41 protein-coding genes and 1 pseudogene (1 of these 42 running past the window's edge) are annotated in these 57,671 nt (G+C 46.4%); 14 read left to right on the top strand and 28 right to left on the bottom strand.

Annotated elements, in window-relative coordinates; genetic code table 11:
* The 6 genes from ACYQ2M_RS18745 to tmcD form a co-directional block, all read right to left on the bottom strand.
* On the bottom strand, positions 1-51 hold the beginning of the coding sequence (locus tag ACYQ2M_RS18745; RefSeq protein WP_459917908.1) for a PAS domain S-box protein. It extends 2,244 nt beyond the left edge of the window; 51 of the gene's 2,295 nt are visible here — the first part of the coding sequence; its start codon is at positions 49-51; its stop codon lies off the left edge, out of view.
* A 396-nt stretch (positions 52-447) separates the two neighbouring features.
* Positions 448-804 carry a DVU0259 family response regulator domain-containing protein gene (gene divK / locus ACYQ2M_RS18740; protein ID WP_459917907.1) on the bottom strand — a complete coding sequence of 119 codons (357 nt, stop codon included), beginning with the start codon at positions 802-804 and terminating at the stop codon, positions 448-450.
* A 35-nt stretch (positions 805-839) separates the two neighbouring features.
* Positions 840-1,226 (bottom strand): acidic tetraheme cytochrome c3 TmcA, encoded by a 387-nt coding sequence (tmcA, locus tag ACYQ2M_RS18735; protein WP_459917906.1) that lies wholly within the window; start codon positions 1,224-1,226, stop codon positions 840-842.
* A 17-nt stretch (positions 1,227-1,243) separates the two neighbouring features.
* Positions 1,244-2,578, bottom strand: a complete 1,335-nt coding sequence (gene tmcB, locus ACYQ2M_RS18730) for an electron transfer complex ferredoxin TmcB (RefSeq protein ID WP_459917905.1) — start codon at positions 2,576-2,578, stop codon at positions 1,244-1,246.
* A 161-nt stretch (positions 2,579-2,739) separates the two neighbouring features.
* Positions 2,740-3,399, bottom strand: coding sequence for a TmcC family electron transfer complex membrane anchor subunit (gene tmcC / locus ACYQ2M_RS18725; RefSeq protein WP_459917904.1), 660 nt, complete (start codon positions 3,397-3,399; stop codon positions 2,740-2,742).
* A gap of 1 nt (position 3,400) precedes the next feature.
* Positions 3,401-4,678 (bottom strand): electron transfer complex subunit TmcD, encoded by a 1,278-nt coding sequence (gene tmcD, locus ACYQ2M_RS18720; protein WP_459917903.1) that lies wholly within the window; start codon positions 4,676-4,678, stop codon positions 3,401-3,403.
* A gap of 249 nt (positions 4,679-4,927) precedes the next feature.
* Here tmcD and ACYQ2M_RS18715 point away from each other — a divergent pair, with 249 nt between their 5' ends.
* Positions 4,928-5,995, top strand: coding sequence for an SPOR domain-containing protein (locus ACYQ2M_RS18715; RefSeq protein ID WP_459917902.1), 1,068 nt, complete (start codon positions 4,928-4,930; stop codon positions 5,993-5,995).
* A gap of 114 nt (positions 5,996-6,109) precedes the next feature.
* Entirely contained in the window at positions 6,110-7,000 is an 891-nt protein-coding gene (locus ACYQ2M_RS18710; RefSeq protein WP_459917901.1) for a phosphoribosylaminoimidazolesuccinocarboxamide synthase, read from the top strand.
* A gap of 244 nt (positions 7,001-7,244) precedes the next feature.
* Here ACYQ2M_RS18710 and fusA read toward each other — a convergent pair whose 3' ends face one another.
* The 6 genes from fusA to xseA form a co-directional block, all read right to left on the bottom strand.
* Positions 7,245-9,314 (bottom strand): elongation factor G, encoded by a 2,070-nt coding sequence (gene fusA, locus ACYQ2M_RS18705; protein WP_459917900.1) that lies wholly within the window; start codon positions 9,312-9,314, stop codon positions 7,245-7,247.
* Between the two features lie 207 nt (positions 9,315-9,521).
* A complete protein-coding gene (locus tag ACYQ2M_RS18700; RefSeq protein ID WP_459917899.1) occupies positions 9,522-10,289 on the bottom strand; it encodes a TlyA family RNA methyltransferase in 768 nt (255 codons plus the stop codon).
* The gene (gene dxs, locus ACYQ2M_RS18695; RefSeq protein ID WP_459917898.1) at positions 10,276-12,159 is read right to left on the bottom strand and encodes a 1-deoxy-D-xylulose-5-phosphate synthase; all 1,884 of its coding nucleotides are present in this window, start codon (positions 12,157-12,159) and stop codon (positions 10,276-10,278) included. Before dxs ends, ACYQ2M_RS18700 begins: the two co-directional genes overlap by 14 nt.
* 23 nt (positions 12,160-12,182) lie before the next feature.
* Positions 12,183-13,103 carry a polyprenyl synthetase family protein gene (locus tag ACYQ2M_RS18690; protein ID WP_459917897.1) on the bottom strand — a complete coding sequence of 307 codons (921 nt, stop codon included), beginning with the start codon at positions 13,101-13,103 and terminating at the stop codon, positions 12,183-12,185.
* Positions 13,093-13,323 carry an exodeoxyribonuclease VII small subunit gene (gene xseB, locus ACYQ2M_RS18685; RefSeq protein ID WP_459917896.1) on the bottom strand — a complete coding sequence of 77 codons (231 nt, stop codon included), beginning with the start codon at positions 13,321-13,323 and terminating at the stop codon, positions 13,093-13,095. The genes ACYQ2M_RS18690 and xseB overlap by 11 nt, the downstream gene beginning before the upstream one ends.
* Positions 13,301-14,662, bottom strand: a complete 1,362-nt coding sequence (gene xseA, locus ACYQ2M_RS18680; RefSeq protein ID WP_459917895.1) for an exodeoxyribonuclease VII large subunit — start codon at positions 14,660-14,662, stop codon at positions 13,301-13,303. The genes xseB and xseA overlap by 23 nt, the downstream gene beginning before the upstream one ends.
* Before the next feature lie 889 nt (positions 14,663-15,551).
* Between xseA and ACYQ2M_RS18675 the strand changes: the two genes are divergently transcribed.
* The 4 genes from ACYQ2M_RS18675 (at position 15,552) to mltF (ending at position 22,467) form a co-directional block, all read left to right on the top strand.
* A complete protein-coding gene (locus ACYQ2M_RS18675) occupies positions 15,552-16,259 on the top strand; it encodes a Bax inhibitor-1/YccA family protein (protein ID WP_459917894.1) in 708 nt (235 codons plus the stop codon).
* A gap of 302 nt (positions 16,260-16,561) precedes the next feature.
* On the top strand, positions 16,562-18,613 hold the full coding sequence (gene parE / locus ACYQ2M_RS18670; RefSeq protein WP_459917893.1) for a DNA topoisomerase IV subunit B: 2,052 nt from the start codon (positions 16,562-16,564) through the stop codon (positions 18,611-18,613).
* On the top strand, positions 18,610-20,904 hold the full coding sequence (parC, locus tag ACYQ2M_RS18665; RefSeq protein WP_459917892.1) for a DNA topoisomerase IV subunit A: 2,295 nt from the start codon (positions 18,610-18,612) through the stop codon (positions 20,902-20,904). The genes parE and parC overlap by 4 nt, the downstream gene beginning before the upstream one ends.
* Before the next feature lie 138 nt (positions 20,905-21,042).
* Positions 21,043-22,467, top strand: coding sequence for a membrane-bound lytic murein transglycosylase MltF (gene mltF, locus ACYQ2M_RS18660; protein WP_459917891.1), 1,425 nt, complete (start codon positions 21,043-21,045; stop codon positions 22,465-22,467).
* A 286-nt stretch (positions 22,468-22,753) separates the two neighbouring features.
* Here the strand turns inward: mltF and uvrC are convergent, their stop codons facing one another.
* Both uvrC and uvrB read right to left on the bottom strand, forming a co-directional pair.
* Positions 22,754-24,574: an excinuclease ABC subunit UvrC gene (gene uvrC / locus ACYQ2M_RS18655; RefSeq protein ID WP_459917890.1), complete on the bottom strand. Its 1,821-nt coding sequence runs from the start codon at positions 24,572-24,574 to the stop codon at positions 22,754-22,756.
* Positions 24,575-24,583: 9 nt separating this feature from the next.
* On the bottom strand, positions 24,584-26,575 hold the full coding sequence (gene uvrB, locus ACYQ2M_RS18650) for an excinuclease ABC subunit UvrB (RefSeq protein ID WP_459917889.1): 1,992 nt from the start codon (positions 26,573-26,575) through the stop codon (positions 24,584-24,586).
* 217 nt (positions 26,576-26,792) lie between these two features.
* Here uvrB and ACYQ2M_RS18645 point away from each other — a divergent pair, with 217 nt between their 5' ends.
* Positions 26,793-28,493 (top strand): glutamine--tRNA ligase/YqeY domain fusion protein, encoded by a 1,701-nt coding sequence (locus ACYQ2M_RS18645; protein WP_459917888.1) that lies wholly within the window; start codon positions 26,793-26,795, stop codon positions 28,491-28,493.
* A gap of 150 nt (positions 28,494-28,643) precedes the next feature.
* On the opposite strand, the gene ACYQ2M_RS18640 is transcribed toward ACYQ2M_RS18645, so the two are convergent.
* Both ACYQ2M_RS18640 and ACYQ2M_RS18635 read right to left on the bottom strand, forming a co-directional pair.
* Positions 28,644-29,951, bottom strand: coding sequence for a glutamine synthetase family protein (locus tag ACYQ2M_RS18640; RefSeq protein WP_459917887.1), 1,308 nt, complete (start codon positions 29,949-29,951; stop codon positions 28,644-28,646).
* Positions 29,952-30,012: 61 nt separating this feature from the next.
* Entirely contained in the window at positions 30,013-30,510 is a 498-nt protein-coding gene (locus tag ACYQ2M_RS18635) for a MarR family winged helix-turn-helix transcriptional regulator (RefSeq protein ID WP_459917886.1), read from the bottom strand.
* Positions 30,511-31,282: 772 nt separating this feature from the next.
* Between ACYQ2M_RS18635 and ACYQ2M_RS18630 the strand changes: the two genes are divergently transcribed.
* From ACYQ2M_RS18630 to ACYQ2M_RS18620, 3 genes are read left to right on the top strand one after another with little or no spacing between them, the layout of a single operon-like run.
* Positions 31,283-33,070, top strand: a complete 1,788-nt coding sequence (locus ACYQ2M_RS18630; protein ID WP_459917885.1) for an N-acetylglutaminylglutamine amidotransferase — start codon at positions 31,283-31,285, stop codon at positions 33,068-33,070.
* 11 nt (positions 33,071-33,081) lie between these two features.
* Positions 33,082-34,827, top strand: a complete 1,746-nt coding sequence (gene ngg / locus ACYQ2M_RS18625) for an N-acetylglutaminylglutamine synthetase (RefSeq protein ID WP_459917884.1) — start codon at positions 33,082-33,084, stop codon at positions 34,825-34,827.
* Positions 34,824-35,948: an osmoprotectant NAGGN system M42 family peptidase gene (locus ACYQ2M_RS18620; RefSeq protein ID WP_459917883.1), complete on the top strand. Its 1,125-nt coding sequence runs from the start codon at positions 34,824-34,826 to the stop codon at positions 35,946-35,948. The genes ngg and ACYQ2M_RS18620 overlap by 4 nt, the downstream gene beginning before the upstream one ends.
* A gap of 111 nt (positions 35,949-36,059) precedes the next feature.
* On the opposite strand, the gene cysS is transcribed toward ACYQ2M_RS18620, so the two are convergent.
* From cysS to ACYQ2M_RS18565, 11 genes and pseudogenes are all read right to left on the bottom strand, one after another.
* Positions 36,060-37,496, bottom strand: coding sequence for a cysteine--tRNA ligase (gene cysS / locus ACYQ2M_RS18615; protein ID WP_459917882.1), 1,437 nt, complete (start codon positions 37,494-37,496; stop codon positions 36,060-36,062).
* Positions 37,497-37,764: 268 nt separating this feature from the next.
* Entirely contained in the window at positions 37,765-38,292 is a 528-nt protein-coding gene (gene ispF / locus ACYQ2M_RS18610) for a 2-C-methyl-D-erythritol 2,4-cyclodiphosphate synthase (protein WP_459917881.1), read from the bottom strand.
* 50 nt (positions 38,293-38,342) lie between these two features.
* Positions 38,343-39,341: an Lrp/AsnC ligand binding domain-containing protein gene (locus ACYQ2M_RS18605; RefSeq protein ID WP_459917880.1), complete on the bottom strand. Its 999-nt coding sequence runs from the start codon at positions 39,339-39,341 to the stop codon at positions 38,343-38,345.
* 58 nt (positions 39,342-39,399) lie between these two features.
* Positions 39,400-40,011: a metallophosphoesterase family protein gene (locus ACYQ2M_RS18600; protein WP_459917879.1), complete on the bottom strand. Its 612-nt coding sequence runs from the start codon at positions 40,009-40,011 to the stop codon at positions 39,400-39,402.
* Positions 40,012-40,071: 60 nt separating this feature from the next.
* Positions 40,072-42,006: an oxidoreductase gene (locus ACYQ2M_RS18595; protein ID WP_459917878.1), complete on the bottom strand. Its 1,935-nt coding sequence runs from the start codon at positions 42,004-42,006 to the stop codon at positions 40,072-40,074.
* Positions 42,007-42,177: 171 nt separating this feature from the next.
* Entirely contained in the window at positions 42,178-44,355 is a 2,178-nt protein-coding gene (locus tag ACYQ2M_RS18590; protein ID WP_459917877.1) for a hypothetical protein, read from the bottom strand.
* A gap of 235 nt (positions 44,356-44,590) precedes the next feature.
* Positions 44,591-45,487, bottom strand: a complete 897-nt coding sequence (locus ACYQ2M_RS18585) for a PHP domain-containing protein (protein WP_459917876.1) — start codon at positions 45,485-45,487, stop codon at positions 44,591-44,593.
* 30 nt (positions 45,488-45,517) lie between these two features.
* Positions 45,518-46,195 (bottom strand): response regulator, encoded by a 678-nt coding sequence (locus tag ACYQ2M_RS18580; RefSeq protein WP_459917875.1) that lies wholly within the window; start codon positions 46,193-46,195, stop codon positions 45,518-45,520.
* Between the two features lie 143 nt (positions 46,196-46,338).
* Positions 46,339-46,614: pseudogene (locus ACYQ2M_RS18575) on the bottom strand (methylcobamide--CoM methyltransferase MtbA); the annotation flags it as partial.
* Between the two features lie 18 nt (positions 46,615-46,632).
* Positions 46,633-48,816 carry an HD domain-containing protein gene (locus tag ACYQ2M_RS18570; protein ID WP_459917874.1) on the bottom strand — a complete coding sequence of 728 codons (2,184 nt, stop codon included), beginning with the start codon at positions 48,814-48,816 and terminating at the stop codon, positions 46,633-46,635.
* A 265-nt stretch (positions 48,817-49,081) separates the two neighbouring features.
* Entirely contained in the window at positions 49,082-52,051 is a 2,970-nt protein-coding gene (locus ACYQ2M_RS18565) for a PEP/pyruvate-binding domain-containing protein (RefSeq protein WP_459917873.1), read from the bottom strand.
* A gap of 215 nt (positions 52,052-52,266) precedes the next feature.
* On the opposite strand from ACYQ2M_RS18565, the gene ACYQ2M_RS18560 reads away from it, so the two are divergent.
* Positions 52,267-52,656 carry a carboxymuconolactone decarboxylase family protein gene (locus tag ACYQ2M_RS18560; protein ID WP_459917872.1) on the top strand — a complete coding sequence of 130 codons (390 nt, stop codon included), beginning with the start codon at positions 52,267-52,269 and terminating at the stop codon, positions 52,654-52,656.
* Positions 52,657-52,709: 53 nt separating this feature from the next.
* The gene (locus ACYQ2M_RS18555; protein WP_459917871.1) at positions 52,710-53,834 is read left to right on the top strand and encodes a hypothetical protein; all 1,125 of its coding nucleotides are present in this window, start codon (positions 52,710-52,712) and stop codon (positions 53,832-53,834) included.
* 28 nt (positions 53,835-53,862) lie between these two features.
* On the opposite strand, the gene ACYQ2M_RS18550 is transcribed toward ACYQ2M_RS18555, so the two are convergent.
* On the bottom strand, positions 53,863-55,548 hold the full coding sequence (locus ACYQ2M_RS18550) for a B12-binding domain-containing radical SAM protein (RefSeq protein ID WP_459917870.1): 1,686 nt from the start codon (positions 55,546-55,548) through the stop codon (positions 53,863-53,865).
* A 428-nt stretch (positions 55,549-55,976) separates the two neighbouring features.
* Between ACYQ2M_RS18550 and ACYQ2M_RS18545 the strand changes: the two genes are divergently transcribed.
* The gene (locus tag ACYQ2M_RS18545; RefSeq protein WP_459917869.1) at positions 55,977-56,186 is read left to right on the top strand and encodes a dodecin family protein; all 210 of its coding nucleotides are present in this window, start codon (positions 55,977-55,979) and stop codon (positions 56,184-56,186) included.
* Between the two features lie 212 nt (positions 56,187-56,398).
* The gene (locus ACYQ2M_RS18540) at positions 56,399-57,514 is read left to right on the top strand and encodes a uroporphyrinogen decarboxylase/cobalamine-independent methonine synthase family protein (RefSeq protein WP_459917868.1); all 1,116 of its coding nucleotides are present in this window, start codon (positions 56,399-56,401) and stop codon (positions 57,512-57,514) included.
* Positions 57,515-57,671 lie beyond the last annotated feature (157 nt).

The raw sequence follows: 57,671 nt of genomic DNA, 5'->3' as shown, positions 1-57,671 counted from the left end.
TATGAGCTTGAACACAAGGCTGTGCTGTATTTGGCTGATTATTTTTTTCATGGGATCATCAAATTTGATTCCTTAAAATAATTTCTTGGGTTTCCCGGGGATGCTTGATTTTTTATATGAACAGTAGGTACTGGGTTCTAAGCACTAATACCACTGCTTTTTCATAATTCATTGCGTTTGTCAGGCCATGGCTGTTATAGGAACATGTCGACAACAGATCCCCCAGCGGGCGGCCGGTCCGGCACGATCGGACCCAAAAAAAGACCTGTCCTTTTGCCCTGTGCAGGCTGTTTGAGAACAAACAAGCCTGCCCGCAGTTCCTGCGCTTTAGAACGACAGGGCAAAAGGAGTCGACGGTCCCGGGCCGGGCCGGGCGGCAGTTGGGGGCGGTGTCATGCCATTTTTATTCTTAGTTGTGTCTGGAAATTGCCAATTACCATTTTCATCTTACCCAATGGTATTTTTTACAATCCCCACCAGTTTTTCCGGATCAAAGGGCTTGGAAAGCCAAGTGATGGCCCTGTCAATGGACAAATGCCGACTGGCAAGTCCACTGATGACAATCACAGGAATATCCTTGAATTTTTCCTGCTTGGACAGTCTGCGAAAAAATTTGGGTCCCCACTCTCCATTGGGCATTTCAAGATCCAAGGTAATGAGATCCGGATTTTCCCGTTTCATAACCTCAAAGGCTTCGCCACCTTCTTTGGCAGAACAGGTTTCGTAGCCATTATCATTAAAAATATTTATCAGATATTTCACAATGGTGGGATCATCATCCACCACCAGTATTTTTTTTGTCATTTTAGCCTCCCTTATATTCGGTGTTCAGAATATCTTTACTTTTTATGGCATTCGCCACAGGTCAGCGGCCCTTTTTCAAGTTCCAGATGACACCCCCGGCAGCGATCATGGTAGCGGGTGATCAGTTCCATGTGCTTTGAATCGCCCTTGGTGGTATGGCATTCGGCGCAGGTGATATCCTCAGAAGACTCTTCTTCCATAAGTTTCCCATCTTCATAGACATGGTGGCACACGGCGCAGTCTTCAATGCCTGCATTTTCATTGTGGGTATCATGGGGAAAACAAACAAAGGGCCTTTTGTTATTTTCAAAGACGTCGGCACTTATGTCCATGCAGTCATTACACCAGGCCGAAAAGGAGAAAAGAACACTTATGGTGAAAGTCATGGCTGCTATTTTAATGGTTTTGGATCTTATTTTCAATTTAAATCTCCTTTGGCCTATTCTGGAAGTTCCAGGATTTCGTAAATAATATCCCCAAAGAACTTCAACTCCATATCAATGCCGTAGTGATGAATGATATCCTCAAGCCCTCCATGGCAGTTGTGGCAGGGTGCAATGACCACCTCCGCCCCTTGGGCTTTGGCTGCAAATAACTGTTCTGCCTTGATCTTTCCGCTGTCTACCCGGGCATTTTTAAAGGGAGGGCCACAGTTAATTACACCACCACCGGCCACGCAACAATAGTTGTGTTCCCGGTTGGGGGTCATTTCAATAAAGGTTTTACAGGTGGAGTTGACAATGTTTCTGGACATTTCATGCAGTCCTCGGCCCCTGACGATGTTGCAGGGATCATGCAGGGTCACCGGGCGGTCAAATTTCTTTTTTATTTTTATTTTTTCTTTCACAAAAAGATCGTTGTAATATTCTATGGCGTGGATCACCTCAAGGGGGGGCATCTTCCAGCCCAATGCACGGTTCCCCATGTCGTACACGGATCGGAATGCATGGCCGCATTCTCCCATGACGATTTTTTTGACTTTCAGGTCTGCGGCGGCCTCAAAATGGGCTTTTTTTAATCGTTCCATCATTTCATAGTCGCCGGTGTACATGCACATGTCGCTATTGTCCCATCCCGGCAAGGAGGGCATGGTCCAATTTTCTCCGGCGGCATTCATGATCACAGCGGCCTGGTAGATGAGCTGTGCCCGAAATTTGGGCTCGGGACCGATGACAGAATAAAAAACATCGGCACCTTCCTTGTCCAGGGGAATTCTCAGGTTTTCAACTTCGTCCTGGGCCTCTTCCTCCTGCCACATCAGGGTGTCCACCCATTCGTCATCCTTGATCCACATTTGATTCTTTGTAACAGAGTGACTGTGGGCTGTATCCTGGATATACAGAGGAACCACGCCAAGTTTATGGCAAATGCGGCGCATGACGGACATGACATAGGCAATGTCAAGGCCGAAGGGGCAATACATGGCGCATCTTTTACACAGATTGCATTGTGTGTAAGCCACCACGGCTGCATTCTGGATGAACTCCGGAGTAACCTTGCCTTTTTTGCGCATGATTTCCCACAAGGTCTGCTTGACCTTGGCAGCGGGGGAGTAGCTGGGATCTCTATCCCGACTCATGAAATAATGACATCCTTCACTGCAAAGCCCGCAATGAACACAGGTATCCACATAGGTTTTGAGTCTGGCACCGGTCTCACTTTCCAGTACCTGGTTGATCACCCGTTCTATTTTTTCAGGGGAGAGCTGTTCTACACCTTTAATAAGCCCTTGATCTTCTATGGCAGTGTCTTTGACTGCCTTTGATTCTGTCATGGCAACCTTCTTTAATATCTAAAAATTAAATCTGCGGTCGAAAAGCCTTTTTTTAATGGCATCCGACGTATTATTTACCTGTAAATATGGCCTGGACAGTTAATCAGCTCATGAGTCGCAAGTTTTCATTCTTAATGCGGCATGTGCTGTTTAAAAATTTCCTACCAGTCCTTTGCCATGCGGATACCCCCGAATTCCGATCCCATATATCCCCGGGTAAAGGGAAACAGAAACATATGAAATAATTTTGTAAAGGGAATGACAGCCAGCATGATTTCACCGGAAAGGATGTGAATGATGGTCATGGTGGGAAAACCTGCCCACTGGTGATATACCCAGAATCCACTTATAAAGGGGGCAGCCACAATAAAAAGAATCAAATAATCCACGGCGGTGGTCAGATATTTTACTTCGGGAAGCATAAGCCGCCTGAAAAGAAAAAAACCACAGGAAAAAATAACAATCAGGGTCATGACATCTGCCACAACGCCGGGAAGGGTGATCCAGCTGATATTAAAACTTTCCTTCCACATGATGACATGGGCAAAGACAAAAATTGGAACCAGAAACAGGCAAATATGAAAGGCAAAGGTGACAACCGTCATAGCGGGATTTAAGGTCATGTTCCGGCTGCCAAAGGGGGTCAGCCAGTGACCGATGGAACGAAGGGCAAATTTCAGATTCATGTATTCAAAAATCACCCCGTCTTTTTTTCGGGCCAGGGTGTAAAGAGAATAAAATCTAAAAGCACTGCCACCGATGAAGATAAGAAAGGCCAGCCAGGCCAGGGGCCCGGTGACAAAGGAATAAAGGGCATGCATATTACAGATCTCCTTTCAACGAAATGATTTCTCTGTGATATTTATTCTTTTCAATCCCCTTTATCAGCAATTTTGAACCGTCCGGGCTGAAAATAGGGGATTCCAGATGATCGTATGGGGTTTTCAGGATGGTATCATCAATGCCCACATAATAGGCACCGTTTTTTTCCACCTTGGTTGCTGTTTTCCGGCCATCCGGGCTGAACACCGGCTGCCAGACCATGTCAAACCGATTTTCCCAGGCAACGCCATCCACGGCAACGCCCCATTGGTTATCATCTTTAAATACACAGGCTGCACGGTTACCGTCGTCGCTGAGTACCGCATCTGTGAGATATTGGGAAAAAGTGATGTCCCAGGGGACATTATCCACGGCCAGGGTCCATTTGCCAAAGTCAGTGGCCACAATGGCAGCTATTTTCAAGCCGTCCCTGGAATAAAAATGGTGCCACAGCTGGACATATCCTTTATCCCAGAAAATGTCACCATCCTTTGCAAGGAACCATTTTCCACTGCTCTTCACCGGAGCGGTGACCCCGGAATCAACAGGGGAAAACCGGGGCTTCCACACCGAAGCGAATGGTTTTTTCCAGGTTTTACCATCCACGGCTATGAAATAATCATGGTAATTGGTACGCACCGATGCCGCCACCTGGGATGAATCTTTTGAAAAGACAGGGTCCCACACGTTCACAAAATTTCTGTCCCAGGCAACGCCGTCCACGGCCACAGAATAACACCCTTTTCTAAATTTGAAAATTTCGCTTTCAAGCACAGGAATTGCTTCCACCACGGCAGCACTGCTGTTCCCATCCGGGCTCACAACCATGTCGGTGAGACGTGAATAGGTCTTTTCCCAGGGGATGTCATTGAGTATGCAATTGTATTGCAGCTCTTTCTGGGTGGAAACAGCAACATGACTGCCCGACGGATTAAACGTCATATTCCATACAAAATCATAGGTGTTTTCCCAGGGAACGTCATCCGTGGACACTGTCCATTCCGCCATATCTGAAATCAGCGCAGATAACCGACCGTCCGGGCCATATTTCACGTTCCAGATTTTATCATAACTGTTTTCCCAGGTAACAAAAGAATTCTCACCATCCCCGGAGCAGATGGTGTATTCCATATCTTCATTTTTTACAATGGCGGAGATGTTCTCCCCGCTGGGACTGATGCGGGGTTCCTCCATATACGAAAATTCAGTGTGCCATGGTTCAAGATCAGCCACCAGACGTTTGCCGGTATCCCAATCCCAGTTATCTTTATTGCTCATAGTCATGTGCTCCTTGATAAAAGCAGGGTTTGATTCCCTTTTACCTGGTAAAAAAATTGACGTTGCAGTAAATAATAAATGTTTCGCTGATTCATAACATATAGATTTTTTTTTTCAAAGATTATTTCACCCTGCCTGAATTTGTTCTTCAATCACTGAAGAATCTGAGTGTTGAAATATTTTGGGGTTCATAGTATTCTGCAACAATTCAGATTCTGATCTACAATTTTTGGAAAGGCGAGTTCTACCATGATTTATAAATTAAGTTTGATTTGTTTTATGCTTCTTTTTTCAACCTGTACCATGGGGTATTCAGAATCAGGAAGTACTCTGTTTGATAACGGTATTGCAGAGTTTCAAAAAGGTCGATATCAAGATGCTGTTTTTTGGTTCACAAAACTCATTGAAAAGGAACCTTTCAATGCCAAGGCCTATAAAAATCGTGGGGTGGCACGATTGAGCCTTCAAAAATATGACATGGCCATTGAGGATCTGAACAGTGCTCTAAACCTTGATCCAGAGCTTGAAGGTGTTCGCAGCAACCTTGGGGTAGTATATCATTATATGGAAAAATACAGTGGTGCAATTGAATATTATAATGAAGAAATAAAAAAATTTCCTGACAATCATACGGCCTTTTTTAATCGAGCTCTTTCATGGTCAAAATTAAATGAATATGAAAATGCACTTAAAGATTTAAATACGGTATTAACACGGAACCCAAATGAATATTGGGCACTTGCTTATCAGGGTGACCTTTTTGCTAAATTAAACAATCTCGAGGCAGCTCGTGATTCATACCAGAAGGCTATATCTTTGAGCTCTGATAACACTTATGCTCGAGAGCAACTTGCATTACTTGAATCCTCCCCGTCGGAAATTATTGAATCACCCATGACGAAAACATCTATTACGGTGAAAGCACCTAAGCTTAAAAGCACCTTAACACATCCTAACACCTCCACAGAACAGATTGAAACCCCGCCCATATTGTCAGATACACAAACAACACCGTCTTCGAAGATATCTTCTCAAGACAGTGAACTCCCAGCAGAAAAAATAATATCTCGGCTTCATGCTTATACGATTCAACTTGGTGCTTTTCTTGAGTCTGATAATGCCAAGCCGTTGATTAGGAAGCTCCAAAAGAATGGGTATGAACCTCGAAAGCTTAATTTGCAAGATAAAAAAAGTCGTAAATGGACGCTTGTTAGACTTGGAGTTTTTGAGACATATGAACAGGCAACAAAAAAAATGCAGATTGTGAAAAAAAATTTAAAAATTGATGCCGTTGTCCGTCCGGTCGGTCGATTTTAAATATTTATTCCTTAGCTTTAAGTAGAAAAAAGACATGCATTATGGTATGAACTGCTCGCATCAGAAACAGCAGGAGCAACAGAATTAGCATTTAGAGAAATCAGGAGACCCCCAATGACCCAACCGGTACTTGAAACAAATTTTAAAGATCTCAATATGATAAGAAAAGGAAAGGTTCGTGATATTTATGACCTGGGAGACAGCCTACTCATGGTTACTACGGACAGACTTTCCGCCTTTGATGTGGTACTTCCCAATGGTATTCCAGACAAAGGAAAGGTGCTGACACAATTTTCCGTTTTCTGGTTCAAAGAAATGGAGGATCTCATCGGCAATCACCTCATTGCCCATGAGATAGATCAGTTCCCGGCGGTGTGCCAGCCCTACAAAGACATTCTGGAAGGACGAAGCATGCTGGTGAAAAAAGCCGAACCCCTGCCCGTGGAATGCATTGTCCGGGGATATATTTCAGGCTCCGGATGGAAATCCTACCAGCAAGAAGGGCATGTCTGCGGTATTACGCTTCCTTCGGGATTAAAAGAATCGGACAAACTGCCCCAGCCCCTTTATACCCCTTCCACCAAGGCTGAGGTGGGGGATCATGACATAAATGTGGACTTTGAACACACAGTTAAACTTCTGGGTAGAGATCAGGCGGAAAAGCTCCGGGATCTTAGTCTGGCCATATACAACAGAGGTGTTGAAAAGGCGCTTTCAAAAAATATTATCATTGCTGACACCAAATTTGAATTTGGCATGGTGGATGGAGAAATTATTCTCATTGATGAGGTGTTGACCCCCGATTCTTCACGGTTCTGGCCCCAGGAGTCTTATTGTACCGGCGGAGCCCAGAAAAGTTTTGACAAACAGTTTGTCCGTGATTGGCTGGAATCCTCCGGTTGGAATAAAAAATCCCCCGGACCGGAACTGCCCCCCGATGTGATCAGCCGCACCGCCGATAAATATCAGGAAGCCCTTGCCCTGATCACCGGAAAAGCCTTATAAATTAATTGACCGGTACCGCGGAAATCAAACCCGGTTCTCCTAAAAATAAAGGTGGCAGGCAAAAGCCTGCCACCTTTATTTTTAGGGGTTGGTCACAAGCCTGACCTCTCCTTCTTGCCCCATCTTATGACCTAATCCTTTTATTCTCTGGATTCATATAAGGCCGATGGTACTAATTTCCCCTTTTAACCTCCAGACAATTTTTCCGTGGGGGCTAAAAGGGGACCAACAATTATCAATCCTGTTATTCTTCCTGTTCCGCCTTGATTTTTTCAATGACCTTCTGGGATATATCTCCGGGAACCTCATCATAATGATCAAATTCCATGGTGAAAGTACCCCTGCCACCGGTCATGGATCTTAGATCCGGTGCATACCGCAGAAATTCCGCCATGGGAACATTGGCATTGATCACCTGTTTTGCGCCTTCGGTGTCCATGCCAAGCACCCGGCCCCGGCGGGAGTTCAAATCACCCATGATATCACCGGTGAATTCGTCGGGTACCACGATGGAAACCTTCATAATGGGCTCAAGAAGGGTGGGTTTGGCCTGTTCCGCTGCCTTTTTAAAAGCAATGGACCCAGCCATTTTAAAGGCCATTTCCGATGAATCAACGGAATGATAACTGCCGTCATCAACTGTTACCCTGAAGTCCACACAGGGGAAACCTGCCAGTAAGCCTTTCTGACTGGCCTCAATGATGCCCTTTTCAACGGCGGGGATATATGTCCGGGGAATGGACCCGCCCACAATGGCATCCACAAACTGAAAGCCTTCGCCCTTGGGGAGGGGTTCCATGACGATCCAGCAGTCGCCAAACTGACCATGACCACCGGACTGTTTTTTATGTCGACCCTGGACTCGGATTTTTTTCTTAAAGGTTTCCCGATAGGGTACCTTGGGAGTTTTTATTTCCATCTCCACATTGAATTTACGTTTAATCTTTTCAATTGTGGTTTCAATGTGTACAAGACCACGGCCGGACAGAATGGTTTCGTTGGTTTCGGTTTCCCGTTTGAGAATAAGTCCGGTATCTTCTTCAAGAATTTTTCTCAGGGCGCCATGAATTTTATCCTCCTCGCCCTTGTTTTTGGAATAAACGGCAAAGGAAATAACCGGCGGCATGGGTTGCGGAGCATCAAACATTATCTCTTTATCACCACTCATGGTATCACCGGTGAAGGTGTCTTTCAATTTGGCAACCGCCACGATGGCACCGGGAGATGCTTCGGTGATGGGGGCCTGTTCCTTGCCCCGGATTTCCAGCAACTGGGTAAAACGTTCCTTGGAATTTTTATTTACATTGAGGAAATTACCCTCCTTACCAAGCGTTCCGGAGATCACCCGAAACAAAGACAGCCTGCCCGCATAGGGGTCCACTATGGTGTTGAACACAAATCCGTAAAAGGGACCATCAGCATCAGGGGCAATTTCCACGGTCTCGCCCTTGTCATCTTTAGCCGTCCAGGCACCCCGATCCAGAGGGGAGGGCATGCTGGAATTAATAAAATCAAACAGAAGATCCACGCCGATCAGACGGGTGGCTGCTCCGCAGAGTACCGGTGAAAATTCACATGCCAGAATGCCTTTTCGGAAGGTTTCCTTGAGTTCTTCCTGGGAAAGTTCTTCCCCCTCAAGATATTTTTCCAGTAGATCATCATCCAGCTCTGCTATGTTTTCCACAAAGGATTCCCGGGCGGCTTCATAGGCATCGGTCATTTCCGCAGGGATATCTGTTTGTGTTGCCTTGCCCTGATCATCATAGATATAAGCCTTGCCGGAGATTACATCCACGATACCCTTGAAATCATTCATCTGGCCAATGGGAAGCTGAACAATGATGGTTTTACGTTTCAGTGTGTTCTCGCAGGTGGCGGCAACGGAGTCCACACTGGCGCGTTCCTTGTCCATTTTATTGATAAAAAGCACAGAGGGAAGATGGTACTCTTCCACACAGGCGGCGGCTTCTTCTGTCATTGCACTTGGCCCATCAACGGCATCAACAACTATGATGACACCGTCGGAAGCCGGAATACATGTTTTAGCCGCAGAAAAGAAATTCTGGTCCCCCGGAGTATCCATCAGTGTGACCAGATGTTTTTTCCATGTATACTTATGGAAAGCGCTGCTGACACTCTGTTGTTTTCTTACTTCTTCCGGCTGGAAATCCATGGCAGTATTGCCCTCTTCAACCTTGCCCAGACGCTTGATGACGCCGGCGCTGAAAAGCATTGATTCAGCCAGAGAAGTTTTACCCGCACCCCCATGACCTGCCAGAGCGATGTTTCTCAATTTTGCGATTTGTTCCGTCATTACAGCTCCTTTTCCAGTGATAATTAAGTTGAATCAAGAATTTACATATATCAATTCATGTCAATGATGCAAGGATAGTTTTGGCTGAGCTTCAAATTCGGGTTTTCTAACATCTCCTGCATTCACCGACCTCAGGTGGGTTACTCTGATGACAGCATGTCAGGCTTTTACCCGAAGGTGGCCGATTTTATGACCAAGCCCTTAAAATTATTTTACTCTGTTTCCTCCATACTCTACATAGCGCATGGGAAGAATGAATTCAATGTTTCCTTTGGGGCCCGGCACAGGGGACTCAATTACAGGATCAGCATCATATCCCTGTCCATCAAAAAAAGAGACGATTTCTTCCACAATTTCCTGCCTCACAATGGGATCTCTAACTACACCTCCCTTGCCTATACGATCTTTGCCTGCTTCAAACTGGGGTTTGATCAAGGCCAGAACCAGTGAGCCTGGCTTCATGAACTGCCGGGCCGCCGGCACCACCAGCTTTAATGAAATAAAAGAGGTATCAATAGTGATAAGATCCACACATTCCCCAATGGTGTCAAAGGAAATGTACCGGATATTGGTACGTTCAATGACGTTAACCCGGTCATCCTGTCTCAGGGACCAGGCCATCTGACCATATCCAACATCAACGGCATGGACTTTTTTTGCCCCGTGCTGGAGCATGCAGTCGGTGAATCCCCCGGTGGACGCCCCGATGTCAAGGCAAGTATATCCGGTTAAATCAAGGGACAAAACATCCAATGCCCGTTCAAGTTTCAGGCCCCCCCGGCTGACATAGGGAATATCTTTTTCCTTTAAGGTCACATGTGCATGGGATAAAATTTTTATTCCGGCTTTGTCCACGGGCAGCCCGTCCACCTGTACATGGCCGGCCATGATCATGGCCCGGGCCCGTTCCCGTGAGGGGACCAGCCCCTTTTCCACCATAAGGGCATCCAACCTCAGTTTATCAGTCTGTGCCATGGCTCAACATCTCCTCCACCGCGGTCACCACGGCCTCAGCATCAACCTTATATGCTTTTCTAAGCGTTGACTGGGGACCGTGTTCCACAAAAGTATCTCTGATACCCACCCGTTTAACTCTGCAGTTAAAGGCATCATTGTCGGCCAGCAATTCCAGGACGGCACTGCCGAATCCGCCGTCCAGGACATGCTCTTCAATGGTTATAAGTTTTCCGGTTTTAAGGGCCATGTCAAGGATGAGATCTTTGTCCAGAGGTTTTACAAACCGGGCATTTATCACCGCAACGGAAACCCCGGTTTCTTCAAGAACCTTTGCCGCCTTCAAGGCCTCCTGTACCACTCGTCCCACGGCAATCAACACAATGTCATGACCATCCTGCAACAGTTCACCCTGGCCGATTTTTAGGGATGGAGTGGGGGCATCCATGTCCACCCCTTCTCCGCAGCCTCGGGGATATCTCAGGGCAATGGGACCATGATGGTTGACGGCCAGCGCCAGCATGGATCTTAGCTCTCTTTCATCCTTTGGAGCCATGATGGTCAAATTGGGTATGTTTCTTAGAAAGGCATAATCAAACAGCCCGTGATGGGTGGGGCCGTCTTCACCAACAATCCCCCCCCGGTCCATGGCAAAGATAACCGGATGTCCGTCAATGCAGACATCATGGAGAATCTGATCATAGGCCCGCTGCATAAAGGTGGAATAAATAGCCACCACGGGCTTCATGCCCCGGGAGGCCATACCTGCGGCAAAGGTGACGGCGTGCTGTTCGGCAATGCCCACATCAAAAAAACGCTCCGGGAAGGTATCAGCAAAGGCCTGCAGACCTGTACCTTCCGGCATGGCTGCGGTGATGGCCACCAGGCGATCGTCGTGTTTTGCCAGGTCAAGCATGGCCCTGCCGAATACTTGGGTATAGGTGGGAATTTTATTTTTCCCCGGGGGACTGTGACCGGTTTCAACGTCAAAGGAACTCACCCCATGGTAGTAAACCGGATTTTTTTCCGCAGGCGGATATCCTTTTCCCTTGGTGGTAATCACATGGAGCAGCACAGGCTCATTGTGTTTTTTAATGTTTTCCAGAATATCGATGAGGTGGTTCAGCCGATGTCCGTCAATGGGACCGAAATAATCAAAATTAAAAGCCTCAAACAGCATGCCCGGGGTGACGAAGGTCTTAAAAGAATCCTCGGAACGTTTGGCAAATTTATACATGTCATCCCCGATGCCCGGCAGGGATTTTAAAAACAGACCAAACTCCTTGCGCATGCTCTGGAGAGAGTGGGCTGATAATTTTCTACTTAAAAAAGAAGATAATGCCCCCACATTGGGGGATATGGACATGTCATTGTCATTTAGGATAACGATGAGATCCCGTTCGGAATCCCCTGCCTGGTTCAAACCTTCATAGGCAAGGCCTGCGGTGAGGGAACCATCCCCGATGACGGAAATCACCTTGGATCTGTCGTTTCTAAGGTGCTTTGCGCTGGCAATGCCAAGGCCAGCGGAAATGGAGGTACTAGCATGTCCTACGGTGAAGGCATCACAGGGGTTTTCACTTATCTTGGTAAACCCGGAAATCCCTTGGTAAGCCCTCAAGGTATCAAACTGGGTATCACGTCCGGTGAGCAATTTATGGGCATAGGCTTGGTGTCCCACATCCCAGATAAGGCTGTCCTCGGGCAAGTCAAACACATAGTGGATGGCCATGGTGAGCTCCACCGCTCCCAGGCTGGAGGCCAGATGTCCCCCGGTTTTCGACACCACGGAAATGATTCTCTGCCTGATTTCATCTGCCAGGAGGGGCAATTCCTTCCGGGAAAGGGCCTTGAGATCATCACCGTTTTGAATCTGTTGAAGCAGGGTCACCGATTTATTCTCCTTGAAAAAACTTATCTTTTTCTTGTTATGATATAGTCTGCAATGGCCATCAGGGGCCGGGCGTTTTCCCCTAGAGAAACCAGGGCCTCCCGGGCATCGGCCACAAGGTTGGCGGCAAACTGCCTGGAAGGTTCAAGGCCCAGAAGGGCAGGGAAGGTTAACTTATCATGCTGGGCATCGGAGCCCGTTGCCTTGCCCATGATGGCAGCATCCCCCTCCACATTTAAAATATCATCCACCACCTGAAAGGCCAGACCGATTTTTTCAGAATAAAGGACCAGTTGATCCCGCACAGCAGGGGTTGCCCCGGCACAAACTGCACCGGCCTCAACACTTACCTTTATCATCTGCCCGGTTTTCAGCCAATGCAGTTTTTTTAAATAATCCATGGAATCAGACACCGGCATATCCAGATCCGGGGCCAGCATATCCATCATCTGACCTTCCACCATGCCAGCCACTCCTGCGGCCCGGGACACCATGTGAATAAGTTCAAGTAAAATATGGTCAGATGGAAAAAGATCAAAGCACAGGGCAGGGCGGGACAAAACGGTAAAGGCATGGGTTAAAAGGGCATCACCTGCCAGAATGGCAGTGGCTTCTGTAAACGCTTTGTGACAGGTGGGCAGACCCCGGCGCAGATCATCATCATCCATGGCAGGCAGATCATCGTGGATCAGGGAATAAGTATGGATCATCTCAATGGCGCAGGCCGGGGGCAGGGCAAGCAGCGCGTTTTCCCCTGATGCTTCGGCGGCTGCCATGCACAGCACCGGACGTAATCGTTTTCCACCCGCCATGAGGGAATGGCGCATGGCCCGGGTGAGTTCAAGCTGTTCATCTCTCCGGGAAAGAATATCAAGGAGGGCATTCTCCAGGATTTCCCGCTTCTGCGTCAGGTATTTTTGAAGGTCAAAGGAATCAGGACTCATTATCAAAGGGCTCTTCAACCAGATCTCCCTGGCTGTTTTTAATTAATAAGGTTATTTTTTTTTCGGTTTCATCCAGAGTTTTAAGACAGAATTTGGAACATGCCATACCGGTTTCAAATTTTTTAATGGATTCTTCCAGGGAAAGGGTGCCGGACTCCAGCTCCCGGACAATTTCTTCCAGTTGTGTCAATGTTGACTCAAAGGTTTTCTTTTTTGCCATATTGTTTTTCCACCTGACAGATCAGCCGTCCCCGGGAAAGCAGGACTTCGACTGAATCTCCGTTTTTGGTTGTTGTGCTGTCTGTGATAATTTTTTGTTCCGGTCCGCAGGTCCGGGTAATGCTGTAACCTCTATTAAGAACGGCAAGGGGACTCAGTGCGCCCAGTTTTGAATGCTGTTCATGGATGCCGGCCCGTGCTGTCACAAGGCGTGCGACCATGGCCCGGACCAGCTGGCGGGTCAAAAACCCGCAGGTTTCCTTGTTCTCAACGATTCGTCTCGCGGGTGAAGCCGCTGAAAGAGCTTTGGTGCACCACATTATTCTTTGTCGATGCATGTCCAGTTTACCGGCCATCTGCCCGGTAAGTCGCTGATCCAGATCGGACAGGCGCATGCGTAGATCATCCATGCGGGCCCGGGGACTTTTAAGTCTTGAATTCAAATCGTTAAGACGCGTTTTCAACCGAATCAGTGAACGGTCCAGCCCGGAAACCAGGGCATTTTCAAATCCCAAAATGTCCCGGACCAGCTTTGTTTTTTCCGGCAGGGCAAGTTCTGCCGCCGCAGACGGAGTGGGGGCACGCAGATCTGCAACAAAATCACAGATGGTGAAATCCGTTTCATGTCCCACCGCAGAAATAACAGGTATGGTGGAGGCAAACACAGCCCTGGCAACGGATTCTGCGTTAAAGGGTGCCAGATCTTCCAAGGAACCACCCCCCCGGGCAACAATAATCAGCTGGGAGGTGGCACGTTCATTTACGGTCTGTATGGCCCGGCAAATCTGGGCATCTGCACCGTCTCCCTGAACTTTTACCGGCACAATTTCCAGATGAACAGATGGAAATCTTCGATGGGAAACATGTATAATATCCCTTATAACTGCACCGGTGGGAGAGGTTATAATGCTGATTTTTGAGGGTAAAAAGGGCAGGGGGCGTTTATGGGAAGCATCAAACAGGCCTTCTTGTCCCAGCTGTTTTTTCAGTAGTTCAAACCGTACATGTAACAGGCCTGCACCTTCTGGGGCCATGTGTTCAAAAATAATTTGATAACTACCCCGGGGCTCATACAGGGATAGACGACCCATGCCTGTTATGCGCATGCCGTTTTGTGGTTTAAAGTCAAGACGTTTGAGCTGGTTGCGAAACATCACGCCACTGATAAGGGCGGAATCATCCTTCAGGGAAAAATAACAATGCCCCGATGCAGGGACAGATAGATTTGAGATTTCTCCGGTGAGCCACACAAAGGGATAGGTGGACTCAATGAGTTGTTTCAATTGACGGGTCAAACCTGAAACCGTATAAATTTCCGGAGATGTGCTGGTGCGGTTCATTTTTTTCCTTGGGGTGCATGATATTCTTAAAAAATTAACAAAGAGAAACCTGCACCCGGATTCTTAGCAACGATCCGTTTTTTTTGGGAGCCTGGTGAGATATTTTATCAAGTCCCATTTTTATTCTTGACACCGAAAATTATTGTCCATCGGTAAACTGTAAAGGTTGAGTTATAAAACAGACCGAGAGGAATGACAATACCAAACATGATCTGATGGGGACTTACATGGCCCATGACGGAGCCATGAGTTTTTTTAGAATCTTTATTTTCAATCGACTCAATCAGCTCAAAAAAAGAGGCATGTAATTTTGTCAATGCTTTGGGCAGATTCAAACTTAAACTGAAGCTTTAAAAAAAACACCGAGGTCCGGGACTGAATTTTTTTAACCAACTGAGATTTGTCATAATGCAAAATCATATATTCCAGCATATACTCATATATAATCGTAATATTTAGTTTGAAATTACTTGTTGGTCCGATAATATATATTATGTTAACTTTTTTTCAATATAAAATATTGAAGCCCAGTCCTGTATGCTTCCCTGCCCTTTAGCATGTAGCATGCTTTTCACATGCTTCTCATCGAATCCCTAATTTATCAACAACAGCTAACAGTCCCAGATTTGTATGGCAGTCTAGTCTCCTATCTGTATAATTCCTGGGGCTGCGCTGCAACGATCTACAGATCCTGGTGGAATTGTATTTGCAGATTTAAGTTGAAATGTCCAAGGGCTGTGTTATATTTTTATTCAAGCAGGACAATGGAAAATAAAAAAACGATGGGCAGGCTTTTTTTAAAGTGTTTAAAAAGTTCACTGCTAATTTAAATCATCTGATTTTCCGCTTTGCTTTAAATTAATAAAAATAATAACAGGAGACATTTACAATGAATCTTTCTTCTTCCTTTTCACAGGCTGGATCACTTGTGCGCGTCAATGCGTTTATCCGCAGCGTTTACAACTGGATGGCCATCGGACTTGCTTTGACGGGATTCACCGCTTTTTATGTGGCCAGCAGTCCCACACTGCTTCAGATCATCTTCGGTAACCAGATCGTTCTGTTTGGTATGATCATTGGTGAACTTGCCATGGTGTTTTATCTCTCAGCCAGGGTCCAGAAGATGAATGCCTCCACAGCAACGGCATTATTTGTTGTTTATTCCATACTCAATGGTGCCACTCTGGCCTCTATTTTCATCATCTATACGGCATCATCCATTGCAACCACCTTTATCACCTGTGCATTAACCTTTGCCGCATGCAGTGTCTACGGCATGGTGACCAAGCGGGATCTGACCTCCATGGGTGGATTCCTGATGATGGGACTCATCGGCATTATTATTGCCTCCTTGATCAACATGTTTTTCAGAAGCCCCGGGCTCAGCATGGTTATATCCTACGTTGGTGTTCTGGTTTTTGTGGGCCTCACCGCCTATGATACCCAGAAACTTAAACAAATGGCTCTTACCCAGCCCGTTGACGCCAGTGGTGCAATGGTCAGAAAAGGTGCCATAATGGGTGCATTGGCTCTGTACCTTGACTTTATAAATCTGTTTCTCATGCTGCTTCATATTTTTGGCGTAACAAGAGACTAAATATCTTCACTGACATCAGGCGATTTCTGCCAGATAATATACCGCTAAATCATGGGTATATATTTGTTATCAATCGCTTTAGGTGGCCAAATTAAGACAGCGCAAATCCCCGACAAGATTGACAATCACCTTGTCGGGTGATTTTCTGCTGTTTTTTTATTTTTCAAGTATTGTAGATTGTCGGTCGATGTATGAGTAAATCCGAGAAGAAAAAATCAGGATTTTATTTTTTTAATTGTGGGTGGATCTGTATGAAATACAGGGTCTGCCCATGGTAGTTATGAGGAGTTACCCCCCTGACCATGGAGCTGTTTAAATCCCAGTCCGCCACGGACACCGGCACAAACAAAGATGTCCCTGGTGGTTACAATGCTGAATCCATTGAAGTACTTAAAGGTCTTGATCCTGTAAAACGCAGACCCGGCATGTACACGGACACCACAAGTCCCGATCACTTGGCCCACGAGGTGATTGACAACAGCGTGGATGAAGCCATTGCTGGCCATGCCGACCGCATCGATGTAACCCTTCACGAGGATAATTCCCTGGAAGTCAGTGACAATGGCCGTGGCATGCCCGTGGACATCCACCCAGTGGAAAAAATATCCGGCGTGGAACTCATCATGACTCGACTCCATGCCGGGGCTAAATTTTCCAGTAAAGAGTATGATTTTTCAGGTGGTCTTCACGGGGTTGGCGTTTCCGTGGTCAATGCCCTTTCCACCTTTCTGGAAGTTAATATTCTCCGGGATGGTGCCCTGTACAGAATTACTTTTAAAGATGGCTTCAAGAGTGAAGATCTTGAAATAGTTAAGAAAACAAATACAAAAAAAACCGGCACCACCATTCGTTTTTACCCGGATATCTCCTATTTTGAGGTACCTAATTTTTCCAAAAAGAATTTAAAACATGCCCTTAAAGCCAAGGCTGTGCTCTGTCCCGGACTTTTGATCACCTTGGCGGATAAAAAAAGCGGCACAAAGGATGAATGGCAGTTTGAAAACGGATTGCTTGATTACCTGATAGAATCCTTTGACGGGTGTGAAACCCTGCTTGGAGAACCCTTCACCGGTGAAAAAAAGGCAGAGGATACAGCTGTTTCCTGGGCTGTGGATTGGAGTGAAGAACGACGGGATAATCTATGCGAAAGCTATGTCAACCTTATTCCCACCCGCCAAGGGGGTACCCATGTAAACGGATTCAGGTCTGGACTTCTGGAATCCATCAGAGAATTTTGTGGGTTCCATGATCTCTTGCCCAAGGGCATTCACATTGCTCCGGAGGATATCTGGCACAACATTGGGTTTATTTTATCTGTGAAGCTTTCCGATGCCCAGTTTTCAGGCCAGACCAAAGAGCGACTTTCCTCCCGTCACTGCAGCGGTTTTGTCAATTCCACCGTGAGGGATGCCTTCAGTCTTTGGCTCAATCAAAACACGGTGATCGGTGAAAAACTTGCGGCCGCGGCCCTGGAAAATGCCAGGACCCGCCTGAAAAAGGCAAAAACAGTCACCCGCAAGCGCGTCACAGCCGGCCCTGCCCTGCCCGGTAAATTATCCGACTGTACCTCCAATGATCCAGAAAAGTGTGAAATTTTTCTGGTGGAGGGAGATTCCGCCGGTGGTTCAGCCAAACAGGCCCGAGACCGAAGATTCCAGGCCATCATGCCCCTGCGGGGAAAAATTTTGAACACCTGGGAGACAGACCCCACCCAGATTCTGGCCTCCAAAGAAATCCATGATATTTCCGTGGCCATGGGAGTCGATCCAGACACGCCAGACATTTCCGGCCTTCGCTACCATAAGATCTGTATTCTGGCCGACGCAGACTCCGACGGCCTCCACATTGCCACCCTTCTATGCGCTCTTTTTTACCGGCATTTCGGCGAAGTTGTGCGTCAGGGCCATATTTTTGTTGCCATGCCTCCGTTGTTTCGCATTGATGTGGGCAAAGAGGTGTTTTACGCCCTGGATGAGGAAGAAAAGGAAGCTATTATTAAAAAGATTGAACGCCGCAAAAAACATGGAAAAATAAATGTTCAACGATTCAAGGGGCTGGGAGAAATGAATCCATTACAGCTCAGAGAAACCACCATTTCCCCTGATACCCGTCGTCTGGTTCAGCTCACTGTGGCAAAGGATGATATCGGCGGCATACCTTTTCCTGATAATCAGAATAAAAGGATATCCCCAAGGTCGGAAAGCGAAATGATTATGGAAACAGGTACCCGTGATAAAACAGAATTTCAAGCCAGGAGTGTTTTTGAAATAATGGATCTGCTCCTTGGTAAAAAAAGAGCATCTGATCGTCGTCGCTGGATTGAAGAAAATGGCAACCTCATGGAGGTGGAATGATGACAAGTCCTTCTCCCATGATGCTTGATGATTTTGAAAAAATGCCCTTTGAGACGTTTGCTGAAAAAGCATATCTCAACTATGCCATGTATGTCATCCTGGACCGCGCCCTGCCCCATATTGCCGACGGACTTAAACCCGTGCAGCGCAGAATTGTTTATGCAATGAGCCAGCTGGGGCTTTCCGCCACGGCCAAATACAAAAAATCCGCACGCACCGTGGGGGATGTGCTGGGTAAATTTCATCCCCATGGAGATTCCGCCTGTTACGAGGCAATGGTGCTGCTGGCTCAGCCCTTTTCCTGCCGATACCCGCTGCTGGACGGCCAGGGTAACTGGGGTGCTCCTGATGATCCCAAATCCTTTGCCGCCATGCGGTACACCGAATCCCGGCTTTCCCGGTACAGTGAACTGTTGCTGGCTGAACTCAATGCCGGGGCCACAGAGTGGCGGCCAAATTTTGATGGAACCCTGAAAGAACCGGCCCTTTTACCGTCCCGTCTTCCTAATTTGCTCTTAAACGGCACAACGGGCATTGCCGTGGGCATGGCAACGGATGTTCCCCCCCACAATTTAACTGAAATTGCCAATGCCTGCATATATCTTCTGGACCATCCCAGGGCGGATTTGGATGCCGTAATGACCCATATCTCCGGGCCGGATTACCCCACGGATGCAGAAATCATCACCCCTTGCCATGAAATCCGGGAAATGTACCTCACAGGCAACGGCCGCATCAAAATGAGGGCCACCTACTTTGAGGAACGGGGGGACATTGTTATAAACGCCCTGCCCTTTCACTCCTCCGGGGAAAAAATACTTGAACAGATCGCCGGTCAGATGGAGGCAAAGAAACTGCCCATGGTTGCGGATATCCGGGACGAATCCGACCATGAATCTCCTACACGTCTGGTGATTGTCCCTCGATCTTCCCGCACCAATATTGATACGCTCATGGCGCATCTGTTTGCCACCACGGATCTGGAACGCTCCTACCGGGTGAACATGAACATGATCGGTTTAAACGGCAAGCCCGAGGTAAAGCCTCTTATGACCTTCTTGCATGAATGGTTAGAGTTCAGGATGGATACCGTCACCAAACGATTGAAGCATCGCCTGGATCAGGTCCTGGACCGACTTCATATTCTGGAAGGACTTCTAACTGCCTTTTTAAACATTGATGAGGTCATTGAAATCATCCGCACCCAGGATGATCCCGAAACATCTCTGATTAATAGATTTAATCTGTCAACCCGCCAGGCCCAGGCCATTCTGGAAATCAAGCTGCGTCACCTTGCAAAGCTTGAAGAAATGAAAATTAAAGGCGAGCAGGCAGAACTCGAAACCGAACGAAAATTCCTTGAAAAAACACTGGGGTCAAAAAAACAGCTGGTTGCATTGCTTAAAAAAGAAATCCGCCAGGATATTAAAATCCACGGGGATGGCAGACGCTCCCCCCTGCGGGAACGAAAGGAAGCTGAGGCCTTTTCCGAAGAAGAAGTCATTGCCACAGAACCTGTGAGCATCATCCTTTCCACCAATGGATGGGTAAGGTCAGCCAAGGGCCATGATATTGATCCTGAAAAACTCAAATTCAAAACCGGCGATTCCCTGCTGGCCCATGCCCATACCTTGAGTAACCGCCCGGTGGTCTTCATTGATACCACTGGCCGCTGCTATTGTCTTGCCGCCCATACTCTGCCGTCGGCCCGGGGGATGGGTGAGCCCCTGACCGGACGGCTTTCCTTAAAACCCGATGCCGCCATCTCCACCATGGTAAATGGAAATGATGATGATCTTTATTTTCTATATTCCGACACCGGGTTCGGGTTTATCACGGATTTTACCAGCATGATCACCCGGAATAAAAACGGTAAGGTGCTCATCAATCTGACAGAGCATGCCCAATTGATGACACCCCAACGGATACACCATCCGGAAACAGACCTTATTGCGGTTATCACCACGGTGGGCCGGTTTCTTCTATTTCCAGTTCAGGAAATGCCAAAGCTGGAAAAAGGGAAAGGTAATAAAATTATCGGCATACCGAAAAATGAAGTCCAGATGTCCGGGGGAGAACGAATCATCCTGTTAAAAATAGTTCCCCATGGCTCCAGTCTGGTCATTCATGCGGGAAAACATTTTCTCCGATTAAAGCCGGGGAACCAGGAAAATTACATGGGTAAACGGGGGTTTCGTGGCAGAAAACTTCCCAGAGGTTTTCAAAATGTCAATGATGTGGAGGTTATTGCCCCTGAAATACCGGATATTGTTCAGGATGATCAATCCTGACCTGCTGGTGCAGCAAGATTGGGGAGGGGTTTATCCCTGCCACGGTTGACTCGCCAGCTGTGACGGGTGGCCCATGCCGTGAGAAAGCCCACAAGCCCAATGAATTAAAAAACTATGCCCCCCTGAAAAGGAGGTGATGTGGATATAAAAAAATATATTTCCGAATATTTCTTACTGAGCCTTATTCTGCTTCTCATCTGCGGACTTGTGGCTGTGTGTATTAATATTAATAAGGGAAAGGTCATTGATGACACAGATCTACTTTCCAGGATACTAAAACAAAAAAAAATTACTCTTATTACTGACAACAATTCCAATGCTTACCACCTCTACCGGGGTCAGCCCATGGGTTTTGAATACGAACTGGCCCGGGCCTTTGCAGATTTTCTGGATGTTGACCTGGATGTGGTGACACCGGGATGGAACAGCATGGAGCCCTTTCTTGAAACCGGGCAGGGAGATTTCATCGGGGCGGCTTTGACCATCACCGAGAGACGTGAAAAAACTTTGCTTTTTTCACAGCCTTACATGGCGGTTCAGCAGCAGATTGTCTATCACAAATCAAGCCGCGGCATTGATAGCCTTGAAAAGCTTGCCGGAAAAACCATCCATGTCCGCAGAAACACCTCCTACCACCATCGCCTTGAGGCGCTCAGGGAAAGCGGAATTGATATTGATATTGAGTTGTTGGACAATATCCCTTCTGAAGAAATTATTCAGATGGTGGCAGAAAAAAAAATAAAATACACCGTGGTGGACTCCAACATCGCCCAGATCAATCGCCGGTACTATCCTGACATTGTCATCGGCATTGCCATCCAGGATGTGGAATTCATTGGCTGGGCCGTAAATCCATCTGAAATACGACTGCTGGATCGCATCAATCATTTTTTTTACCACATTAATAAAACAGGATATTATAAAAAAATTTCCAACAAGTATTACGGGAACATTAATAATTTTGATTATTTTGATGTGAAAAAATTTCATCAGCGCCTGACCACCCGCTTTCCTAAATATCGAAAATACATTATCCAGGAAGCGTTCAAATATGGTTTTGACTGGCGGATCATCGCGGCCATGGTGTACCAGGAATCCCATTTTGATCCCTTTGCAAAAAGCTTCACCGGTGTGCGAGGACTCATGCAGGTCACGGAAAACACGGCCCGGGAAATGGGAATATCCAATCGGCTGGACCCAGTTTTAAGCCTCAGGGCCGGGGTTAAATACCTTCACACCCTTTACAAACGATTTGATGATATTGAAGATCCCAATGAAAAATTGCTCTTTGCCATCGGCAGTTACAATGTGGGATACGGCCATATTAAGGATGCCCAGAAACTGGCGGCGGCGGACAACCTGGATCCGCATAAATGGGCATCCCTTGAAAAAACCCTGCCCCTCTTAACCAAACGAAAATATTATCAGAAAACACGGCATGGCTATGCCAGGGGGAGAGAGCCGGTGAGGCATGTACGTCAGGTTCTAATGTATTATGACATTCTGAAAAAGAAACTTACATCCTCTCCCGTGCCATCCATGGGAGCCAATCTTCATTTTTAATAGAGGGATGTATTCCCATCCCAAGTGCATAACCATTTTCCCGGCATTATATCATACGACTAAACTTTCGATGTTCGCCTTTCGTGGTGGGGGCAGGCTTGCGTTGTTGACGTTTTTGTTGCAATTTGAGAAGACACTGCCTTTCGTACAAAAGTACAATAATACAAGCCTGACCCCGTTGGCGCATGAACTGTATAAAAACGCCAGCTTTGATATGAACTCCGAAAGTTGAAATACAATATTAAGCCTGAGATCCAGGTTGTGACCAAGTCCCTGATTCTCAAGCTTAAATTTTCAGTCTGTCAAACACAGCCCGGGCTGCGGATCGCGTCATGCCCGGCAGATCTGACAATTCTTCCATGCTTGCCTGCTTCATGGCAGAGACCCCTTTATAGGTCTTGAGCAGAAGGCTCTTTCGTTTTTTGCCGATGCCGGGGATGTCGTCAAGAATCGAACCTCCTGCCCTTTTTCCCCGGCGTTTACGCTGGAAGGTAACGGCCACTCGGTGGGCCTCATCCCGTAACTGCTGGAGCAGATAAAGGGCCTTCAATGCCTGACCGGTGTTCAATGGATTGGAACGATGGGGAATGTAGATTTTATCGTGTACCTCCCCTTTTTCCACATCTTTTTTGGCAAGACCGGCTACATGGATTTTATTGTCCAGGTCCAGATCCTTTAATACAGCCATGGCCATGGAAAGCTGTCCCTTGCCACCATCCACCACCAGGAGATCTGGCAGAGGCAGGGGCTCTTTTTTATCCGGGGCAAATCGTCGGCTGAGCACCTCGGTCATATAGGCATAATCATCATGCCCTGGCACCTGTTTAATGATGAATGTCCGATAGGCCGACTTGTCGGGCCTGCCATCGGTGAACACCACCATGGAGGACACCGGATCAGTGCCGGCAATATTGGAATTATCATAACATTCAATGCGCCGGGGAAGCTTGCCCATGCCCATGAGTTTCTGAAGCATGGCAAGAACGGCATCAGTTTCCGCCTGCTGGGACAGTGAGGTTTTTAATTCATTCTCAGCATTGAATCGGGCCATCTCCACGATTTGTTTTTTATCCCCCCGCTCCGGAATTAACAGATGCACCCGACGTCCTTTTTTTTCCGTGAACCGGGCTTCCATAATGGATCTATCCTCCACGTCATGGGAGATCAGAATCTGGGGAGGGATAAAGGTATGGTTGTCATAATACTGCATGACAAAGGCCCCCAAGATTTCGGAAATACCGTTCCAGGTCATATCAAAATGAAAATGCCGGGTCCCCGTTACATATCCCGATCGAACAAAAAGCACAGTCACAACTGCCCTGCCCTGGTCTCCATGGCAAGCAATGACATCCCGGTCCATCATGTCCGTGGCCACGGCAATTTGTCGCTCTAATGTTTTTTCAATTGCAAACAGGGTATCACGGAGTTGGGCCGCCCGTTCAAAGGCCTGGGCATCGGCGGCATGATGCATTTCTTTTTTCAATCGCACAATCAGCTCGGGGGCCCTGCCCTTTAAAAACAATTTTACATCATTGACCATCTCTGTATACACGGCATGGGGCACATCAAGGCAGCAGGGCCCGAGACATGCCTTGATCTGGTACTGCAGACAGGGCCGGGAACGATTGTTAAACTGTGTTTTCCTGCATTTTCTCAGCTTGAATATGCGGTTGACCTGTTTTAAGGTTTGCCGGACACTGTGGGAGGAAGAATACGGTCCAAAATAGCTGGCCTGATCATTTTTAATTTTTCTCACCACCTGGAGGGCCGGATAATTTTCCGTGGTATCCAGGCGCAGGCATGGATAATTTTTTCCATCCTTTAAAATCACATTGTATCTGGGCTTGTGTTTTTTTATGAGGGTGGATTCCAGGATCAGGGCTTCATGATCACCGCCCGTGACAATGATCTCAAAATCAACAATATTTTTAATGAGAATGGCGGTTTTAGGATCATGGCCTGTGGTCTTTACAAAATAGGCACCCAGCCGTTTTTTCAGATTTCCAGCCTTGCCCACGTAAATGATACGGTCCCTTGCATCCTTCATTAGATAAACCCCGGAAACCTCGGGTGTCATGGCGTATTTTTCCTGCAGGGTGCTGTTCATCAAAACCGGTTACAACTCCTTCAGGCGGGTGAGTTCTTTGATCTTGTCCCGGAGATCCGCCGCTTTTTCAAACCGCATCTCATCTGCGGCCTGTTTCATTTCCATTTCCAGCCCCATTATGATGTCAGACAGATTTTCCGACTCGGGATCATAGGTGTCCATGGCTTCCTGGACCCGGTTTTCCGGGGTTGTTATGGCTTTTTCCATGGTGTAATCAAACACGCGCAAATCTTTTTGAATGGTGGCAGGGGTAATATGGTGCCTTTCATTATACTCACGCTGGATTTTCCGCCGCCTATGGGTTTCTTCCATGGCTTTTTTCATGGAAGGGGTGATGCGATCGGCATACATGATCACCTTGCCGGCGGCATTTCGTGCAGCCCTGCCAAAGGTCTGGATTAAAGAACGATAGGATCTCAAAAAACCCTCTTTATCGGCATCCAGAATGGCCACAAGGGAAACCTCCGGGATATCCAAGCCTTCTCTGAGCAGGTTAATACCTATAAGGACATCAAACACTCCCTTCCTTAAATCCTGTATGATGTCAATGCGCTCCACAGTGCCAATATCAGAATGAAGATATTTAACCTTGATGCCAAAATCTGCAAAGTACTCGGCCAGATCTTCGGACATTCGTTTGGTCAGGGTAGTGACAAGCACTCGCTCATCGGCCTCCACACGCTTTATAATCTCTTCGTAGAGATCATCCACTTGGGTGGTGGCACTGCGCACCTCCAGAACAGGGTCTAAAAGTCCCGTGGGCCGGACAATCTGTTCTGTCACCCGGCCATCTGCTCTTTCCATTTCATAATCGGCCGGGGTGGCGGACACATACACCACATGGGGCGGCTTCTTTTTAAACTCTTCAAATTTAAGGGGACGGTTATCCAGGGCGGAAGGCAGGCGAAAGCCATGCCCCACAAGGGTTTCTTTGCGGGAGCGGTCGGCCTTGTACATGGCCCCCACCTGGGATACAGAGATGTGACTTTCATCAAAGAACAGAACAAAATCATCGGGGAAATAATCCAGTAGCGTGGGTGGCGGTTCCCCCGGGGATCGGCCGGTGAGATGTCGGGAATAATTTTCAATGCCGTTGCAATACCCAATCTCGTTCATCATTTCCAGATCGTACTGGGTTCTTTCCTCCAGTCGTTGAGCTTCTAACAGTCTGTTTTCCTTATAATAAAATTCCAATCTCTGTTTGAGTTCTTCGGTGATGGCCTTAACGGCCCGCTTCCGGGTCTGGCTTTTGGTGACATAATGGGATGCCGGATAAACGGCGGTTTTTTTGATGTGATGAAGCACCGTTCCCTTCAGGGGATCTATCTCGGCAATGCTTTCAATGTCATCGCCGAAAAAATCAATGCGCAGGGCTTTATCCTCTTCATAGGCCGGAAATACCTCTACCCGATCCCCCCGAACCCGGAAGGTGCCCCGGTGAAAATCCACATCGTTGCGGGTGTACTGGATATTGACCAGCTCGTTTAAAAGGACTTCCCGGGGTTTTTCCATATCCTGGGCAATCTCCACCCGCAGGGCCAGATAATCCTCGGGCGCACCTAGACCATAAATGCACGACACGCTGGCCACCACAATAACGTCCTTGCGGGCCAGAACCGACCGGGTGGCGGAGTGACGCATCTTGTCAATGAGTTCGTTGATGGAAGAATCTTTTTGGATATAGGTATCGCTTGAGGGAATGTAAGCTTCAGGCTGGTAATAGTCGTAATAACTGACAAAATATTCCACGGCATTTTCCGGAAACAGCAGTTTGAATTCATTGTAAAGCTGGGCCGCCAGGGTTTTGTTGGGGGCCATGATAAGACTCGGTTTTTCAACGCTTGCAATGATGTTGGCCATGGTAAATGTTTTACCTGAACCCGTGACTCCTAACAATACCTGGTGAGCTTTGCCTGCTTTTATCCCCCGGGAAAGGTATTCAATGGCCTGGGGCTGATCTCCGGTGGGTTGAAACGGTGATTTTATTTTAAAAAGACCCATTAATCTCCTAAGTAAGGTAAAAGTTTGAAAGGGGACTTGGCCACAGCAGGGGAGCGCACATTGCCAAGGCAGGCCCATGTTATGAGCAGGCCCATGAAAAGTATGAGTGTTCCCCGGAAGTATGATACCTACCACCTTATTATGCAGTGGTCAATCCGGTTATAATATGTTAAGAATTATTCTCTAAAATTCAAATTAAAATATATAAGGGAGCACCATGGAAGACGAAAATATCAAACATAATTTTATTAAAACCATCATCACCGAAGACCTTGAAAAGGGTAAAAACAATGGCGTTGTAATCACCCGGTTTCCACCGGAACCCAATGGGTTCCTGCACATGGGCCATTCCAAATCCATTTGTCTCAACTTTGGCATCGGCAAAGAATTCAATGGCCGGTGCAACCTTCGCTTTGATGACACCAATCCGGCCAAGGAAGACCAGAAATACATTGATGCCATTATTAAAGATGTGCATTGGCTGGGCTTTGACTGGGGGGACACCATCCATTACGCCTCGGATTATTTCCACGAACTTTATGATTTTGCCGTTGAACTGATCAAAAAGGATAAAGCCTACGTATGCGGGCTTACCGCCGAAGAAATGCGCGAATACAGAGGTACCCTCACCGAAGCGGGTAAAAATAGCCCGGATCGAAATCGCCCGGTTGAAGAAAATCTAAAGCTGTTTGAAGGCATGAAAAACGGAGATTTTGAAGAAGGAAAATATGTGCTCCGGGCAAAGATTGACATGGCATCTCCAAATATCAATCTCAGAGACCCGATCATCTACCGCATTAAAAAAATGGATCATCCAAGAACAGGAGGGGAATGGTGTATTTATCCCATGTACGACTTCACCCATGGACTTTCCGATGCCATTGAAGGGGTGACACATTCTCTTTGCACCCTGGAATTCCAGGATCATCGACCTCTCTATGACTGGATACTGGACGAAGTTTCAGCCCCCTGTCATCCCCAGCAGATTGAGTTTGCCCGCATGAACCTGAATTTTACCGTTTTGAGCAAACGAAAACTTCAAAAACTGGTGGAAAATCACCACGTGGATGGCTGGGATGATCCCCGGCTGCCCACCCTTGCCGGTATCCGGCGAAGGGGGTACACACCGGCATCCATACGCAATTTCTGCAATATCATCGGAGTGGGCAAAAAAGAGAACCGCATTGATGTGGGACTGCTGGAAGATTGTCTGAGAAATGATCTCAATGAAAATGCTCCCCGGGTCATGGGGGTATTAAAACCTCTGAAGGTCACCATTGAAAACTGGCCCGAAGGAAAGCTTGAGGCCCTGGATGCGGCAAATCACCCACAGAAACCGGAAATGGGAAAACGGGAGGTGCTTTTTTCCAAGGAAATCTACATTGAAAAGGATGATTTTATGGAAGATGCCCCCAAAAAGTTTTTTCGTCTGGCCCCGGGCCGGGAGGTGCGACTTCGGTATGCGTATTTCATTACCTGTAAAGAGGTGATCAAGGATGATTCCGGCCAGGTTGTGGAGCTGGTCTGCACCTATGACCCTGCCACCAGAGGCGGGGATTCTCCCGACGGTAGAAAGGTAAAAGGAACCCTGCACTGGGTTTCCAGGGAAGGATCTGTTCCGGCCCGGATCAATCTTTACGACCGGTTGTTTCTAAATGAGAATCCTGAAGCAGACACCGACGATTTCACCAGAAATATTAATCCTGACTCCCTGGTGGTTCTGGAGAACAGTCTGGTGGAAAAAAGCTTGGAGAACGCACTGCCGGAAAAGGCATATCAATTTGAAAGAATGGGCTATTTCTGCACGGATTCCAAAGAGTCATCGCCAGAAAATTTGGTTTTTAACCGTACTGTCACCCTGCGGGACACCTGGGCCAAGGTGAAACCCAAGGGAAATCGCCAGCCCAAAAAGAAGTAACCTTAATTCCATGATTCAGTGCGCCTGCGACGCACTGAATGCCGAGTTGAGAATGGTATGACCAATCCCGACTATCCTAACCTGGACAAGAGAAGCAAACATCGTTTCTGATCCTCTTGCCCAAATAACACGAAAATCAGAGATAAGAATCTAAATATGAAAATTCATTTTGTGTTCACGAGGGGTCACAAAGGTTCGGTAATTTTCCCACTCAGCGGTTTTAAGTGACATATATTGGCAATAAAGTGGATCTCCCAGGAAATTTTTAAGAAATGAACTGTTTTCTGCTTCCACCAAGGCTTCAAACATATTACGGGGCAGAAAATTTGTGTCCATGAGGTGAGAAGCGTTCTTCGTATTATACAGATTCCCAAGATCAGGATTCCCACAATCTATTTTCTCTCGAATGCCCTGAAGCCCCATCCCAATTAGGGTTGCAATTTGCAGATAGATATTACCAGAAGGATCCGGGGACCGAATTTCAATTCTGGTGTCTTTTCCGCCTTCAGCATAAGGGACCCTGATCATGGAGCTACGGTTTTTGAGCCCCCATCCTCGAACAATGGGGGCTTCCCTACCGATTAGATAGGCTTTATAAGAATTGAAAGTTGCTGCCATAATGATGGATGTCTCCCTGGCATACTTAATCATACCACCGATGAAAAATCGTGCTGTTTCACTAAGGTTGTCAGATCCATTAGGTTTGTAGAACAGGTGATTTCCATCAAGGTCCTGGGCGGATATGTGAATGTGAAGCGCATTCCGGTTGAAACCGTTAAAGGGTTTGGGCATAAATGTGGCGTGTAGATTCTGCTCATGGGCTACCCTCTTAGTTATATAGGAAAATAAAACTGTTCGATCCGCAGTTTTTAAGGGATCCAGGCAACAAAGATTAATCTCATGCTGAGAAGGGGTGACTTCATGGTGCATTTTTTCAAATTGGATCCCGCACCGCTTCAAAACCGCCACAATCTCCTTCTTGACAGATTCCCCTTTATCTCTTGGATCTGTGTGGAAGTATCCGGCATTATCGGTATGGATATCTTTGCTGAACTCATCGCCAGTCAACAGAAAAAATTCATGCTCGGGGGCTGTAAGAAAACGAAAGCCAAACTCGGCCTCAGCTTGTTTGACGACCCTCTCCAATAAACCCCTCGGATCCAATAGAGATCTTTCGCCATACTCTTCATTTATCCTGCCGATTAAAAAACCAAGATTTTCTTGGGCAAAGGGAACTTCTCTAAAGGTTTCTGGAAGGGGAATCAGGAGCTTATCACTATTATCAATGGTACCGTAACCCGGGACAGAACTTCCATCAAAACCGACCCCCTTTTTAAAAAAAGATTCAGTATTTCCCGCATGAACCTGAAGGGTAACGGAGCGACCGTTGAGGTCGGTTGTGAAAATTTGCAGCGTGTCAACATTATTAATTTTTTGTTCTAATTCTTTTAAATTCAAGTTTTTAGATATCCTCATTGTTTCACTTTTCCTAAAATCACCGAATTGAACTGAGATAACACTAAACAGACTTTGTCTGGATCACCTCACCTGTAATCATAATCGGGGATGCATCAATATCCTCAGCCGCCATCATCAAGACCACTCTGTTGAACGCACTTTCTATCATCAGCTGTTCCCAATCTTCCAGTTCTGAAAATTTAGAAGTAAATTGTTTCTGAAGCAACGGCGGTACTTTTTCTAAAATAGATTTTCCTTTTTCTGTGACCATGAGATTGATTCTGCGTTTATCTGTAGTGTTTTTATTTCGCTCCAGATACCCCTGATTTTCAAGACGTTTCGTGATATTAGTTACTGTAGCCTGACTGAGACTGACATTTTTGGATAACTGGGTAACTGACATCATCTCGTTTTCTACCACCGTCTGTAAAATAATCAATTGAGGGCCTGTTAAACCAAACTTTTTTTTTAATTGGGTCGAATGCTGGTCTATGGCCTGAATGATTTTCCTTAAGGCCACCAATAAATTCCGGCATCGTTGATCATTTAAATTCATCATTCTAATCCTATTTATTTTACGCTTAAACCTAAAACATCCATACAATATACTTATCTGCGTGCAGTTCTTTTACATTCTATTCTAAGTAATTTGGAGCTTGGTCACAACATGGGTCACATAAGGGTGGGGGCCGGCTTTTGTTATTGACACTTTTGTTGAAATCTGCATTGAAACACAGATAGTTGTCAAAGGCATAAAGCCTGATACAAAACTCAGGCTCTAATAATACAAGCCTGACTCCGTCAGCCCGCCAACTATGATGAGTAGCCCAAATTACGAACAAGACCTTAATTTAACACGACAAAATGTAGCACCGCAGGGATAATTTTATTATCCAACCTGTTTAGAGAGGATTCTAAAGCGTGTTTTTCCACCTTTCGAAGCTTGCTTTTTAGTGAAACAACCAAAGTGTCGCTGTAGTGGTAGTTATCTATGCAATATAGAAGTCACATCATTGATAGTATCGCTATAATTTCATTATGTTTTGTGCGTAAAAAATACTATACGTTGACAAAATGCATAGAACTCTATATGTTTTTTCTAAAAAAAGCTATATGAATTTTAAATTAATCCGAATATTTTTTTGAAATTTTGATTTTTATTACTTGGGTTATATATGGGTGCATTCAATCACTTGAGAAATAGAAATGAATCTATATAACTGACACGAACAGGCAACATTCTGGGATCAGGTTCCGCCCACAATGAAGAATGAAACTCTTATAATTACAGTCTGTTGGACGGAGTTTCGTATAAAATAACATCAATACGAATGACAGGAGATAATATGTGTGGCATTTGTGGTGAACTTTTTTTTAATAATCACCTTGCAAACGACCAATCTATAAAGATTATGAACAAAATCATGGCAGAACGAGGGCCTGATCATGAAGATATTTATCACGGAATATGGACTTCATTGGGTCATCGTCGTTTGAAAATTATAGATTTGAGTGACGAATCCAATCAGCCCTTCATTGATCCCAACTTAGGATTAACACTGGTTTTCAATGGCGCTATCTATAATTATAAAAAACTTCGGGCCGATTTGAAGCAATTGGGATACACGTTCTACTCTAAAGGCGACACCGAAGTGATACTCAAGGCATATCATGCATGGGGAGAAAATTGCGTAGAAAAATTCAACGGTATGTTTGCCTTTGTCATCTATGACCAAAAAAACAATTGTGTATTTATGGCCAGGGACCGTCTGGGCATCAAACCATTGTATTTTTACAGAACACAGAACAGTTTGATTTTTGCCTCTTCGCTGCCCGCAATCTTGAAAACCGGCAAAATCCAAAAAGAGATTTCAAAAGAAGCCCTTCATTATTACTTATCGTTTCATGCGGTTGTCCCTGCACCCTTTACGTTGATTGAAGGCATAAGAAAACTGCCGCCGGCAACGACCATGACCGTGAAAAAAGATGGAACAATAACCCAGCGAGCCTATTGGCGTTTGAATTTTGAACGTGACAGCGAAGAAGAACAATACACCTTTGATGACTGGAAGAGATATCTTTCCACTGCGCTGATGGCTGCGGTAAAAAGGCGCTTGGTAGCGGATGTTCCGGTGGGCGTTCTGCTGTCAGGTGGACTGGATTCAAGCCTTATCGTTGGTTTACTTGCCGAAGCAGGGCAAAAAGATTTAAAAACATTTTCCATCGGATTTGAAAGCGTGGGGGGCGAACAGGGCGACGAATTTATGTACTCAGATCTCATTGCCCGGCACTTTGCAACGGATCACCATAAGATCAGAGTGAATTCAGATCAGGTGCTGCCGTCAATGACAACTTGTGTACAAGCGATGAATGAGCCCATGGTCTCCCATGACTGTATTGGTTTTTATCTGTTGAGTAAAGAGGTGGCCAAACATGTCAAGGTGGTTCAAAGCGGCCAGGGGGCTGACGAAGTTTTTGGCGGTTATCACTGGTATCCGCCGATGATGGAAAGCAAGGATGCCCTTCAGGATTACCGTAATGTTTTTTGTGACAGAACCAATGATGAACTCCAGAAAATTATCCATGAGAAATATCAGGGAGAAGATTTTACATCCGAGTATATTAAAAAACAGTTCGCTTTGCCTGGTGCGGAAACCCCGGTTGAAAAAGCATTAAGAATTGATTCAACAATTATGCTGGTGGATGACCCTGTGAAAAGAGTGGACAACATGACCATGGCTTGGGGCCTTGAAGCAAGGGTTCCGTTTCTTGATCATGAACTGGTTGAATTGGCAGCCAAAATTCCATCTGAATATAAAGTTGGAAAAGGCGGGAAATACATACTTAAAGAGGCGGCAAGAGACATCGTTCCCAATGAGGTAATCGACAGGCCCAAAGGATACTTTCCTGTGCCTGCATTAAAATACATACAAGGTAAATATCTTGATTTTGTGACAAGCATTCTCAAGAGTGATGCCTGCAAATCCAGAAAAATCATCCGGAATGAATATATTAATGTACTGCTTGATTCTCCCGAAGCGCATATTACGCCCCTCAGAGGTTCAAAATTATGGCAGGTGGCTCTGTTGGAACTCTGGATGCAGCAAAATGGCATATAAGGAGTATTTCAATGGAAAGAGCAAAGCACAGAATTGAGAAAAATCATGGTCAATCATTAAGGAATTGGGAAAAAATTGAAACCCCCACCACAAAGAAAATGACTTCAAATTCATTTTCTGAAATGGGATGGGGTAGACTGGTGTTTGCCCATACATTTGATTCCAATGATCAAATAGTAGAAGCAATGTGTTCCCATGGGTATGAGAACAGGGATATTGCGATTTATGTGATTGACCCCCATGTTATTATCTCCATGGCACCGGACAAATTATTCTTGGATCCTTCGCACACCTATCGGTTATGGAATTATGATTATCGATATGACAATCAAAAAAAAAGCAATGCTTTTTCAATAAATCGGCTTTCAAGAGAAGAAGAAGCACAACAGGTTAATGCTATTTATGCAAAATGTCATATGAAAGGGGCAGATCCCAGTTTTCTTTTAGAAAAACATGCAAACAAACTTAGAACCTATTTCATTGCAAAGAGAAGAAATGACGATCAGGTAATCGGAATTGTTACTGGCATAGATCATACAAAGGCGTTTAACGATCCTGAAAACGGATCAAGCTTATGGTCTCTTGCGGTTGATCCCCAGGCGGGTATTCCCGGTGTCGGCATCGGTCTTGTAAGGCAACTGGTGGCGCATTATTTTACTAAAGGGCGCGCCTTCATGGATGTCAGTGTCATGCATAATAATTCATATGCCATAAACCTGTATGAAAAATTGGGATTTCAGCGAATCCCGGTGTTTTGCATTAAAAGAAAAAATTCCATCAATCAACAATTGTATGTACCCCTTGATGAACCTGTAGAACGTTTGAATCCTTATGCAAGGATCATCGTGGACGAGGCCCGAAAAAGGGGTATTCTGATAGATATCCTTGAAACGGAATACGGGTTATTCAAACTGAGCCATGGAAGTCGGTCCATCACCTGCAGAGAATCACTTTCTGAAATGACATCAGCCGTTGCCATGACAAAATGTGATGATAAGCGCTTGACACAAAAGCTGGTTCAGAAAGCTGGTATTAAAACGCCAAGGCAAATTATGCATATCGATGGGAAAACTGATATTGATTTTATGAATACAGTGGGCCGGGTTGTGGTTAAACCGGCCAGGGGTGAACAGGGTGCAGGCATCAGTGTGGATATTTCCACCCCCGAAGAGCTTGATAATGCCATAAAAAAAGCTGAGCAGATTGGGTCGGATATCCTGTTAGAGGAGTACATTAAGGGGCAGGATTTAAGAATTATTGTCATAGACCATAAAGTTGTTGCTGCCGCTGTCAGAAAACCGCCCACCATCATTGGTACGGGCAGTCATATCATTTCAGACCTGATTGAAAAACACAACCGCAGGCGAATGGCAGTAACCAGTGGCGAGAGCAAAATTCCAGATGATCCGGAAACGTTAAGGTGCTTGAAAAAACAGGGATATGATTACAATTCAATCCTGGGAAAAAACAAGGTGGCCGTTGTAAGAAAGACCGCCAATCTTCATACGGGCGGAACAATACATGATGTCACTGATGAGCTGTCCAATGTACTCAAAAAAGCCGCGATAACAGTTAGTCAAACACTTGATATCCCCGTAACCGGGCTGGATTTTATTGTTCCCGATGTCAAAGGAAATGACTATTTCTTTATCGAGGCAAATGAGCGTCCAGGTCTTGCGAATCATGAACCGCAACCCACCGCAGAGCGGTTTATTGACCTACTTTTTCCCGAAACCATAGAGAAAATATTTTTATGAAAATTGATGAATCTTATTTGAGAGACCAGTTACTGTCTTTACTTCAAATTCCCAGTCCGTCAGGATATACTGATCAGATTGTTCACCATGTATGCAATGAACTTGAAAAAATCGAAATACCCTACAATGTTACCCGACGAGGAGCTATAAGAGCGACTATTCCCGGCAAATTAGATAGGCTTGATCGAGCAGTATGCGTTCATCTGGATACTTTAGGGGCCATGGTGAGCCGATTAAAATCCAACGGAAGGATTGCCGTCAGGCCCATTGGAACATGGTCAAGCCGTTTTGCAGAAGGGGCCAGAGTTACTATTTTCACTAAAAAGGAAAAGTACCGTGGCACGATCCTTCCTTTAAAAGCATCAGGACATGTCTTCAACCATGACATTGATACACAACCAGTAGCATGGGATCAGACAGAAGTAAGGATTGATGCCCGATGCTTTGACAAGCGTGATTTAGAAAAGAGTGGGTTTGAACCGGGAAATTTCATAGCCGTGGATCCCTGCCCTGAAATTGACATGTATGGATATATCAATTCCCGGCATCTTGATAATAAAGCCGGTGCTGCCATACTTTTGTCTGTTGCTAAAACAATCATGCAGTACAAGATCACCTTGCCGGTTGACTGCCATTTGCTTTTTACGATCAATGAAGAAATTGGAGTTGGGGCAACTGAAGTGCTATACAACGATATCACTGAAATGGTTGTCATTGACAGTGCCATGATTGCCCCCAAACAAAACACCGATGAACATTCTACAACCCTTGTAATGATGGATCAGTCAGGGCCCTTTGATTACCATTTGAATAACAAACTGGCAAGACTATGCGCTGAAAATGATATAGCGTTAAAAAAAGACTTGTTTGAATTTTATCGTTCAGATGCTGCCTCCGCCATTGAGGCAGGAAGCGATATCAGAACCGCTCTGGTTGGGTTTGGGGTTGACGGATCTCATGGTTATGAGCGTTCTCATTTAGACACCATAAAAAACACAGAAAAATTAATTTTAAAATATATTCAAAGTGAGCCGACGTTTGAACGGGATAAAAATGAGATTGGCTCAATCAATGGTTTTCCACATCAGCCGTCCAGAGATCCTATCAATATTAAAACATAGCAAGTCACATCAGATTCTCCCAAAAGTGCTATACAGACTTTTGGGAGAAAACATTACAAGTGGGGAATCCTCTCAAAAGCTGTAAAGCTATTTTGAAGAATGCCCGATTATTTATGAAAATTTCCAGGTCGTACCGCTAGCTCCATCTTCAAGAATGATATGCATCTCATCCAGTTGGGCACGAATCTCATCGGCCCTGGCAAAATTTTTGTCCTTGCGGGCCTGGGTTCGTTCCATCACCAGCTGATCAATCACGGCTGGATCAATATCCCCACCGGCAAGTCCGGCATCTTTCTTTCCTTTAAAATAGGCCGTAGGTGTCTGGGAAAGAATGCCAAGTATTTCCCCCATTTTTTTCAGATCTGCACAGACCAAGGACAATTGTGTGAGCACCTCTGGGGAAATACCCTCCCCTGCCCCGTCCAGCAAACGATTGCCTTTCTTCACAGTATCAAAAATGGTGGCCATACCCCGGGCGGAATTAAAATCATCATCCATGGCCTGGGCAAAGAGTTGCCAGTCTTCCCCGGCGTCCGCAGATGTGGAATAATCCACGCCTGCCTTTTCTGCACGATCCAGAAATGTATAAATTTTATCCAGGCTGGTAATAACCTCATCCATGGAATTTTCATTGTAATCTATGGGGCTTCTGTAATGCTTGGACAACAAAAAAAGACGGATTACTTCAGGATGATAGGTTTCCAGCACATCCTTGATCATAGTGAAATTACCAAGGGATTTGGACATTTTCTCGTTATTTATATCCACAAACCCGTTGTGCACCCAGTATTTCACAAATTGTTTGCCAAACAGAGCTTCTGACTGGGCAATTTCATTTTCATGGTGGGGAAAAATAAGGTCCTTGCCACCGCCATGGATATCAAAACTCTGACCAAGGTAACGGTTGCTCATGGCGGAACATTCAATATGCCAACCGGGTCGTCCCGGTCCCCATGGACTGTCCCAGGAGGGCTCTCCGGGTTTAGCCGGTTTCCACAGGGTGAAATCCATCGGGTTGCGTTTATTGGAATCCACTGCAATGCGTGCCCCGGCAATCATGTCATCGGGGTTACGGCCGGACAATTTGCCATATCCATCAAAGGAAGAGAGAGAGAAGAACACATCACTTCCCTCCACATAATAGGCCTTGCCGTGTTCTATGAGTTGTTCGATAAAGGCAATGATGTCATCAATGTGCTCGGTGGCCTTGGGTTCGATGGTGGGACGCAGCACATTGAGAGCATCCATTTCATTGTGAAATTCCTTGATATATTTTTCAGATATCTCAGCGGAGGTCATGCCCCGCTCATTGGCCCGTTTGATAATTTTGTCATCCACATCGGTGAAGTTGCGGACATAGGTGACATCATAGCCCGTGGCCTTAAGCCACCGGAAGATCACATCAAATATCACAACGGATCGGGCATGGCCGATATGGCTGGTGTCATACACCGTGGGACCGCACACGTACATGCCCACTTTGCCAGGTTCCAGGGGAACAAAGTCTTCTTTTTTTCCGTTCAGTGTATTGTAGATTCTTAAGCTCATAATATATGTTCCTTGACCCGTTTCATGGTTTGAATAGGAGTAATTACCCTTTCGGGATTGCGCACAACATCTGTCCGTCAATAATGACGGTCGGTCGATATTGTGACCACGCACACGATATCAGAAAAGTGTATCCATTCAGAGGCCATTGGTCAAGATCAATGTTAGACCTGGTTCTAAATTTGCGTATTCCCGATAATTGGAATTCATAAGCCATCAAGGCATAGGGTGTGAGCTTTATCCCCCCCATCTGCCAAAGAGAGCGACATCAATTAAGACGGGGAGTCGATGATATCGGGTCTGAATTTGCAATAGTCGTCATACGCTGCAACAGCACCACGGCATGGGCACCAATACCTTCGCCCCTGCCTTCAAAGCCAAGGCCCTCGGTGGTGGTGGCCTTTATATTGACGACATCCACAATAATGCCAGCCGCCGCCGCAAGGTTTTGCGCCATTTCCTTTTTGTGGGGTGACATCCTGGGGGCTTCGGCAAAAATGGTGACGTCCATATTTCCCACTTCCCATCCTTTTTTTTTGAGTAAATCCCGGCAGTGTTCCATTAAGAGAATACTGGAAATCCCCTTGAACCGGGGATCAGTATCGGGAAAATGCTCTCCGATATCCCCCATGCCGGCAGCGCCCAGCATGGCATCACACACGGCATGAACCAGCACATCTGCATCGGAATGGCCTTTAAGACCCTTTTCATGGGGAATGGTGACCCCCCCCATGATCAATTTTCGTCCGGAAACCAGCCGGTGAACATCATATCCGGAACCTATTCTAAAACTCACTTAAATCTCCCAGGGTGTTGTATGTTGGGTAAATACTTGATTATCATGCTTCACGCTTTAATTCTGGACATTCCCGGTATCAGTGTCTTGGTACTGTTGACCCCGTTGAGCTGGCGCATTTTATCATGGACAAATCGGGAAATAACTTCGGCATCGGAACTGAGCAGATCCCGGGACAGCACAATTTTAATCAGAAGATCGGCATCCCCATGCACAGAATGAATTTCCACCACCTCTGCCAGGGCATACAACCGATCCATGATTTTGAGTTCCTGTTTTCCCTTGACGTTCATAAGAACAAAGGCGGTTATGCCCTGTTTCATTTCCGGATATTCGAACTCTTTGAGTTCAGCCATTTTTAATCGAAATTCCTCCATATTTTTAGGGATCATACGTCTTAGACCAATCCCATAGGTTACTTTCCTTTTATTTTCCCAGTACCCCGAAGAAATATAGGCATAAAGATCTGCCAGAGTGCGATGGGGAAACCGTTCCAGCAGCCCTCCCCGTTTAATGATGGCACAAAAAGGCATATAGATGGTTTTATACCAGTCCCGGGCTGCACTGAAAAAGCTGACCTCCCTCCGGGCACCGCCCTGGAGATATTGATAATGCTGCTGGATCTGCCGAATAAGATGGGCATACTGTCCCGGTTCCGTAAGTTTAATCATCCGACGCAAACCGGTCTCATCGGAAAATGCCATCCTTTCTTTGTAAAGAAGATTCTCCAGGGTCTCAATGGAAGGAATGAATTCCAGAATGGTGGCCAGAATTTCATCGTGATTTAGCTGCTTTGCCGCCGCAACCCGGTGATTGCCATCCACCACATAGTATTCATCCTTGATCTGATACAATTTTATGGGTGGCAAAACGGTGCCGGTGCGCATGGCCTCCAGCACGCTTAGAAACCGTTCGGATTTTTTATTAGATCTGAACCGAAACTGATCATCAAAATCCTGATAACGCCCCACACTTCCGATGATCTGGGCCACTTTGACCGTTTGCACCCCCCGGTCTTTTGTGTCAAAGGCCCCCTCTTTAAGTTGCATATTTTTAAAAAGGTCCGCATCCTGAGGCCGTTGCAGAGGTTCACTTCTGCCCGAGAACTTACGAAAGAACCCCAGGAGCATCGATGTGAATGATGTTGTAACCATAGGTATTGATCACCTTTGTTGTGTTAACCCGGGTTATACGTTCCTCTGGAGAATCAAAATCCCGATGGATATGGCCATGGATAAAATAGGCAGGTCGATATTTATCAATAAAGGTTCCAAAACACCTGAATCCCCTGTGGCAGGGATCTTCGGCATCATGAATAAAACGGGGGGATGCATGGGTAATGACAATGTCCACCCCCCTTCCCCACCACAGGGGAAACTTTAGTGTGCGGATATATTTTTTCATTTCCTTTTCCGTGTATTGATTGGAGCCGCCGTTGTACCAGCGGGAGCCGCCCAGACCAACAATTTTAAGTCCCTGGTGTTTTACTATGCGCCTGTGGATATCCGTACACCCCTGGGGCGGCTTCTCATTATATCTAATATCGTGATTGCCCCGTACATAAAAAAGCGGCCCGCCAAAGGAATGACACAAAAAAGTCAGGTATTCCGGGGGAAGGTCGCCACAGGCCATCACAAGGTCAATGTCTGGAAAGGCTTTTTTATCAAACCGTTTATAAAGGTCCGGGACAACCACATCCGACACTGTCAATATTTTCATTGGCTAATAATTCTTCCTTTTAGTTTTTAGGGACTTGGGCACAGCATGGGCCATTGCCATTCATCTTACAGATCTGGCAATTTCCTCGGCTTCACTGATACAGAACATCAGGTTCCGGGGTAATTTAGCATCACCGATAACATGAAAAACAGCTGAGCTTTTACCTTCCAAGTTCTTGATTTCTCGTACGGGGACCTGTTTTTCAGAAATCACCACCATATCACACCCATCAAGGGATAGGGTTTCCCCCAGGGTTTTAAAAGAGACACCACCCCGGGTAAAACCCTTGATGGATACTTTCTTGTACAGGGTAACCTTTTTTTGTTTAATGCTTTCCCTGAGATAATATCGATCATTGGCGGACATTTCTTCGGCAAACCGGTTTTTACGGTTCAGCACATGGACCTCACAGCCCTGCTCACCCAGAAAATCAGCTGTTATCAAACCAGTCATGCCGCCGCCCAGCACAATGACCTTTTTACCCGGAGATTCCTCACCGGAAAGAATATCGACATTTGTGACAAGGCGCATGTCTGTCTGGAAAAGCCCCTTTATCACCGGCATGTCCGGCATGGAGCCAGTGGCCAGAATTACATGATCGGGCTGAAATTTATTTAAAACATCTTCATCCAGAACAGTACCATGATGAACTTTTACCCCTAGGCGTACAAGCTCGTTCCTGAAAAAATTGAGAATATCATTGATCTCTCCCCGGCCAGGAGCTCGGGCCGCAAGGGATAATAGTCCCCCGGTATCCGGTGATTTTTCCACCACCGTTACCCGGTGTCCCTTCAGGGTAAAAAGGCGTGCGGCAGCCATGCCGGAGGGGCCAGCCCCCACCACCAGAATCTTTCTGGGATACATTGAAGGCTTTTCTTTTTTTACCTGGACTTCACGTCCCACATCGGGGTTGACCACGCAGGAACCGGGTTCCCCGGCAAGTACGGCATGTATGCAGCCAAGGCAACAGCCCAAACAGGGTCTGATGGCGGAAAAATTATCAGCAAGGGCCTTGGCAGGCATGTGGGGATCTGCAAGAAGTGCCCGGCCCATGGCCACCATATCGGCATCCCCGTTTCTCACTATCTCGTCGGCAAGTTTTGGGTCTTTAATTCTACCAACGGTGATCACGGGCACCGTGGCCACAGCTTTTACGGCCCTTGCCAGGTGTACAAAACACCCATGGGGAGAATACATGGAGGGGATGGTCAGTTCCGTGGAGCCATAAACCCCCGCAGAAACATGGATATATGCAGCCCCGGCCTTTTCCATAAAAGGTACCAAACGCAAAGTGTCTTCAAGGGTCCAGCCGTTTTCTATGTAATCACTGCCGTTGATGCGGATACCCACGGGAAAGTCCGGTCCGGTTTTTTCCCGGATATCTGCCATGACTTCAAAGAAAAACCGCGTACGGTTTTCAAAGCTGCCGCCATACTCATCGGTGCGAACATTGGCATTGGGGGACATAAACTGGTTAATGAGATAGCCATGGGCGGCATGGATTTCCACAAAGTCAAAACCTGCATCTTTGCAGCGCCTTGTGGCATCACCAAAACAACCCACAATTTCTTTTATTTCCGGTATTTCAAGGGCTCGCACCTCTCCTTTAACTACGGCAGGGGCCGGAATGGCAGAGGGTGCAACCTTCTGGGGAAGATAGCATTGACGTCCCCCGTGCATGAGCTGGACCCCAAACCGGGTACCATATCCATTGACTTTTTCCACCATCTGCTTCAGGGCTGGGATGCATCCGTCTTCATAGATCAGGGGAAGATCCGGTTGCTCTTGTCCACCGGGGTGCACACCGCCCCCACCCACCATCATCATTCCCACGCCTCCCTTGGCCCTTTCCACAAAATATTGTGTCAGTTGATCGGTGACGTAGCAATTGTCGTCCACCCCGAAATTAATACTCATGGATGGCATAAGAATGCGGTTTTTCACCGTCATGGAACCGATTTTAATGGGAGAAAACAGATGGTTCAGATGGGGCATGGGGATATCCTCCTGCATAAAAATAAAAAATTATCAGACAGTATGGCAGCCGGACATACGCTGTAGGATGTTTTTTTATTGCAATTATCCATGGGGGATTGAAACAAGCACCCTCTGAAGAGCAATGAAATGTAAACCCGACTGTTCTATTTGCTTCGGGAAGAAGCGTGATCAATGCATTTCGCCTTCCAAGGTAAATCCAGATATGGCAAGCTTTTTACCGCAATACTGGGCTTGAAAGGGATACACACGGAACTCAATAACACCATCAATGGCCGTGTATCCCACCTGGGGAAATTTGAAGGACAGCTCAATATCCTTCACTTTCCAGGAATCATAGTATTCTGAAACGAAAATTTCATCGCCACTATTAAATCCCCCGACACTTGAGAATACAGCATATTGATGTCCCCCATGATTATCCAGGCGACGAATGGTTAAACTAGCAGAGGCACCAGCAAGATCAATGAGCCATCCAGAGGCTGGCTCCACGGAAACAGCGACATACTGTTGTTTTGCAAGGGCAGTATCAATAGAACTTAATGGTTTTTCATTGCAGATGGAAAAGGCAAGGACATCATCATTGTCAATGGGCGTTACACCAGTTCCCAGGGACCAACCATGATACAAGACATTTGAATGACACACATATGTGAGGCCCCATGGAATGTTCAATGCCGGGCTCTCACCTGTAAAGTTTGACTGTACCAGGGTATAGCTAGCTTCCACAGGACTCTCTGGTTCTAAAGGAGATGGATCTTCATCAATCCAGGTATCAAGAACTTTAAATTTAAAAGCATCATCAAATGACTGAAACAGGTGCTCAAAAGCTCCCCAACTGCCCCATTTATTATAACTCCCAATATAGGAAAAACTATTAAAATGGCTTACCCCATGCTGCTGAAGCAGGGTGAGATATTCCCTATAAAGACTCCCCATTTCCGGAGAACGATTGGCTGCAATTAATTTTTCTGTGAGGGTGTCATTGTTTTCATTGCCCAAAGTTCCTGCAAGATGCTGTCCCCCCTCGTAGCAGATCAAATCCAGGTCATATTCATCAGCAAGGTATTTCTGGGCATGAATTTCTTCCGGCAGAGTCGATTGTATGGACTGATGTGCCAGATCTAATATGTCTGCGACGCTTATGGAATCTACTTGCTGATTATCCACGATATCATTGGCCACATGGCCTCCAAAATAAGGGGCAATTGCCAGCGCATCGGGAAATATTCCGCCTGGATTTAAAAACCTGTCGTTAAAAACCCCAAGGCGCATCTCCGATATTCCTGAATTCACCGACTGAGAGGCAAGAACCTTTACAACCCTTGAATCCATTTCGGTTCCAAAAACGTTTTTAAAAATGGCCCATATTTCAGCAGATCGCAACGCTGCATACATCTGACCTGCCTTCCATCGGTCATTGTTCAGTTCCAATGCCTGCCCTCTGTCCTGTACCCAGACTGTCTGGGGAAATGAGGAGTTGGAATTCCAGGTCTCATTGGAATATTCCACATAAATCTTAAGAGTTGGGTTCACCGTTTTTTTCAACATTTGAGCGCACTGGACCACATAATTATCATCGGCCTTATGGGGGATGCATATCCACATATTCTTTGTCAGATCATTGGCAAGCGAGACCATATATTCCAAGGCCACACCTTTGTCACCGGCTTGGGTGTACGTATCGGGTTTTGTGCGATCTTCCCATGTGACCACTGGTGACCCATTGGTTCTGCCCCAATCCATGAACCTAAGTACTGAAAAATTACTCAATCTTGATTTATAAGTCGGATGAAAGATATTGGATGGGTTGTTTTCATAACCAGGTGTAAGGATTCTAATGTTTTTTAAATAATCGCTTCTGTCTGTGGATAAAATTTCCAGCCAGATGGTTCCTGTATTTTTGGTGCCCAACGCAACATCAAAAACAATTTTTTTAATCCCATCTGTATCTGAATTAATGGTCTTTAGAGCACCCCCGGATCCCCTGATGGTGAAAGTCCCTTTGCCCTCAAAGGTCAGCGTATATGCTCCGCTTTCAACAACGGTCACCAGTGTATGAACTGTCTGAGGAATCGTTGATCCCGAGGATAAAAAAGGCACTTGAACCGGCCACCCGTTAATATCTTTGGGAATATCATTAGAAAGTTTTGTATTCCATGAACCGGAGTCATCGATATTTTGTGTACTCCAAGTTCTTGCCTTTTTAAAAACATCCAAAAACACATGATCTGTTGACCAGTCTGAAACAGAATTGAGATTCATTCCAATATCCATGGAAAATGAAGAAAAGGGAAGCAAGAACAAAGCTGATACGATAAGCATTAAAATTAAAACAACTTTTTTCATAATTTTTCCCCCATTGTTTCAGTGCAAACCTCATTATAAGCGAACACCTGTAACTTTCCCCAATTCCCTAAAAAATCAAGCCCTTAAAATTTACTGATCAGTTATAAATTCTTGCAAGTTGATGGTCCGGATTTTTAAATTATTGTACATGGGTTCATGTCAAATGTAAATCTGTTAACTCAAGTTTAGGACGTCAGTGTTGATGATCGGGTTTGGAGTAGAGTTTGTTTTCTGATCAAAAGCAGGATTTAAAAATATCAAATTCGTGCTTTGATATGCCTGCAACCCCGGCAGGACGATGGATTTCATCGTGACAATCAGATCCCCCTGTGGCCACAAGATTGTATTGTTCTGCCCATCCCTGCAGCATTTTCTGCTGATTCAAGGTATGACCCGGATAATTTATTTCAAGGCCATGAAGCCCCATATCCAAAAACCGGGGAAGCAGTCTCTCCACGATTTCCACCGGAGGAAGCACCTCACTGTAATGCCCCTCACCGGGAAAAGAACCCGCTGCCGGATGGGCAAGCACCGTTATCACCGGGAATGCCGATGTAAAGGCTCCCACAGTTGAGATATCAATCCCCGACGGTACATAGGCCGGGCTCCTATTTCCGATGATGTGATTGACCTGTTGGGGATCTGTAATTGCATGCTTTTCATTCAGCGCTTTGGCAAAATGGCGCCGGGAAACCGAAGGGGCATAGGAGGCAATTTCATCATGGGTCATGGGTCTTGACAACAGGGGAGCTTTACTTCCCGGCCCGAAACAACGGTTTATCTCTGCCACCCGGGTTCGGATCAGAGCCTCTCCCCGCCCCTTTCCAAGGGTTGCATTCAGAGCAGTTACAAATGCATGATCCCGAATCAGATCAGGTTTAAAGTAACACAAAAGATGCAGGGTACCGGTGAAAAACGATTCCTTAAAACGCACAGACACCTCCACACCGGGTACAACTTCCACCCCGAGAGCATGTCCCGATTCCAGGGCTGTTTCAAGCCCTCCCACGGTATCATGATCCGTTACGCCCACCACAGAAACCCCCAGATCTTTCATGGTAGTTATAAGGGCATCCGGGGTATAGTCACCATCGGAAGCCGTGGTATGGTTGTGTAAATCTGCATAAAACATGATAAATAATTCTCCGTTGGATTTTATATTCTATGAATCATCCGGTAAATCAAAATCAGGGTAAAATTGTCTGGCACAGTCCGGGCAGATACCATGGCTGAACCGCGCTTCGGAATGTTTTTGTATATATGCCTCAAACTGATTCCAGCACCCCGCATCATCACGGATTTTTTTGCAATGGGAACAAATGGGAATGATGTCATGAAGCATTTTTATTTCATCCAGGGCCTGCTGCAATGCAGCGGTTCTTCGAGTCACTTCCTGCTCAAGTTTTTCCTGATAGTGATCCTTTGTGAGCATGGCCTCGTAGGTCCGCAAGCCAACGGTTATGACTGTGATCAGTTTTTCTGAGGTCAATTCTGTTTTACTTTTATAATCGTCAATTTCATATTGATTGATCACGTCCCTTTCCGGTGCAACCCCCGGCTGACCAATTCTAAGTACAATGCGGATCGTATGATTTTTTAAATCATTGCGGATATATCTCACCAGATTAAGCCCGGCAAGATCCTCTTCCATCACCACATCCAAAAGTATCAGGGCGGTATCGGGATGCTTTATCAGGAAAAGTGCCAGATTAAGATAATTTTCCATATACTGGGGAAAGGCAAGATCGTCGACTTCAATGACACCAAGGGGCGCATCATTGCAGTAAATTTTAAAGACAAATCCGGTGCCTGATTCGGTAAACGCATGGCGGCCGGACAAGGCCACCAATCGCTGTTCAACTTCACACGGTGCTTCCAGCTTAAACGGTGCATATACGGTATGTTGATGCCCCCCCTGGCCGTAACACAAAAAAACGATATGTTGGGGGGAAAACAGAAATCCCCCCCCGGTCCGGCGGCGGCAATGGCTTTTTTCACTGCATCTTCTGCCTGGTCCGGGGTCCAGTTACACATCTCAATGCCGTTTAGATTGCCCAATACCGTTAACTTCCTCCGACATGCCGCCTTGACCTGGGCAAGATCTTCCAGGGAGCTTGTGCCCATGATGGCCGTTCCGGTTGCAGCAAGATCATCCACAATACCAAGCCCCCGCCCCGATGCCAGGTGGGTGGCAGTGGGGCCGTTTATCTGGGAAATGGTCTGCTTTGCCACCTTGAATCCAGTTTTTAAATAAAGTTCCCGGGATAAGAAATATCCTTAAAAGCTGATACTGTCCCTTCCATACCCCTCTATGGCAACATGGCAATTGGATTTTTCAAAACATTCAAAAAATTGTCTTGAAGCATTAAGACTGGAGATGGAAATTTGCATGGTAACCCCTTTGCCCTGGTTTCCGGTCTGTTCAATTTGATGAATTGTCACTTCATCTGGTGCCGGGGCAATGAGTTTAAGACATTCCCCCACATTTTTCCCTTTAATAAATAATTTAAACTGGAGAGGGTCTTTCCACAAACCACTCATATCCCAGTAAACATCCAAAATTTTTTCAGCGGAATAACTGCTGCTTGCCATGTATTCTCGACAATGATCCCGGTGAAATGAAACGCCCCTTTTACTCAAGGTGGCAACTGTGCCGGGAAGACCGGGAAGAGGTTTACAGCACATGGAAAATTTATGAACCCCGGGTTCCACCTCGGCCACATTGATGAAATTGCGGGAGCCAAGACTTTCAGTTGCCTTTCGTCCGGTCTGGGAAAGAATGGAGGCCATTTCCCACAAAATTTCCCGGGGTTGAAGATGATCCTGACCCACCGCTTCAAACAGAGCATCCAAATTTTCAAAGTTTTTATAAATCAAAAAATCCGACATGGCCTGTGAATAAAGAAAATGGATGGGAAGTCCATGTCGATTCATCTCCTGCAATAAAAAATCCCAGCCGATTTTAATGGCATGGGCCCGGCGTCTTTTCTGGAGATATCGGTTAACGGCATTCCTGGCCTTGGGGGTTTTACACAATTGCTCAAACCCCGGTCCCACCCCAAGGGATTTTTTATCCGTAACAATCTTAACCATATCCCCATCGCTGAGCTGGTACCCGGGGGACACCCGGAGATTATTCACCCAGGCATATTTACAGCGATCTCCCAGGGTGGTGTGTACCTTGTAGGCAAAATCAAGTACCACACTTCCCTGGGGAAGATATTCAATATCTCCCCGGGGGGTATACACAAATATTTCCTGGTCTTCGGACAGCTGCCCGATCAAATTTTTTCTACCGGCAGGGGAACCTTGAAATTCACCGATATTTTTAAGTGCATCACTGATCATCTGGCGATATTCCCGGAACATTTCCTTATCATCCCAGTGAAGAAGTACGCCACGCCGGGCCACCTGATCCATTTTTTCATTGCGTATTTTCACAAGATATTTTCGATCTTTACACAGGATTCGCACATGAAGGCTCTGGTAACCGTTGGTTTTGGGATTTGCAATATAATCTCTTATGCTTTTGGGCACCGGAGAATACAGCTGATTGACCATGCCAAGCACTCGATAACATTCCGGAATGATATCTGTGTCAAGGACAATGGTGAAATCCACCATGTTTTCAGCATTTTCACGTTCAAGGGTTTTTTTGGCCGGGGAATATAGAGACCACAGGGTTTTCAAACGGGATTTGACTTTCACCGGAAAGGGAAGGGTTGCACAGGCGGCCTCAAAGCCCATTTTCATGTCCGACACTTCCCGGGACTCCATGAACTTGTTGAGCATCCCCATCAGGCGTTTACTTTTCTTTGGAAACCGCTGCTGAATGGAAAGGTGATATAATCGTCGCTTCAGGGTAAACAGATTCAATTTGGCAGCCAGGGGGGCATATACCTCCATGGTTTCCTGGGCGATTCGTTGTCGTCTATTTTCCTGCAAGGCACCAATGGTTTCCATGTTGTGCATGCGATCGGCCATTTTGATCAGAAGAATCTCCGGGTGTTTGCTGGCCATTAACACCATCTTCTGATAGGTGAGGTCTTTACTTTGGGTGGCATTCAGTCGGGAGAGTTTCAATTTTGTACATCCATCCACAAAGGCCGCCACATTTTTGCCGAACCGACTTCGGAGATCATGGATGCTCAATCCCGGAACATCTTCCACAATGTCATGGAGAATGGCAGCGGCAATAAGCTCCGGATCTTTCAAGCCCAGTGTGCCCGCCAGTATTTCAGCTGCCGCAATGGGATGTGTGATGTACTGTTCTCCGGACCGGCGGGTCTGTCCTTCATGATGCTTATGGGCAAATTCCAGAGCCTTAAGTACCAGGTTTTCTCTTCCCTTTTTCAGGGGCAGACGACACAATTCCAAGACATGTTTATAATTTTCCAGAGGCAATACACTGGCCAGTTGCGCCACCACAAGGGGGGTGTTAACCGGTTGATGGTCATCCATACCCTGTTTCATTCTCCTTTTCCCGGTATTCTGGGGTTAGTTATTTAGTTATTCTTCTGCTTTTATGCAATAAGTTTTGGTGCGTGGTCACAACAAGGGCCACCCGTCACGATCATTGATGAACCTTACAATATGAAATATCGTTATGGCAAGGAAATTCCATGGTTCAATACTCCGGTATTTATAGTGGCGGTGCTTGATCAAAGTATCTGTCAAACCCAACCGGCAGCCTGAGCTGACAGATGGTAAACCCAGATCCCATCTGTCATATGGCATTTGTACTTTTCAAGATAACTGCAATGGAATCCTTTCCGTTTATTTTAAGCCTGACCGGTTTATCCAGGCGAATGTGTCTTAAAAAACTGGTTTCCTTTAGCGCCGGAAGGCTGTCCAACCACTGCCAGTCAATCATATTTTTTTCCTTCTGGGAAACATAAAGGTAATTGATTCCAAGGGAGGTGATATTATGAAAAAAATGGCTGCCCTGGGAGGGCTCGACACTGAGTTTTTCTGAGGTGGTTTCAATAATGGTTGCCACCTGGGTGATCTGCCCCCACTTAACAGGGATTCCCAGCCAAGGATCCGTGGAACCCCACCGCCCCGGACCAATGAGATGGTATTTCCTTTTTTCCTGTTTAAACACCTGGTTCATTGACCCAATCTCATGGGCAATTTCAATGGTCTTGCCCGTATCAAAGGCCTGGGGCTTTACATATATGATATCGGTGATTGGGGTTTCCTGGCTGCTGCCCATGGCTTTGTCTGAATAGCAGATGGCTTGTTTAATTTCTTCCGGGGAGATCCTTACATCCAGCGTGTGCTGGGTGACAATCATGGGACGAATTTGAAGCAGACAGAACTCCGGCTTTGTATTTTCATGAAAATCAACGGCAAATTCCATTTCAACCGGCCCCCCCATGCCGTGCCTGCCCACCTCCAGCAATTTGGAAATAATCTGACCCAGGGGAAAGGTTTTTAATTTTAAAATACTGGCAAAGGTCAGTACAGGGTAGCCTTTTTTATTAAACACATCCCGGATGCGGCCATCCCCGGGGAAATAGGTGCTGGAAAATTGTATCACCGGCGCATGATCCAGGGCCTTATCCACGTCAATCTTTTCAAGCTCCATTTCCGGTGAGGTCATGTAGGGTTCTTTTTCCGTCCGCATTCTCAGGGCATAGAAATAGCGCTGGGCGTTTTTTAAGATAGTCTCCACCGTGGAAAACTGGGGCAGAAACTCAGGATACTTTGGTGAAAATCGAATGGCCACCCCCCCGTCCACAACGATCTTGCCAAGGCCCAACGCCATATGTGCCACACCCTCTTCCGGTTTCATATATCCCACCGGATAGAAATTATAGGATTGGGCTACACCGGAGATGGCCGGATAAAAATGGTGGCCGTGCTGGCTTCCCACCAGATTCTGGATAATCACGGCCATCTTATCCTCTTCCTGACGATAGATGGTATTGCGGGCCAGCACTCTGGGGGCCTCTTTATAAACCGATGAATACACCAGTTTGATGGCCTGGATCAGCTGTTCCAGACGTACGGCAATCTTGGGATGATTGTTGGGCAGCATATAGGTGTTGTAGGCTCCGGCACTGGGCCTGTAATGGGCATCTTCAAGGATGGCGGAAGATCTTACCGCAAGAGGGCCTTCCGTATGGCGTAACAAGGTTCTTAAATCATTGCTCAGCCATTCAGGGAAATTTGCCTTTTTAAAATAATTTTCAATCTCCACATCTGAATGAATTTCCCTTCGAAATTTCCGGGTATCATTTGCCTGTTCAAAGGCATCAAATCCATCTGTGGTGATCACCACAATACGTGGCAGGACAATATTGACATCCGGGAACATATCCTGAATGTCAGATAATTCCTGAAACAGGCTGGAGATGAATGCAAGTCCCCTGGCCTTTCCGCCCAGGGAACCTTTTCCAATTTTTACAAAATCAATGTTCGAGTCATACCCTGTCTTGACAAAATCAGATATCAATCCCTTTTGCTTAATTTTAAGGCGATCTCGAATAGCCTGGGCCAGGGATTCTTTTAAATTCATGGTACTGGAAAAATCACTCCGCTTGAGGGGACGAATGGCGGCAGCCAGCTTCATCTCAAAGCGGGCCATGAGCCACCTTGAAAAATGATTCAGATCGGCATGGTAGGCAATGGACTCATCGGGCACCGAATGAAGAATAGTTGAAAGGCTTCGCAGGTTGGATGCCCGGGCGACAACCCTGCCGTCCGGCATGCGAAACAGAAAATCTCCAAAACCCAGGTTATGTACAAAAAAAAACCGGATATCAGCGTGGAGTGAGGATGAATTTTTATCCAGAAAAAAGGCGGGAATGGTCTCGGCCCGCTCTCGGTTGTCAGGTTCTGAAGACAGCATCAGAAGTGGAATATCTGGAAGCTCCCGGTGAATGGTTGTCAAGAGTTTAATCCCGGCCTCGGGATCATCCCTGCCCTGTTTTTCATACCGGACATCGGAAATTACACACATGAGATATGGCTTGTATTTCTCATACAGTTCCCATGCCTGTTCGTAATTTTCCGCCACCAGTATTTTGGGACGGGTACGCATCCTCAGGATACGCTCCTGTTCATTTAAAGAGTCATCCATCACCGCCTGGGTCTGCATGACAATTTCTTTGTAGAGATAGGGCAGCAAAGAAGACAGGTACAATGGAGAATCTTCCACAAAAATCATCACCCGCACATCGGCAAGCGAGGTATCTTTATCCACATTCATGCTGTCCTCTCGGCTCTTCACCAGGGCCAGCAGCAGATCAGTATTCCCCCCCCATATAAAGGTCCTGTCTATAATCTCACGATTGAAGCATTGTCGATCTTCCAGCACCTTGCCAGCATCATAGGCAAAATAGTACACTGGCAGATCCGGATAAAGGGATTTTATCTTACTGCAAAGAGAGTAGGAGTCCATGTCACTTATGTGGGGCATTACAATGACCAGATCGTATGGAAGCGTCGCAAGGCTGCCAAGTGCTTCCGCCGCATTGGAAACCCAGGATAATCGGGGGGGACGGCTCAGGTTCAAGCCCTGGTATTCATGGATAATTCGTTCGGAAAGTCGACCGTCCTCCTGCATGATAAAGGCATCATATGGGCTTGATATTAAAAGAATTTCTTCCACGCGAAGGGCGATAAGCTCATGAAAGGATTTAAAAGAGGTTTTTTCCTGGCTGTTCTGCGGTATCTTGCTTTCTGTCACGCGTCACCCCTGAAATGTCTGAAGAATAAATGAAGGCTGCCTGAAACGCCAGTCATAAAGTTAGCCGGATTCATGGCATGCGTCAACCCATAATAATAATGAAAACCCTTGACAATCCTTCACTGGTGTGACTTTCTTCGAAAAAATATAAATCCGCTCCCAGCGGGTACTGGCAGTTCAGGACCAAACCCTTTCAATGAAATAAGGTGAACCATATGGATGACAAAGAAGCAGCAAAACGCACCAGAGACACGGCAACTCTTTACTTTAAAGGCGTAAAGGATGAGGAAAAACCCTATGGACTGTGGCAGCATTTTGACAAAGAGCTGGCAAAGGACATGTCCCTTTACATCACCGGCAGAATGTACTCCAGAGAAAAAATACCCCACCCCACAAGGCAGTTGGTAACAGTGGCTGCCCTTGCTGTACTGGCCCGGCCCGAAGAGCTGAAACTTCATATTCATGCTGCCCTGAACGTAGGTTGCACCAGTGAAGAAGTGGCCGAGGTAATCTTTCAAACCAGCATTTACGGGGGAGTTCCCTCTGCGAACACGGCCCTTAAAGTGCTGAAAACTGTTTTGGAAGAACGGGAAGAATCAGCATAAATCACTTGGACAATCCCCCACTTTTGAACTCTAAAAGAAGGCAAGGCCCATCCATGTCAGCACAAAAAATCATCTTCATGGATCAGACCCTCCGGGAGGGCATGCAGCACCGGGGGATTGTCTTTTCCAGCGAAGAAAAACAACAAATTCTGAACTTTCAACAGAAGCTTGGCGTGGACATCTGCCAGGCAGGATATCCCCCGGCCCATGTCAGTGAAAAAAATACTGTGGCCCACCTCCAGGACATTGTTGTAAAAGAAAATTTCCACATACAGGTGGCGGGCATGGCAAGGGCCCATCCCGGAGATGTACCGATACTCCTTGAAACCGGCATAAATCAGTTTCATCTCCATGCCCACATCCAACCCGAAGATGATGCCGCAACAAAAGACAAATCCCTGGCAAGAATTGCAGACACGGTGACGGCCCTGCGGTCCCAAAAATCCGGAGCCGTCATTTCCATGGCCATGCTTGACATTGGAAATATCCCCCGGTTTTTTCTGGAACAATATGGGAATTTTCTCATCCATACCCTTTCCATTGATATCCTTTCCGTGCCGGACACATCTGGGCAGATGGCCCCCAACACCTTCCATGATGCTGTGAAAATCATGGTGCAAATGTCTGCCGGGACACACACGAATATAAGTGTTCACTGCCACAATGATCTTGGCATGGCCACTGCCAACACTGTCATGGGGGTTGTTGCCGGTGCCACACTTGTGGAGGTTTGTGCCCTTGGCATAGGCGAGCGCAACGGTATCGGCGATCTTTTTTCTGTGGGGAAAATTCTCAGGGATCAGAACCACTCCATGAACTTGAAAATTGAAGAGATCGACCTGTTCAAAAAATATTATGAATATGTTAACTTTATCTGTTCCCGCCAGACCGGAGAGCCCCTTCTGTCTTACAACACACCGTTTTTTGGCGATGCCGTTAGCACCCATGTGGCTGGAACCCATGCCAACACAACCTTTGGCTTGGGGCTTACGGAAAAATATTACCTAAATGTATTGTGCGGCAGGGGGCTTGTTGAAAAGTATCTGAAGGCACAACAGATTAACTTTGTGCCGGAGGATCTGCCCCGGATTACCCGGACAATCAAGGATGAAAGTGCCCGGCTGGGCCGCCGTCTTTCCGAGGCTGAGATCCAGAAGATAACCCAAAGCAGAATATGAGCTTAACTAAAATTAACCCCATGGAGAGCTAAAGGGTTCCCCGAATCTGTGTCCGGGACAATCCGGCAACAAATGCAAGGGACAGATCCAGATCTATCTTATGTTTAAACACCCTGCCTTCGGGGGTAATACCCCTGATTTGCCCATCGTGGAGGAACCCCTGGATAAGTTTCAGGGAACATGTCTGCCGATGGGACGGGTCCAGGTCCGCTTGCTTATTGAAGGCATGGGCCGTGGGAAGCGAGATTTTCTGATCTTTCAACGATTTCATAAAATTCAAAATTCTGGCAAGGCGAAGCAGCGTCACGGATGCAAGACGGGTGGTGGTGTCCTCAATGGGCAACGCCGTGGAACGCATCAAGGAAAAATGATCCGGTAAAAGTCCCCTTTCCCGACAGACATCATAATCCACACTGCCCGGAGCAGGATAATAAATGGACAGACCGGCAAGGGTTCTCCTGGATGCCAGAAACAAAAGATCCTTCACCGACTGCAACGCCTTCTGACCCGGTGCACCCGCAATTAGATAGGACACAGCTTCCATGCCCTGTTTTTCTGCCAGGACCAGAGCATTATCATGGGAGGCCCTGACATCCGGACGGCGAAAGGCCTTAAGCTGCGTGGCACAGCTGGAACCCAGGGATAAGTTCAGGGTTCTGAAACCAGCCTGCTTCATGGCTTTCACCAGCTCGTCATTCAGGGACGGCGTATAAAGGCCATTCATGGCACGAAGCTCCACATCATTGGTTATTTCTCGGATCCCCGAAAGCAGGGCAAGGCACCAGCTGTGATTCAAAGTAAGGTTTTCATCCTCAAAATCAATAAATCCTGTGCTATGATTCTCCACGGAATATTTAATTTCAGCCAGCACCTGTTCCACCGGTCTGAGCCGAAACCGGGCATGGGTGGATGATGCCCCCACCGAACAATAGGTGCACTGCATGGGGCATCCTCGCCCTGCCACCACCACGGCACTGCCCCGCCCCTTTCGAGAATAAAATTTCTGGTTGATCAGATCCAGTTGCGGCAGAGCCTGGGCAGACAGATCAGACATCCAGGCTGTGGAGGAAACATGCATTGCTCCGGACCGGGTACGAAAGGCAATGCCCGGCACCTGGGTCAGTCGGGTTTCCTGTTCCTGTGTTATGTGTGTCAGGTTTGTATTAAAATTTCCCGATATATTTTTCCCTGTCATTGCAGCCAGTATTTCTGCAAGCAGGGGCATGGACACCTCACCTTCTCCCTGGAGCACAAAGTCCACACTGTCACAGTCCAATACCTCCCGGGGAAACCGGGTGGGGTGATGACCTCCCAGCACAATGGGGCAATGAGGATAAAACTTTTTCACCATCCGGGCCGTTTGCAGTGCCATGTCAGCATAGGGAGTGAACAGGGAGGAAATGCCCACCAGAAAAGGGGTCTTATCCCGGACAATCTTACCAAGGTGTTCAAAGCTGTACCCATAATGGCGATAATGATGAAAAAGCGAAAAATGAGAACTATCAGAATCACCATACCAGGTTTCAAGGGAGGCCATTTCCTCTGGATATGGAATAATCATGGATTTTTTCACGGCCAGGGCATCCAGAATTTCCACGGAAAATCCCTTCCGGATCAGACTTGCTGCAATGCTTGCCAGCCCATAGGGAATACTTCGCTTAAACGTAAAATAAAAATCCTCCACCGGAGGCTGGATCAAAATAATGTGGGGCATTTGCAAATCCTGGCCAGCATATCCTAAAATGATTAACGTATGTGATACCTGAAAGTTACGAGACAGATAAACCTACAAAGATTATCACTGCATGCCCATGGTTTCAAGACCAAAAATATCAGATATCCTTATCCCAGAAAAATTCTCATTGCCCTTTACAGGTATAGATTTAAACTGCTATGATGATTTTCAGGATTAAACAATTCTCCTGACCAGATCTATTTCCTCTCTGACTTCAGTGGTGTTTCACCCATATCGGACACACCTTGTTATTCATTCTTTCATGGCATCATTTTTTATTTAACGGGCATGACCGTCCCGGAATGACATGGAAGATTATTTCTCAACTTTCACGTTCAGGTCGTGGGCTTTAAGTCACATCTGTGCCAATGTCGAAGGTTGAAATCATAATCTAAAAGGAGGAGTCTATGGAAAACAGTGTATACAAAATAATTGAAGTTGTTGGAATGTCTGAAAAATCATGGGAAGATGCCGCCAAAACCGCCATCGCCACCGTGGACAACAGTGTACGCGATATCCGTGTCGCAGAGGTAGTCATGATGGATATGCGTCTGGAAGACAATCGCATTGTGGCCTATCGTGTGAAACTCAAAGTCTCCTTTAAGCTTGAAAAATAAGAATTCCGGGACTCGGAGTTTTTTAGTCTAATCCTTTCAATACTTCGGACAGTTTTTGTAAACTGTCCGAAGCATTTCCTCAAGATCGCAGATGGGCCTGGTTACAAGCCTGACCCCACTTATTTCCAAGAAGTCTTTCCATTCTTTTATCCCCGTGCTACTAACTGATGATTATTTTTTATCGTTAATTCCTGAAAAAGGAGTCATCAGTCATGTCATTATCTGCCCCATCCTCCCACAAGTTTTTTCCCCGCTGCCGTCCGCTTCTAGTGGGCAGCCTTCCCATGGACGATCATGTCAAAGCCACCCATCTCATGCTGGATTATACCCCTGAAATTCCATTATGGGTACAGCTTCCCCGGCATCTGGAAGAAGGGATGGTGGTTCAATTTGCACCGGGCATGCCCGGACTGACCCGGAAAGACAATAAAGATGTGTACATTGACACCAAAGGTGAAACCTTTGACCAGGAGGTGCTCAGTTTTTACCAGGATTACCTTACCATCATGGAAAACCCGGGTTTGGTTGAAACCTCTCGGTTTGCCCTGACAGCTGAAACGGCCCGAGGTTTCCTGACATTCATGGATACCATCAAGGGCCTTGATGCGCTTCCCCTGGGAGTCAAAGGCCAGGTTACCGGTCCCATCACCATGGGGATCGGCATCAAGGATCAGGCAGGAAAACTGCTCTTTTATGATGAGCAGATGCGAGACATTGTCACCAAACAGATCGCCATGAAAGCCCTGTGGCAGGTTTTACAGCTTTCCGGCCTTGGCTGCAATACCCCCCCCATTATTTTTCTGGATGAACCCGGGGTGGTGGGATTCGGTTCTTCCACCTATATCAGCATCACCAGGGAACAGATCGTTGAATCTCTTGGTAACTGCATTGATGCCATTCACCTGGGGGGCGGTCTTGCAGGTATTCACATCTGCGCCAATGGCGACTGGTCCCTGGCACTGGAATCGGGCACGGACATTATAAATTTTGATGCATTTTCATATTTTGATCGGCTGGTTCTTTACAAACCAGAGTTAAAAACATTTATCCAAAGGGGCGGTATGCTGGCCTGGGGCATTGTGCCCACATCCAGCCCGGAATATATTGACACGGCATCCACGGAATCCCTTTATGACATGTGGTTGCAACAACTCAAACAACTGGAAAACATGGGGCTTGAGCGATCCAGAATATTAAATCAGACCTTGATAACGCCAAGCTGTGGCACCGGATCTCTGGGGCTGGACCATGCAGTGAAGGTGCTTGAACTCACCCGGGATCTTTCCGCACGGATACAGCGTGAGGCACAGGATCATGACTGGTTTTAAGCCTAATTGGTCCCTCTGATGAGGGGTTCCGGCTTGGGTAAGGCAGCCTCCAAGACAACCTCAGCAGAGCCACCCCCCGATGGGCAATAGGAACCGGACAATTGAACTGTCTACAGTTTCGATCCGGCCCATTGCCCGTCGGGGGGCGGCGGCATAT

Source organism: Desulfocicer niacini (assembly GCF_054657595.1).
Note: the sequence above shows the minus strand (reverse complement) of the source record. Positions and strands in the feature narration are given on the sequence as shown.

Bases quoted from the DNA above. Each gene is read 5' to 3' on its own strand.
- divK (WP_459917907.1), bottom strand. From the start codon at position 804: ATGACAAAAAAAATACTGGTGGTGGATGATGATCCCACCATTGTGAAA.
- tmcB (WP_459917905.1), bottom strand. From the start codon at position 2,578: ATGACAGAATCAAAGGCAGTCAAAGACACTGCCATAGAAGATCAAGGG.
- tmcC (WP_459917904.1), bottom strand. From the start codon at position 3,399: ATGCATGCCCTTTATTCCTTTGTCACCGGGCCCCTGGCCTGGCTGGCC.
- tmcD (WP_459917903.1), bottom strand. From the start codon at position 4,678: ATGAGCAATAAAGATAACTGGGATTGGGATACCGGCAAACGTCTGGTG.
- ACYQ2M_RS18715 (WP_459917902.1), top strand. From the start codon at position 4,928: ATGATTTATAAATTAAGTTTGATTTGTTTTATGCTTCTTTTTTCAACC.
- ACYQ2M_RS18710 (WP_459917901.1), top strand. From the start codon at position 6,110: ATGACCCAACCGGTACTTGAAACAAATTTTAAAGATCTCAATATGATA.
- fusA (WP_459917900.1), bottom strand. From the start codon at position 9,314: ATGACGGAACAAATCGCAAAATTGAGAAACATCGCTCTGGCAGGTCAT.
- ACYQ2M_RS18700 (WP_459917899.1), bottom strand. From the start codon at position 10,289: ATGGCACAGACTGATAAACTGAGGTTGGATGCCCTTATGGTGGAAAAG.
- ACYQ2M_RS18690 (WP_459917897.1), bottom strand. From the start codon at position 13,103: ATGAGTCCTGATTCCTTTGACCTTCAAAAATACCTGACGCAGAAGCGG.
- xseB (WP_459917896.1), bottom strand. From the start codon at position 13,323: ATGGCAAAAAAGAAAACCTTTGAGTCAACATTGACACAACTGGAAGAA.
- xseA (WP_459917895.1), bottom strand. From the start codon at position 14,662: ATGAACCGCACCAGCACATCTCCGGAAATTTATACGGTTTCAGGTTTG.
- ACYQ2M_RS18675 (WP_459917894.1), top strand. From the start codon at position 15,552: ATGAATCTTTCTTCTTCCTTTTCACAGGCTGGATCACTTGTGCGCGTC.
- parE (WP_459917893.1), top strand. From the start codon at position 16,562: ATGGAGCTGTTTAAATCCCAGTCCGCCACGGACACCGGCACAAACAAA.
- parC (WP_459917892.1), top strand. From the start codon at position 18,610: ATGATGACAAGTCCTTCTCCCATGATGCTTGATGATTTTGAAAAAATG.
- uvrC (WP_459917890.1), bottom strand. From the start codon at position 24,574: ATGAACAGCACCCTGCAGGAAAAATACGCCATGACACCCGAGGTTTCC.
- uvrB (WP_459917889.1), bottom strand. From the start codon at position 26,575: ATGGGTCTTTTTAAAATAAAATCACCGTTTCAACCCACCGGAGATCAG.
- ACYQ2M_RS18645 (WP_459917888.1), top strand. From the start codon at position 26,793: ATGGAAGACGAAAATATCAAACATAATTTTATTAAAACCATCATCACC.
- ACYQ2M_RS18635 (WP_459917886.1), bottom strand. From the start codon at position 30,510: ATGATGAATTTAAATGATCAACGATGCCGGAATTTATTGGTGGCCTTA.
- ACYQ2M_RS18630 (WP_459917885.1), top strand. From the start codon at position 31,283: ATGACAGGAGATAATATGTGTGGCATTTGTGGTGAACTTTTTTTTAAT.
- ngg (WP_459917884.1), top strand. From the start codon at position 33,082: ATGGAAAGAGCAAAGCACAGAATTGAGAAAAATCATGGTCAATCATTA.
- ACYQ2M_RS18620 (WP_459917883.1), top strand. From the start codon at position 34,824: ATGAAAATTGATGAATCTTATTTGAGAGACCAGTTACTGTCTTTACTT.
- cysS (WP_459917882.1), bottom strand. From the start codon at position 37,496: ATGAGCTTAAGAATCTACAATACACTGAACGGAAAAAAAGAAGACTTT.
- ACYQ2M_RS18605 (WP_459917880.1), bottom strand. From the start codon at position 39,341: ATGCAACTTAAAGAGGGGGCCTTTGACACAAAAGACCGGGGGGTGCAA.
- ACYQ2M_RS18600 (WP_459917879.1), bottom strand. From the start codon at position 40,011: ATGAAAATATTGACAGTGTCGGATGTGGTTGTCCCGGACCTTTATAAA.
- ACYQ2M_RS18595 (WP_459917878.1), bottom strand. From the start codon at position 42,006: ATGCCCCATCTGAACCATCTGTTTTCTCCCATTAAAATCGGTTCCATG.
- ACYQ2M_RS18590 (WP_459917877.1), bottom strand. From the start codon at position 44,355: ATGAAAAAAGTTGTTTTAATTTTAATGCTTATCGTATCAGCTTTGTTC.
- ACYQ2M_RS18585 (WP_459917876.1), bottom strand. From the start codon at position 45,487: ATGTTTTATGCAGATTTACACAACCATACCACGGCTTCCGATGGTGAC.
- ACYQ2M_RS18570 (WP_459917874.1), bottom strand. From the start codon at position 48,816: ATGGATGACCATCAACCGGTTAACACCCCCCTTGTGGTGGCGCAACTG.
- ACYQ2M_RS18560 (WP_459917872.1), top strand. From the start codon at position 52,267: ATGGATGACAAAGAAGCAGCAAAACGCACCAGAGACACGGCAACTCTT.
- ACYQ2M_RS18555 (WP_459917871.1), top strand. From the start codon at position 52,710: ATGTCAGCACAAAAAATCATCTTCATGGATCAGACCCTCCGGGAGGGC.
- ACYQ2M_RS18550 (WP_459917870.1), bottom strand. From the start codon at position 55,548: ATGCCCCACATTATTTTGATCCAGCCTCCGGTGGAGGATTTTTATTTT.
- ACYQ2M_RS18545 (WP_459917869.1), top strand. From the start codon at position 55,977: ATGGAAAACAGTGTATACAAAATAATTGAAGTTGTTGGAATGTCTGAA.
- ACYQ2M_RS18540 (WP_459917868.1), top strand. From the start codon at position 56,399: ATGTCATTATCTGCCCCATCCTCCCACAAGTTTTTTCCCCGCTGCCGT.